The sequence below is a fragment of the Peribacillus sp. FW305-BF15 genome, assembly GCF_058783805.1.
The window spans coordinates 1-57,671 of record NZ_JBYSYV010000026.1; the positions used below are offsets into that span (position 1 = coordinate 1).

Here is a 57,671-nt window from a genome sequence, read left to right on the forward strand (position 1 = left end):
AATTGTTTTTTACCGATTGAAAACAGAATTCGAATAAGCTTGTTACACAAGGCTATCAGAGATTGCATTTTCTTTAAAGGATTGTGAGAACGTGTTGTGTAATATATATGAAGAGCTTTAAAAGCCTTGTTCTTTGCCACCAGTACCATGGCTGCCCGGAATAAGAGAGCCCTCAATTTCTTTCGTCCCCTTTTGGTAATCTTGGTCTGACCTTTGTGCTTTCCGGATGTGTTTTCTTTTAAACTTAAACCTGCTAATTTCACGATTTGGCGACGATGTTGATAGTCTCTGAGGTCGCCGCCTCTGCGAAAAACCCTGCTACAGTATCTCGACCGATTCCTGACACCTCTAACATCTGTGTGACACCTGAGATATGGTCTAATAACTGATCATTAGTAAACTCCTTCATCTAAAAATATTTATTGACTTCCATTAATAAAGAACGTATAGTTTCTATAGATATAATTGATAATGATTTTCATTACCGTTTATATAGATTATTTTTACATAACAAGATACTTTTCATTCCATAGGGGGCCATTATGAAAAGCAAGTTAGTTACGACTTTTTTAATTTTACTCACAGCTTTTTTCATTTTACCAATAAATAGTTTTGCAGCTACTGCATCCGATGATATGAAAAAGGCTAATGAGATAATTGTAGACACTATCCAATCTGTGGATAAGGGCGACACAAAGGAAGCTTTTAAGCAATACAAAACCTTTACATCTACTTGGATTTCAATTGAAGATGGAGTGAAAAACCATTCTCAGCAAGCCTATCATGATATTGAAGATAACATGGGTCAAGCTCAGTTCGCTATTGCTCAGCAGCCTGTGGATAATGAGAAATTAAAAAATGCACTTATTAGATTAAAAGAGACCAACCAAAAGTTTATAGAGGGTAAGTATTCTTCTTCATCTAAAAATGGTAATAATTCAGGTACCACTGGAAATGTAGGAGAACTTGTGACACTGCTAAATCAGTCTCTTTCGAAAATTAATGATAATGATATCGAAGGCGCAAGAGGGGACATTGAGAAATTCCGAAAATCATGGTTGAATGTCGAGGGAATTGTCCTTACTCAGTCCTCAAAGATATATGGTAATGCAGAAAGGGATATGGTTGTTAGCTACGCCATGCTATCCTCCAATCATCCAGATGTGCCAGGTGCAAAAAAAACGATTGAAGGTATGCGTGATTACCTCTCTCCACTGGTAGCAAAGACAAGTTATACGATGCTGGATGCAACGACCATTCTTCTTCGCGAAGGATTGGAAGGATTGCTAGTAGTGATGGCTTTGCTTGGATTTTTGAGAAAAGCTGGCCATGAAGCGAAAAGTAAATGGATCTGGTACGGAGTAGGAGCCGGACTTGGAGTAAGCCTTGTACTTGGAGTAATTGTAAACCTAATATTTTCTGCTGGTACATTCGGCAGTAATAATTTTATGATATCCGGCTGGACAGGGATATTTGCAGCAGTGATGCTTCTATATATGAGTTATTGGCTTCACAGTAAATCAAGTCTTGCTGAATGGCAACGATATATTCGGACACAAAGTACAAAAGCACTGGATACCGGTAGCTTGTTCTCCCTAGCCATTCTTTCGTTCCTGGCTGTTTTCCGTGAAGGAACAGAGACTGTCCTATTCTTTATCGGTATGGCTGCTTCCATTAAGTTAGCATCGCTTTTACTAGGGATTGCCATTGGACTGCTCATCCTTGTAATTGTTTCATACCTCATACTCAAGGTAGGTTTGAAAATTCCAATGCGTCCATTCTTTCTCGTATCAAGCATTTTGATGTTCTACCTATGCATTAAGTTTGCTGGCATGGGGATTCATGGGTTGCAGCTTGCCGGGTTATTACCCGCAACTCAGGCACCCATCCCTAGCATTGACTTTTTCGGTGTATATTCAACATGGGAAAGTATTATTCCTCAGGTGATCTTACTTATAATTGCTGTTATTGCAGCACTTTTAAATAAAAGAAAAGATAGTAAAATAAAAGTACATACTGGAGGTAACAAAATTGAAATCTCGTAAATTACTAGTTCCTATCCTCGTAGTAGCTGCATTAAGTTTAACTGCTTGCGGGACCAATAACGAAAAGAAAGCTGATGAAACCAAGAAAACCGAACAGTCCTCTCCAAAATCTGTTTCCATTAGTAATGGCGCGAAGGATATGAAACAAACGATTGCTGACCTAAATACACAGCTAAAAGCCAAGGATGCTAAAAAAGTAAAAGAAAGTGGAACGATGCTTGAGGAATCTTGGCAAACATTTGAAGACGACGTGAAAGCTAAAAGTCCAGATCTATATGGTAAGGTCGAAACTCCCCTTCACACAATAGAAGCTGGTGCAACATCTTCCCCGCTTGATGTGCCAACAATTACAAAAGCGGCAAAAGAGTTAGATGGTGTTTTATCTGACGTTCAAAATATAAAATAACAGGAAATCATTTTATATTAGTTAAACCATAGAACAAAAAGGGATAGAAGCCTATAGGCTCTATTCTTTTTTGTAGGTGGAAATCATAGTTATTGACTGTAAATAATCAGTATTATGTTAACTAATCCTCCCTAATTGACGAACCATATACTAATCCAGAAGAAATTTCAAATCCAAATAATATAAAGATTTGAGAACATATCGATATTCGTTTTATGATATCCACACAAAAAAAGTAGTCAATATACATCTGCTACTTTTTTTGTGTTTCTTATTTTACAATGAAGCTTTTAAGATAGATAAGATATCTGCTTTATTTAACTTTTTAAAGTTGCCAAATACTCCATGCTCCATATCACGAGCAGCTATTTCTGCAATTTCGTCTAGTCTCTCTTCTCCGATATCATAATTAGATAAGCGAGACGGTGCACCAAGGCTTGACCAGAAAGTACGCAGCTTATATTCTTCATCATCTATAATTTTCTTTTTTTCTTCAAAATCTATATTTAGCCCACTAAATATCTTTCTCCAAAATATAACAGAAATATTCTTGGCTAATTCAACAACAAAGTAGCAACCCTTTTTTTGTTTAAACAATTCCTTTAATAATGCAATTGCAATACCCTTTCTTCTATACTTTTTCAAAATAAAAATATCATTAATACTGTAATCATAGTCCTTATATAAAAACCGCCTTTCTAAAGTAATAAAAACCCTACGATTATTTTATCTTTTTTCAAAAAATATGGTGTTAACCCTTCCGTCTTCCAAATTAATTCAAATGAATAAAATTCAAATGAACCATCTGATGATATGTTTAAACCCATGGTATACTCAGAAAGGTCATGTAAATAAAGGGAATATAAATTCTTAAGAATATGCTTTTCATCTGTGGAAATGTGATTTAATGAAACAGTAAGAGGGATTGGGATACACCAATAGAAAAATTGCCCATAAGTCTACTCATAAAATTTAAAAAGGATAAAATATAGAATAAAGAAATAATATAAGCGACTTTATCATTCTGATTGGATTGATAAAGCCGCTTGTTGTTGTTTTATTATAAAGTTTTTTGTGAAGAAAAAACGTGAGAATTACCTTCTAGAAACTTAAAGATTTTGTACTAGATCCTATTTGAATAATATTCACAATTTTAATCTATGAAGTATCTCTACACCCACTTCTGTAATCTCTGTTCCCTGTTTTTTAATTCCAACTTTAATGCATTTAGCTTTATTTAATATTGATAATCGATGTCGCAATTGTGAATCAGACAAAAAATAAGGGAGCATTTCTTGCATAACTCCTCTCCCTACACTTATTTCTCTCTTTTTACAAATCCATAGTGCTTGTAGTATGGATTTAAAATCTTCTATGAAATTTCCTGTTTTTAAAAAGAGAAGTGTCTCATCAATCTCTGATAATGAATTATCCGATGAATTAACAGTTTCTTGTGATAATAAAATATGTTCTGGTATATGATTCTCAGTGACCATATTTCCTTCAACAATGACCATTAAATAATGGATGAAATTTTCAAGTTCTCGTATATTACCTGGCCAATTATAGTTCATTAATAGATTTTTTACACTTGAGTCAAACATTAGATTTTTCTTTAATAATTTTAAAAAGAAATCTATTAGTATAAATAAATCTTGTTTTCTTTCTCTAAGTGAAGGGAGTTGTAACGGTAAAACATTTAGACGATAATATAAATCTTGACGAAACGTACCATCTTGAATCATTTGATGTACGTTTTGATTGGTGGCTGCAATAACTCGTACATTTATTGGTATGACCTTATGGCCACCTACACGCATAACTTGGCGTTCCTGAAGAACTCGTAAAAGGGAAGACTGAATACTTAGTGAAGCATCTCCAATTTCATCCATGAAAATAGTGCCATTATGTGCTAATTCAAATAAACCCATTTTCCCTTCTTTCTTAGCGCCTGTAAACGCTCCACCTTCATAACCAAATAATTCACTTTCTATTAATGTTTCAGTTAACCCTGCAAAGTTTACTGCTACAAATGGACCGTCTTTCCTTTCAGAATTATTATGTATGGCCTGTGCAAATACCTCTTTCCCCGTCCCGTTTTCTCCAGTAATTAATACTGTATAATCACTTTGAGCCAACCGGATTGCTTTTTGTTTTGCAGATACAAGTAAATGGCTATTTCCAATAATATTATCAAATGAATATTTTGTAGTTAAACCTAACTCAGCGCTTTTTCGTCTAATTTCTTGCTCCATTCTTTGAACTCTTGTAACATCTTGAAACGTGATCACAAGGCCTGTTAGTTTTTTATCAAAGGTTAAGGGAACTTTCGTTACTAACAATGAACGATTATTTATTTGAAATAAGTTATCAAGTTGTTCCTTTTGATCAACAAAAGTCTCATTAATCTGAAAATCAGGTATAACCTCATTGTAATGCTTTCCAATACAGTTAGAAGGGAGTTGTAGAATTTGATGAGCATCTTCATTAATTAATGTAATGATTCCTTTTTCATCTAGCCCTATAATCCCTTCATGTACTGCATTTAAAACAGATTCTAATTTCTGTATTAGTTGTTTCTCATTTTGAATAGATAATGATAAATTCCTTCCCATCTTCACAAAATCTCTAAAAAATTCTGCTGTATAAAAATGGGCCTTTTCTAAAGAAAGGTTCAAAAGACGAGCAATATCGAGCATAGTGGTTAAATCAATTGGTCGATTTTCTAAATTAATGATTTTTTTAATATGTTTAGGTACAAGTTCATCTTGTCCAAGCGTAATAGCAAAATCAATATTTTCTGCCTGTTTGACATTTGCTATCCCAGGAACATAAGGAATTAAATTTAAATGCCCAAATCCGAACGAGTGCAGAAGATCAATAGAATCTCTAACATTATTTATATAGTTAGTAACTAATAAAATATTTGTTTTTGGTGCCAAATCTAAAAGTTGCTCTAACTTTGCAATTCGAATAGAACGTCTAGCAACCATAACAGGAATACTTGAATTCAATGCTTTAATAGAGTCTTCAAGCACTGGACTAGATAATAAAATTAAATCAGCGTTATGAATGATTTTCTCAGTTAATTGTAGGGATTCATAGCATGTCTCAATATAGATTTTTGAACCAAAAAACATTCTTAGATTTTCTTCAAATGTTTTGCATACTTTTTTGCTGATAGTCACAAGAAGTATAGTGGGCTTTTTCATCTTCTTCTCCTTACCACACGGTTGCTTTTTGTTCTTATTCTATCAGATTTTAAAAAAACTTAGAAAGGTCCCCATTTTATTAATACACCAATTGTTAAAAAGATAGCTGCTAAGATGGCCCATATAATAGTTAACGGAATCATAAATTTAAGCCATTTTCCATATGAAATACCACTAGTAGCCAGTATTGCCATTAGTACACCTGATGTTGGATTAATACAGTTTACTACTCCCTCCCCAAATAAAACGGATTGTACCGCTACCTGGCGAGTAATATGTAGCAAATCAGCAAGTGGTACCAATATTGGCATTAACATAGTCGATTCTCCTGAGCCAGACGAAATTAAAAAATGAATAGCTGCACTACCTACAAACATGCCTAGTGTTCCTGCAATTGGAGAAAGTGGAGCTAAAAGGGTAGAAAGACCATGCACAATCGTATCTAAAAGTTGTCCCTGTTCAAGCAGAATTATCACAGCTCGAGCCATTCCTACAATTAACGCCCCATATACAAGTTTCTGGCAGCCATCCATAAATGTTTTGGCAATATCATTAACATTCATACGGGAAATAAGTCCAGCACCTATAGCCATAAAAATAAATAAACCTGCCATTTCGTTTTCAGTCCATTTAAAAATGAGAGTACAGATAATAAATGCTAGTAAAGACCCACCGGAAAACAATAAAACAATCTTATGTTGTAATGTTAGTTTCTGTATTTTTATTTTGTTCTCATTTGCGCCTAATGAATTTGGAAACCGCTCTAAACCTAGTATACTTTGACTAGCATCTTTCTGGATTTTACGTGCATACCAATATATATAAGAAATAGTACATAGTAAAAAAGTGAAATAAATGACAATGCGAAAGCTCATTCCAGATAATAGTGGCAGTTCAGCAATTCGCTGCGATAACCCTAATGTTTGTGGGCTTATCAGGGATACATTCCACCCTGCGTAAGTACCTAGATATATAAGAGATACCCCAAAAATGGCATCTAATTTTAATTTACGAGCAATCATTACTCCTATAGGGATAAATGCAATAACAGAGTTAACAATGATACCTGTGGTACCAAGTATAGAAAACATTAAACAAATAGGAATAATAAGTAGAAGAACTCTCCCCTTACATAAATTTATAACACTTCGAATAAACGTATCGATAGCCCCCGTCTTATCAATAACAGCTAATGCACCACCAGTAAATAAAATAAGAAAGATTAAAGGAGCTCCAGCAACCATTCCGCTTTGAATTGCAGTAAAAATTTCAAGGAAATTAACCGGAGTAGATTCCACTAAATGATAACTTCCAGGAACAGTCATCGTAATGTCACCGTTTTTTACTCGATCAAACACCCCTGATGGAACAAGATAGGTAGCTATAGTGCAGATTATTAAAATATAGAACAAAAGGACATAAGCATCAGGTTTAAATAACTTTCTTCTAATAGGTTTATGAATCGTTTTTTGAGCTGTAGATTGCATAATATAATTCCCCCTCAAAATTAATATGTATTGGATTAAGAAACTCTCGCTATCCCTCCCTCACTTATATTGTGATTATTCAGAAATTTTATCCCTGAATACAACTAACACCATATACCTAAACACAATGCAAAAATCGTGCCAGTTTTTAAGATTAATAAATTATCCCTTTAAAGTATTTTACATTAAAAAATTAGTTTTTATAGGTCTATTTATAGGATATAAACCAACCATAAAACATCCTATAAAAAAATTAGTAGGTTAAAGATAGTCGATTTAATTAAAAAACAAAGTTGGCAAGGTTCTTGCAATAGTATTAATTAAAGTATATAAACATACAGAATTGGTTTACAGTTCAGAGGAGGAATTATTTTGAGTAAGTTACTAATCGAAAAAAACGTTTCTAGCTATCTGCAAGACCATGAACAAGCCATGTTAGATGATTTAATTGAATTCGTAAAAAAAGAATCACCTTCTTACAATAAAGAATTAGTAGATGAGTGCGGTACATATTTAAGCCAGCTATTTCAAAGACGCTTAGACGTAGGGTACGAATTAATAGAAGAAACAAAAGTGGGGAATCATCTGAAATTTACAATTGGAGAAGGAGAACAACAAATTTTGATCATTGGGCATTTTGATACAGTTTGGAAGGAAGGTAGACTTAAGCTTAGAAGAGAAGGAAATAAACTGTATGGTCCTGGTATTTTAGATATGAAAGGCGGCATTATCCAGTCTCTATGGGCAATTAAAGCTATCCAGGAACTCGAACTTCCATTAAATAAAAAGATCGTTTTCCTTTGCAATTCAGATGAAGAAATTGGTTCAATTGCTTCTAAAGAATACATTGAAGAAGAAGCAAAAAAAAGTGATGCTGTATTAGTGGCTGAGCCTGCTGTGGCTGGGTCGGGTGCTTTAAAAACAGCTCGCAAAGGCACAGGGATTTTCAAGTTAAAAGTATGGGGACGCGCTGCCCATGCCGGTAACCATCACGAAGAAGGCATTAATGCTATTGAAGAACTAGCTCGGCAAGTTATTGTTTTACAAGAGCTAACCAATTATAAAAAAGGAACAACTGTAAATGTAGGAACTTTTACTGGAGGAAGTGGAACAAACGTGGTTCCAGAATACGCAGAAGCTCGCGTTGATTTACGTGTTTCAACAGAAAAAGAAGCAAAACTTGTGACGAATATTATTTTAAATTTAAAACCGATTTTAAAAGGAATTAAATTGGAAGTAACCGGTGGTATGAATAGACCTCCAATGGTGAAAACCGAACAAACGAAAGAACTGTTTGGATGTGCTCAATCCATTGCATCCGAACTTGGCATGAAATTAGAAGAAGCATCTGTTGGAGGGGGAAGTGATGGGAATTTCACAGCAGCTATTGGTATTCCTACTCTCGACGGTTTAGGTGCGTGTGGAAAAGGAATTCACGCAGAATATGAACATATTCAAATTGAAACACTCGCTGAACGAGCATCTTTATTTGCCAATTTGTTATTGAGACTGTAATGCATGCAAACAAGATTGAATAACATCAAAATTCACCCTACATAAAGAAATTTTATAACGTTAATACGAACAATTAAACAGTTAAAAGATTGGACCGCCCCCAAACTGGGTGACGGTTCTCTTTAATATAAAAATAAAAAGAAGCCACCTATATATATAAATAATGTTGGGGATTTGACTTCTATAAATGTTATACAATATAAGTGAGCACAACTCAAGGGAAATTCAAAAAGCAGCTTTCTTTGTCTGATCTTACATTTATAGGGTTTGGGGCCATATTTGGTTCAGGATGGCTTTTTTCGGCTAGTCATGTCAGTGCACTTGCAGGACCATCAGGTATACTTTCATGGATTATTGGTGGATTTGCAATTCTTTTATTAGGCTTAGTTTATTGTGAGCTTGGTGCGGCAATCCCACGTGCAGGGGGAGTCGTACGATATCCAGTATATTCCCATGGACCACTTTTAGGATATCTTATTGGATTTATTACTTTGATTGCTTATTCAAGCCTTATTGCCATTGAAGTAGAAGCAGCACGACAATATGCGGCAGCTTGGTGGCCTAGTTTAACTCAAGCAGGTTCAAGCTTACCGACAATGACTGGGTGGTTAGTTCAATTCGGATTATTATGTGTTTTTTTCCTCCTTAATTATTGGAGTGTCAAAACGTTTGCGAAGACAAATACAATTGTTACGATTTTTAAATTTTTTGTTCCTGCTCTTACCATCATAGTTTTATTAACACAAATGAAATCCGGAAATTTTTCAAATCAAGGATTTGCACCGTCAGGTTTTTTTGGAATTGAGTCGGCTATCTCAACTGGGGGAGTAATTTTTGCTTATTTAGGCTTGACACCTATTGTTTCTGTAGCAAGTGAAGCAAAAAATCCGCAACGGACGATACCAATCGCATTGATTTTATCCGTTGTCCTATCTACGATCGTATACGTGCTATTACAAATCGCTTTTCTCGGAAGTATTCCGACAGATATGTTAGCAAATGGATGGTCAGGGGTTGGTAAAGATTTTAGCCTACCATTCAAAGATATTGCTGCCGTTCTTGGACTAGGTTGGCTTGTCTTTTTTATCGTTTCGGATGCCATTATTTCTCCTAGTGGGACAGGTAACATTTATATGTCTACAACCCCTCGTATTGTATATGGCTGGGCACGTAGTGGAACATTGTTTAAAGTTTTTGGAAAAGTTGACAAAAAGTCAGGTATTCCTCGTCCTGCCGTTTGGTTATCATTTATCTTGTCAGTTTTCTGGACGTTGCCATTTCCATCATGGGAATCCTTAATCAGTGTTGTTTCAGCCGCTCTTGTGTTGAGTTATGCAATTGCTCCAATTGCAGCTGCAACTTTTCGGCGTAACGCACCTGATTTACCGCGTCCATTTTACTTGAAAGGAATGGCCATTCTCGGGCCACTTTCATTTATTATTGCGTCCTTTATTGTATACTGGTCTGGTTGGAAAACTATTTCTTGGCTGCTTGGTTCGCAAATCGTCATGTTTGTCATCTATCTATTTTTTAAGAAATGGGTACCTACTGAAAAAGTAAGTTTTGCACAACAAATAAAGTCATCTTTATGGCTGGTATTTTATTATGCATCCATGATTGTTATTTCGTATTTCGGATTATTTGGAGGTACTGAAGCTGTAAAACACCCTTGGGATCTTATCATTGTTGGCTGCGCTTCCCTAATCACGTATTATTGGGCTAGCCACACTGGTTTGCCGAAGGCGATATTTGATGATGATGACGTTGATACGTATGAGCCTATCCAAGCCAAACCCAATGTCGGGTAATATGCTCATTGAAAAATTAGGCATAAAACCAAGAGGTAAAAAGATACTTGGGTCCTCGTGACAATGAGAGACTTCCCTACAATGGGGAGTCTCTTTTTTTGAGCTATTTTTTCTAAACGAACATAAAGTGATAGAGGATGCTAAGCGAATTACAGAATTAAAAGGAACCACAAATACTGCATTTGAAGTTAACGAAGTTGAAATAGTAATCTCGAGAAGGTATAAATGATCTTGTCGTCTCGCTCCGCAAAGGCTGCTCTCCGGAAGGCTTGACACCACCATCAAAATGAAACTGAAAAAAGTCATCTACCTCTTCTTGAATTTTTAACCATGGCTGATAATCTATACCTGTTCTTGCACCACGACCTTGGCCGATTCTGTTATTAAAATATTGTTTATACCCAGCTTTCTTGTTTACATTACGCATAGCAATATCAATATCTCCAATTCGAATACCCGATTTTACTGTATTCACTCCTGCTCTAGTTGATTGAAGGACAGTTTCATAAGTTCCCCTCTGCTTAGCTGTTTCCTCTCCTACCACGAAAGCCCGTGTAATATCCGAACAGTATCTATCAATAATAACACCCATATCAATGTATCCAAATCTACGAATATCCATTTTCCTACACCAACTTCTGCATTCTTTCCATTATCAAAAACGTTCGTAAAAATTGTTGAAAAATAATGAACGTTCGTAAATATATTAAAACTTTAACGAACGTTAAAAATAGGCGATTTCATAAAAAAAACCCCATTCGTAAAAGTGTACTTTAACGAACGGGTTCTTTTTGTTGATGTAAAAAAGGACAAGGGAGGGAGAACAAGTCGACCATTTAAATAGTGCAATAAAATGCCCACCTCTACCATTTTTTGATTTGGTTTCGATTTTTAGTTGTCAATAAACATCATAATGATGAAACAGCCTTTCAAAAAGTTAAGGTTAAATCCTCTATGGATCTTCTGTTATTTTACCTATTATATGGATTGTCCTTTTGTTTCACTTATTCCATTATGGCCTGTTGCTTCATTTTTCGACTTGAGTACCACTCCAAAAACTAAAGCAAGTATAGAACCAGCCATTAAGAAATAGCCTAATACGTAAAAACCATTAGATAAATCACTACCTTCTGCTACAGCACCTACAACGATAGGTCCAACAATTCCGCCAATATTTCCGCACATATTGATTAACCCGTTTGCTGTACCTGCTTGGTTGTCTGGAAAGAAGGACATTGCCCATGCCCACCATGGACCAAAAGCTGAATAAATTCCTATTCCTGCTATTATGAGGAGAACCATGTTAAACATAAGCCCTCCTGATATGAAATGCTCAGCAGCGAGTGCTATACCACCTATCATTAGCGGGATTGAAACAAATAAAACTCGATTTTTTCCTACACGGTCTGACCACACTGAATTAATATACATAAAAACCGCAGCTAAAACAAATGGGATAGCCGTCATCCAACCAACGGCACCAATGCCACTGTTGCTTAATTGTTTTATTAGACTTGGCATCCATAAACCAAAACTGTATACACCGGTAATCCATAAGAAATATATAAAGGAAAATACCCAAACACGATAATTTTTTAATACATCTAAAAAGGATCCTTTTTCTTTTATCACTGTTGAACGGTTTTCCACAAGATAATCCCGTTCTACTTTGGAGAGTCGCTTATCCTTCTCAGGGGAATCTGCCGCAAGCCATGCGAACAAGATGGCTAAAATTAGAGGTGGAGCTCCTTGTAAAATAAACATGGTATGGTAGTCCCATTGCGTGATCATCCAACCAGCTAGTGGAGCCATAATAATGGAAGAGATGGGTAGAGCCATCTCAGCAAAGTTTACCGCTTTAGCTCTCTCTTTGTCTAGATACCAATTTACAAAGAAAATAGAGAATGCTGGCCACAATACACCTTCTGCTAATCCCATAACAAATCGAAAGAAAATAAGCATGTCAAAGCTTTTTATCAAACCTGTACAAATCGCTGAAATTCCTAAAACAACTAAAGAAATCACTATTACATTTTTGGCACTATACTTTCCTGCCGCCCATCCTCCTGGTACCTGAGTTATTACATATCCCCAAAAAAATGCAGAAAGCACAACCCCGATAGCTGTCGATGAAACTCCCAGTGATTTCACTATCTGTGGTGCAGCCATCCCTATATTAGACCGATCCATAAAAGCTGCTAAGTATATTAGAAATAGCAATAAACCGATTCTGTACCAACGTGCATTTGGAATTCTCATATTATGACGCTCCTTTAATTCGATTTATTAAACTGGAGCCGAATCGCTAGGTTGGGATACTGCGTCTATTTCCCTTGGAATTCTTTCACTTTATTGATTGGGGGAAGAGGTGATTTAACGGCTGAAATAATAGGCCCTGTCTTTAACGCTTTTTAGCTTGACCTTTTCACCAATATGGACACTGCTCTCAATGAATCTTGCTGTTACTTTTAACCCTTCGTCTAGATGTACCAATATCACAAAATAGGGTGATTGATCTGCAAATTGCTCAGGGGCAGCATGGATTTTTGTATAGGAATAAACATTACCTTTTCCACTTAGCTGTCTATCTTTTATATTTTCCGAAAAACAGACAGGGCAATGATATTTATCCGTACTAAGTATCTGGTCACAATTCGTACAATACTTTGCTTGTAGTTCCAATCATTATGCCCCCTTCCTTCGTAGTATATGGACGGTAGAATAAGCTCCCGTACCTCCCAAATTTTGTGCAAGGCCAATACGCGCATTTTCAACTTGATTGCATGCCTTTCCATTTAGCTGATCAACAATCTGAATAATTTGCGCAATGCCAGTAGCACCTAATGGATGTCCTTTTGAAAGTAACCCTCCGCTAGTATTCACAGGAACAGTACCGCCGTGTCTCGTTAGACCTTTTTCAACGGCTTCCCACCCTTTTCCTTTTTCAAAGAAACCCAGTTCTTCAATCGCAACAATTTCCGTCATAGAGAAACAATCATGTAATTCAACGACATCAATATCCTTTGGCTCAAGACCTGCCGCTTTGTAGGCTATTTTTGCAGATTCATAGGTGGCAGAAATATGAAGAATATTCTTTACTTCCTGCATAAGGGGAGAACCAGATGACTGTCCTGAAGACAAAATTTCAACCCCATTTTCTCCTTTTTGAAGCACTACAGCAGCAGCTCCATCTGATATAGGGGAACAGTCAAATAATCCAAGAGGGTCAGTAATAGGGCGGGCATTCATTATTTCATCAAGAGAAGTTTCTTTCCTGAAATGAGCAATGGGATTCGATATAGCGTATTGTCTATTTTTTAAAGCCACCATTGCCAGATGTTTTTTTTCAGCTCCGTATTCATAAAAGTACCGATTGGCAAGGACTCCAAAAAAGCCTGCAAAGGTAAGGCCCGAAGCCCCTTCATTAGAATCATTATCCATGGCAAGATTAATAGATTTTGTAATTTTTTCTGTATCCATGCCCGTCATCTTTTCAGCTCCTGCAACCAGAACCGTATTGTATTCTCCTGCTTTTACTAGCTGGTAAGCCTGGCGAAAGGCCAATCCTCCCGACGCACAGGCACCTTCCACTTTTACGGATGGAATACTACCTAGCCCAAGTTCATTGGTAAGAACTGAACCTAATATTTCCTGGTTTGCTAACGGCCCTGAAGCAAAATTCCCTACAAATACAGCATCCACTTTTGGACGCCCTGCCTCAATAAGTGCATCTCTGCAAGATTTGATGAGCATGGATTTAATGGATTCATTTTTTTTTCCGAATGTTGTTATTCCACTTCCTATGATAGAAACAGCTGTCATCGTATTCCTCCCTGAGGTTGATAACTTTCTCTCAGAGTTTTTCTGAGGATTTTTCCATAACTATTTTTCGGTAAGGCGTCTACAATATGAACAAAACGTGGTTTCTTATAGCTAGCTAAGTTCTTTTTACAAAGTATTATAATTTCCTCTTTATTTAGATTTATCAATTGTTCATTCAATACTATATGTGCACAGATAGATTCACCCCATTGTTCGTCCGGGATACCGAATACACAAGTTTCTTTTATGGCCGGATGCTGATTTATTACTTCTTCCACTTCACGTGGGTAGACATTCATTCCACCTGTAATAATCACATCTTTTGTACGATCAACAAGGTGTATATATCCTAATTCATCTCGCCAAGCAAGATCACCCGTATAAAACCAGCCATCTTTAAATGACTCATTATTTGCTTTTTCATTATTCCAATAACCTTTCATCACTATAGACCCTTTGCAAGCTACTTCACCGATTTCTCCGTTTGGAACTTCAATACCGTTGGAATCGGAAATTTTAACTTCTACAAAAGGACCAATTGCACCACATGAATCAGGATGGTTCTCCAACTCTTGTTTTGGCATCATGGTTATGACCATTGGTGCTTCAACAAGACCATATGTTTCGGCAAATATCGGCCCTAATAAGCCCAATGCTTTATGAATCTTTTCGACGGAAATGGGGGAACCCGCCATATTAATGGATTTAACATATCGAAGCTTTTCTGGATCAAAATTTTTTCCGTGAATCATTAAGTTTACTAAGGTAGGAACCAGGAAGATGATTGATATTTTCTCTCTTTCTAAATCATCAATGAAATCATCAGGTTCAAATCTATTAAAAATGACTTGTTTTAAACCAAAAAACAATGCGCATTGTGCTAAAAAGTTACTCCCGTGAGTTAATGGGGCGACATGGCCAATAGTATCTCCATGTGAAATTTCACAAATCATATTCAATGATAGGGCACTCGAAATCATGTTGCGGTGAGTAAGCATTGCCCCTTTTGGTTTACCTGTAGTTCCTGAAGTATACATAAGGGCGAACAAATCATCTTGATTTATTTCAATATCAGGAAAATCAGTTAATTTATTACTGATAAATGATTCATATTCTGTATCAATATTTATTTTTTTTATAAATAAATGAACAGAGTTAATTAATGCTTCTTCCCCAATTAAAATCGATGCTTGGGAATTATCTACTATATACTCAAGCTCTTTTGGATGAAGACGATAATTTATAGGTACCTTTACTAAACCTGCTAGCGCGACAGCAATATCAAGTTCAATATGTTCTTTGCGATTACTCATAAGAACAGCAATACGGTCCCCTTTTTGTAATCCTTCCTCTATAAAAGCATGAGCCAGCCGACATGCATTAATTCTAAGTTGACTAAATGTGAGAGTACCTCTAGAATCTTTCACTGCTATTTGATTACTGTACTGAATAAGTGTTTTTTTTGCTAATGCACTTAATGTCTCCAGTTCAATTCCTCCCCCTTAATGATTGGAAAAGTTAATTACTTTAAACCCTAAGTTTGCATCAAACTCACGAACAGCTTCTATGTTGTTACTAGCTGTTATAGAAAATTCTATGGTAATAAGTGTTGGATTTTTTCCTCTAAGAAAGTGTCCAGCACCCATTTCCCCGTCTTCGGTTATTACTAAGCCATGAAAATGCAAATCCAATTCTTTAGATTCATTTTCACAGATGAATCCAGTACCACTTATAAGCTCAACAGGTTTTTTTATATTAATTTCGCTTCCATAGCCTAAAGGCATTCCATTCATTGTTTTGAAAAGTACATATCCCACTTCTTTAAGTGAACCGATACAAGAAACGATGCCAGATTTAATGTTATGCTTTTCGCATTGCATTAATATTCCATTCATAAGGTCAGATCCTGCTGAAAGTGATCCAAATATTGTAAAACTTTCATTAGCTTTATAGGAATGACTTTGGCGAGTCGTGAGTTTACTTCCTTCTGAAAACTTAACCAATGGCAGAACCACCACATACTTTAAGTACTTCCCCTGTTACATAATCAGATCCTGAAGAAGCAAGGTAAACAACTGCATCAGCAATGTCTTCTGGTGTCCCTATTCGTTGAATCGCCTGGTCCAACTTATAATTCATTCCTTTGGTAATGACTGTTTCTATAGGGCCAGGAGCTATACTGTTGCAATTAATTCCAAACTCTCCCACTTCTTTTGCTATCCATTTCGTAAGTGCTATTACACCGCCTTTAGATGCAGCATAAGCCGGACCCGAACGACCACTTTCTTCGCCTTTTTCCCCTTTTTTACCTGAAATCGGTCCCCCCATAATCCCCGAAATAGAACTTATATTAATGATTTTTCCTGATTTCTGCCGTTTCATATGTGGATAAATAGCTGCTTGTGAAAAAAGGAAAGTTCCTCTCAGATTGGTATTGATGTCTCTAAACCACATTTCATCTGTCATGCTTTCTAAATCAAGCCGTGAGCAGGTACCTGCATTGTTCACAATTATATCGATGCTTCCAAAGTGTTCAACCGTTTCATTTACCACTTGTTCCACTTGATCTCTTTCTTTAATATCAATCTTGTAAATAAACACTTTAGTTAAAGGGTCTATCTCTTGAATTTCTTCTTTAGTCTGCTCACAGTTTAGTAGATCAACCAAGACTATATGAGATCCTTCTCTAGCTAATGCTTTTGCAGCAGCTGCACCAATACCTCGAGCTCCGCCAGTAATAATTGATACTTTATTTTCAAGTCTTCTCGCCATGGATATTCCCCCTAAAAATTGAGTAGTAGATTACATGTACATTTTATAGAGCTCTACCGAAATTAAAGCGCTTACATTTGAGCTATTTAACAGTCTTATGAGGACTGGATGTACCTTTTTGTAATATTAGAAATTTTATGGAAGCGAATACATTTAAGTTTACGAGAATTTTGATATATCTTGTATATTCAAACATGTAGCCAGTTACTTCAAAGGTAACATTTCATGGTGTTATCAGGCTTTTAGATGCTTGATACCCCATTTTTGTTGAAATTTCTTGTGAAGCTTTAAGTAATGCAGTCACAATGTCATTGGGATCATTTCTTTCCTTTATTCTCCCAGCAATACCAGCTAAACAAATTGTTCGAATAGTTTTTCCTTCTGCATCTTTTATAGGACAAGCAAATCCCTGAAGACCGATTTCATATTCTTCATTGTCCACGGCATAGCCAAGCCTTTTGATTGTGGAAAGTTCAGCTATTAATTTATCTTTATCAGTAATCGTGTTTTTCGTATAAGGAGTAAAATGTTCACTTTCCATATATTCATGGAGGCGCTCATTTTCAAGGGAAGCCAAAAATACCTTACCAGAGGCAACGGCATGTGCTGGTGCAGTTTTACCTGAATCAAATACAATTCTTACTGTATAGGAACTTTCCATCTTATCTTCATATTGACAACGGTATCCATTAAAGGTTGCCAATAAGGCACTTTCCTGGAACCTCTCTGCAAGCTCAAGTAAGTATGGCTTGCAAATAGCAACAATATTATATTGATTTTGTGCTTTAACACCTAGGTTAATAAAAGATTGTGATAAAGAAAAAGAGTTATCTGAGTGTTTATCTACATATCCAAGGTCTTGGAGAGTGGATAAAAATCGATGAAGAGTACTTTTATTAATATTGAGTTGTTTAGATAATTCGGAAGGTAGTCTTGATTTTAAAGCGAGTGCTTCAACTATTTCGAAAGCCCTCTCTACACTCTTGATATTATAATCCACTATTCTTCATTCGCTTTCTTTAGTTTCACAATGTGAAACCATAGTTTTATTTTACTGATTTCAGAATAATCCAATTACTTGCAAAAGTCAATATTATTGTAAATTAATACTTTTTTTACTATTTATTGAGAAGTAACTTGAAAAGTAAGATCCTAATGATAAATTAAAAATCATATTAATAACTGCTGGCACTGCCGCGATTTCTCCAAATACTTCAAGCGCTAAAATTGCTGCTAGTGCTGAATTACACAACCCCACTTCAAATAAAATTGCAATAGCATTTTCTTTCTTCATTCCTATCATTAGTGCAATCTTATATCCGCTAATCATAGGTAAGAGTACTTGGAAAAATACGGAACAAGCAATAAAAAATAGTAGATTTGTTGGTACAATAACCTGACTGCTTACATTACCTACTACACTTAAAACAATTAAAATTATTGTAAGTGATGAGATGAGCTTTGAATATGGTTGGATTTTGTGAATGTTCCCTCGAGAAAAATGATGAATTAACATACCAGCTATAATGGGAAAAATAACAATAATAAGCATCTTTTCCGCCATTTCAACAAAAGAAACTTGAACACTGCTATCAGCAAACACATGCATTATGGAAGGAGTTAAAACTGGGGAAATAAAAACATCAATAATACCCATGACTACAATTAAAGAAGTGTTGCCTCCAGCTATAAAGGTATATAACGTGGCAGCTGTTCCACTTGGTACACTTCCAGTCAATATCAATCCTGCCGATAAGTCAGGATATTTCCAAAAAAATAGTTTTGCTAAGATTACAGAAACCAGGACAGTTAATGTCCATTTAAGAACGATACCCGTACACAAAACTAAGGTTGATCGTTTCACCTCCTTTAAATCCTTCCAGGACATTGTTAGACCTGTTAAAAATAAAACGAAGCCTAATAAAAAACTGGTGCTCTCATAAAACCAAGAAAAAAATTCAGGTTTTAAAAAAGAAAAGATTGCAGTTACTGTAATATAACCTGGCAAAAACTTTGAAACATGATTATTTAGACTTTGCACTTTACCAGCCCCTCTTTCAAATTATCGCTATCATATTTTAAAAAAAATTTTTTTTCAAGGAATACCATTTCAACTTATTGTATGGATGGTTAAACTTTCCACTTTTTTGTAATTCGTAAAAGCGTAACTAACCTTAAAGGAAAACAACACAAAATTCTCCTGGTCAAGGAAGGTTAAAACGCAAAAAATCCGCGACATGTATATCGCGAATTGCTTCCAGGAGATCTATTTTCATGGTAGTTTAAGTGCATTTATTCACAATCACAAAGACTTAATAAGGGCTTATAACTTTTCAAATTCTATGGACTTGCAGGAAGGACATTGAACAGTAGACATATCGGTGTCATTATGAACCCATTTATCAGAACAAAGAGAGCAGTGTAAAACAGTATGCTTTTCTTTGAATTCCATTGATTCTTTTCGGTATCGTTCATAGTCCTCGGGGAACATATCCGCTAATGTGCGATACACAAAATTGCCCGTACATTCCTTTCCGTTCCAGTATTCCTTTTCATTTAAGTATTCAATCATATTTTATCTCCCCTAACAATTTATAATTTATATATCATTTCAATCATTTACCTTACTGATGACATATAGCGATTATATAGGTTAGAACATTCCTTTATACAGTCCAAGTATATATTTCTTATTTCCTCATTCGGAGATAATTTCAGATAACTTTCACTTTTCAATAAGGAAATAAGAGGTTTCATTTCGTAATAGTATTCGTTATTTTCCTTCTGTGTTAAAAGTTTTTTATAACCTTCTAATATTTTAAAATAATAGTTATCCATCAAACGATATTTACACTTCGATAACTCCAAATAATAAAACCTGTTTATTTCCCCTGACATATATTTAGCAAGATACATTTCGTTATCTCCTAAATAGGCAGGACTGGCTTGTGAGTAGTAACGATACTCACCATCACTATACAGTTTTTTGGGAAATACGAAATTTATGCCATTTCATTACTTCCTTGTAACGAAATCCTAATCCGTAATAGATACTTGAAACCATAACAGGTTTACGTTTCAATATGTAATCGATAATAGTAACATTCATGGGCAGCCTTGGTCCCTGGACACAATGAAAGCGCAGGTAAAAGGAAATCTAGTCGATCTAAAAAGGGAAATAAGTATTTAAGATCCGCATTAACAGAAGCAGCTCAATCAGTAAGAGGGTCAAAAAACTATCTCGGTGCACTGTATAGACGCACAGCCGGACGAAAAGGAACGAAAAAAGCAGCAATTGTAGTTGCCCATGCGATGTTACGAATCGCATATTACCTTCTAACCCGAAAAGAAATGTATGTCGACTTAGGCGAAGATTACTTTGATAAACAAAGACAAGTATCAATTGTACGCCATTCGGTTCGAAGACTAGAAAACTTAGGTTATAATGTGACAATTACCGAAGCATCCTAATCCAATTTTCGTATCCATAAACACCTTGATCAGGCGCTCTCCTCTTTTTTAAAAAATGAATGAGCTGCGTCTACTTAATTATTGCCATTTTTCGGATCTCACAGAAGTTAATTTTCATGGTAGTTCTATAAGACTTATTGTTGAGTTGACAAGTGAAGGAGGGAGTAGATGGAGAAGATCATTAGAAAAGATAGAAAAACGCCCAAAAAAAGGCGTTCAATTTAATCATTTTTATTTATTTTACCGTCGTTCCCCTTGTCTATACCAGTAGCGTTATTAACTATTTGTGGAAACAAGTTTAACCCCTGATCTAAAGCATTCATTGAATCGGCTTTTTGGCCAAGGTTTTTTGATTTTTCTTGTTTTTTCATTTTTGTCGCCTCCTAAAATTAGGATTCGTAGTAAATCAAAAAATATTCCAAAGTAATTTTTAAATGATTATGTTGCACAGTTCGAATAAACTATTCTACTTGAACTAATCTGCCCCGTGTTGCATAAAGAAAGAGCTGCCTTAAAGACAGCTCTGATCCTAAGCTAAAGCACCCGTTTGTTTAAGTACATTTCTTCACAATCTTTACCCGGAATAAAGAAGCTGCGACAACGACAGCCGGTTGTTAATCTCTTGCACCCCACTAATTAAGAAAGGATACTTTCATCGCGATGCAATTCTGACTAACCATTGTTATTGATTTCTTGAAACAAGGCATTCAACAGATTCTCAATGTTAAACCTCAATTCTACATCAATTATTTCTTCGTTCTTACCTAATTTTTTGTTGATAAAAGGGACCGTCAATATTCCTCCTTCTACCACTGATGCACTCATCATCGAGAGTGTACCCAGAAGAGAAGCATTAGCTATTGCACCTCCATCGGGGTGTGGGGATACGTGATTCTTTCATCACCATAGGGGCAGCCTCAGCTTTTATTGAACCATCTTGTTTATACTTATAAACACTTTGTACAGATAGTCCCAATTTCTTTGCAACTTCATTTGGGCTCATACCTGTAGGGAAAGATTGCTTTTCATAGACTAATCGATCCACTTCCGCTTTTTCATATCGTGCCTCTCTATGTAATCGATGGGGGTCCAGAATTTTAATGATTTTCTTCTGCTTTCATAATCGTAGACCGTTGCCTTTGATACTCCTAATAAATCAGCTACTAATTCTTTTTGTGAATACCATTCCACTTTATTCCCCTCCCATCCTTCTAGATTATCCGTTCCTGTTATGGGAACATCCCGTTGGTTCCCGTTCATCAATTCCTCATGAAACAAGACTGCTTCCGCCTGGCCAAATTTTACACGATATTGGAGTCGTGGGTGTTCGATCACTTCCAAAATCACGCCTTTTTTTCGAATTGTTTAAAGAATGGCGCACTCTTAAAAGCTCCAGTTCGAAAGTGGTTAAAGATTAAGGATTTGAAAAATAGTCCAGATTTAATAAAAGATAATATTACACCTACATTTAATTCATGTATGTTTTCTTTTTTTTATAAAGAAAGAAAATGATAAAAGAGGGAGAACAAATCATCTGGATGACTTGTTCCCCCTCTTTTTTAGAATCCCTTAGATAGGCATGACGTAGGAATGATAGGACATGGGAGGGAAAGCCTCCAGGAGCGGCGTTTGAAAATGTTCATAACGTGGTAAAAACTGGAGTTCCATTGTTCTTTTATTTCACGATGCCTTATGTCCATAAGTTACTTCATATATCCGTTAACCTACATTCAAAATGAACCCCTGCGAATAAGCGAGTATTTGCGAGAAAATCGTATTAAACTGAAGAAGTTCAATAAGGTGAGGAGCCTGGCGACGAAAAAAAGAAGATATAGTTTAAAAAGAATCACAAGTAGATGAAATCTATATTGTGATTCTTTTCAAGCTTAAAAAACCCGGATTCCTTTAATTCTTCTCCCCGAACTCTTTTCCTGCTGATTTTTGATCCTTTATTTTAAAAGAAATGAGGAAGCTAATTAACGAAAGTACAGCGATGACAATAAATGAGATTTGCGCGCCATACATATCAGGATGGACTATCTCGGGACGCTGCTGAGCATTTTCGGTAGCTGATGTCATCACAGTAACAAGTATTGCAGTACCTACAGATGCGGCAATCATTTTCATCGTATTATCCATTGCTGCACCATGGGCGATTAACCGTTTAGGCAGCTGGTTTAAGGCGGCCGTTGAAACAGGCATCATAACCATGGCTAATCCGAACATCCGAATACTGTACATTGCCATAATAAATGTAAAACTTGTCGAAGGACCAACATCGATAAAAGTAAAGGATGAAGCGGTTATGAGGAGTAATCCGCCAATAACCAGCCACCTGGCCCCAATCCGGTCAAAAATACGTCCAATGAACGGGGACATTATTCCGGTAATAAGTGCTCCAGGAAGTATGGCTAATCCAGCTTCAAAGGCAGTAAATCCTCGCATGTTTTGCATAAATAGCGGGATGAGCGTTTCGGCACCTATCAGACCCATAAAGGTAATGGCTCCAATAATGATAGCAATCGGGAATAATGAATACGTGAACACACGGAACTGCAGCATTGGATGTTTCAGTCGCAATTGCCTGTTGATGAACCAAACAAGTGATATTGTCCCAATGCCTAGGGATATGATGGTACTCTCGTCTGTCCAGCCATAATTACCAGCCGCTGTAAAACCATACAATAATCCACCGAAACCTACGGAAGATAAAACAATCGAAAGCACATCCACTTTTGGCCGTGTAACTTCTGTTACATTTTTTAAAGCGAAGAACGCAACAATGATATCAATAATAGCAATTGGAAGAATGATAAAGAATAACACCCTCCATGAGTAGGTCTCCGTAACCCAGCCAGATAAAGCGGGACCAATAGCCGGCGCGAAGGAAATGACCAGCCCGACCAGTCCCATGGCTGCACCCCGTTTATGCACAGGGAAAATCATTAGAAAGACTGTTTGCATTAACGGGAGCATGATTCCTGCTCCGCTCGACTGAATCATCCTTCCTAGCAGCAGCATTCCAAAATTAGGAGCCAGCCCAGCAACCAATGTACCAATAGCAAAAATCCCCATCGCGGAAAGGAAAAGCTGTCTGGTGGTAAAGCGCTCCAGTAAAAACGCGCTAACAGGGATCATGATCCCATTAACCAGCATAAAAACGGTTGTTAGCCACTGTGCACTATTTGCAGTAACATTCATCTCCTCCATTACAGGAGGAATGGCGGTAATCATTAAAGTTTGATTCAAGATCGCAATGAATGTACCCGCAAGCAAAAGAGCAACAATTGTTGTCTGTTTACGATTTGTTGAACTCAATTATGGTCCCCCTTTACGATTTGGAAAAAAACATACTTTTGTAGATTACACGAATTTACATCAGATTTCCAGTAATTTGCTGTTAAAAATAAAAGCAATAAATTCGGCATTAAAACATTACTTCCCCTACAACTAATAGGGGATTTCGTTTGAAGAACAGGTTGCGATTGATGTGTATTAGCCTAGTCAAGGGGTAGCTGTTGAGCCAAACACGAAAGGAAGTACCTTCAAAAGTCACTCCCCTATAAGAGCGGATCAAATAGCTGCAGCAAACATCAAAACATTCCTTATGATCTAATAGCGAATGATACTTTTTTATTTTTTATAAATAATAATAGAAGAAAGTCGTCATTTTCTGGGTAGTTTTGCTGTATTCTGGATTCTATTGAATGGCGGTCACTTAAAAGATCCATAAATGGTTTAAAATTAAAGATATGAAAAGTAGTCCAGATTTATAGATATTTCCACACCTAATCCTGCAAATATAAAAAGCACCCAATTTAATGGATGCTTAGATTTCCTTTCTTTCGTAATCTTATTTCAAATTTATCACTGAAAAATTCATTTGCATTAAAAATCGTACTAATGTCTGAAATATCACCTATGTTCACAATTAAGGCTTCATCAACTTCTTGATCTGTGAGAACTATACGATATTCATATTGATTTTCAAAGTATTTATCTTTCCAAAAATAAATATCTGTCCCTTGATTTTTATAAGAGCTCATCCTAGCTGAGGAATTGATGTTATAATCATCATATTTCACCAAGCCCCCTCTGTAAGCATAACCTTTTTCATTGAGTGTTCTAGTAATTCTGTCAATAAATTGCGATGGGGTAACAAAAATCAAGCTATCTCCGAACTCCCTGATCATTTTATCGATTTGTTCATTAGGTAAATCAAATTTGGTATAGTAATATTTTTCATCCTCGTTAACCACTTTTAACATATCGCCAATAATTGCAAACATACAATATAATGGTCTTTTTTCATTTATATTTTTTCTGAAATTCAATTTTTTAGTTCGCCCCGACATTATTAATTCATTGGTATCTTGAGTAAAAAAATTCATGGTTAATTCCGTAAAAACATGTGTTGCTTCAAATTTGTCTCCTACACCTTTTTCTCCTGAAGCACTTTCTATATCAATATACTTTTTGAAATTATTCATATATAAATCTCCAGACAAAAAACTTTCCACAAAAGGTGTGAACTTTATAAATCCAAAAACTTGACCTTTAAATCCAACGTCTGACATTTTCATACGCTTCATTCCCTCCTATTTAACTACTAAATTCACAAAAGGGACTATTCACCGGTATTTATTCGGAAGACTATTAAGGAACGTTTACTGTTAGTGAACATGTACCAATGTATGCCTAATTTACAAAGAATATACTTCATTAAAAACCGCTTATCCAAAGGATAGACAGTCTTTCTTCTTTACAGTATTCTCTTTAGCCACTCCTGATTTCATAATCTCTCCCTAATAAAAAAAGCACCTAATTTAACGGATGCCCCCAATTTAACTCGTTCATTTCATCAATAAAATCCTTGTAGAAATGACTCAAGATGTAATGTGCTTGACACCTGGGGTTTACCCTTTCCCATTTCATTCTTATTTCTAGTTAGCCTAAAAACAGTTCTCCTGCTTCCAAATTAAAACCACAGTTAACCGTTTAAAAAAGTTATGTTAAAAAACGTTCACTAAAAGCAAAGACCATTAATTTCCTTCGATTGAGGATTAACTAGCATCTAAATAATTTATAGATGAATTTTTTGATTTTGGGCAGTCTCCTTGTTTCATATACATTGCTTTAATGCCAAGTTATCATTTCTGCATATATGCTCCGAAAAAATACGAAATAAACACTATCCACTTTTATTGTAGGGTTCTTTTTCAAATTTAATTAAAGCAGGAATCGTGAATATACCGAATATCCTGGGGAAGCGGTACTGTATAATGGAAGTATAAGTCTAGTTATTTTTAATGCTGATTAATTGGCGTTCAGCTTATTAACTAATCCATCGGCAGAAAGGTTGGTAACTATTTTGAGTATAAATCCAAATATGGTGGAGATAGCCTCCCTCCTAGGGGAAACGTCACGTGCAACAATACTTGCAAGTCTGCTGGATGGGCGTTTTCATACGGCAGGTGAATTAGCGTTGATGGCTGCAATAACCCCTCAAACTGCCAGCTTTCACCTTTCTAAGTTAGTGGAAGGAAACCTTGTTATAGTTGAAAAACAGGGACGACATCGCTATTATCAGCTAGCAAATGGAGAAATTGCGCACATTTTGGAATCGTTTCTTGCCATTTCCCCACCTCCTGAAGTTCGGTCGTTAAAACAATCAAGTCAGGTCAAAATGCTTCAGGAAGCCAGAACTTGCTATGATCATTTGGCAGGAAAACTAGGCGTCCAATTAACTGAATCGATGTTGAAAGCCGGATATTTGAAAAAAGAAGAGAGAGAGTTTACAGTTACACCCAAAGGAGATCATTTTTTTTCAGAATTCGGCATCGATTTACTTGATTTAAGAAGAAAACGCCGTTCATTTTCCCACTCATGTTTAGACTGGAGTGAACGTCACCATCATCTTGGCGGAGCTTTAGGGAATGGGATCCTTACCCATTTTTTTGATTTAGGCTGGATAGTCCGTGTTCCATCTATTCGCGCAGTAAAAGTCACACCTAAAGGGAAAGAAGGATTTAAAGAAGTTTTTTGCATAGAGGTATAATTTAATAATCCCTCATGATGAAAAAGAAAGGTTCTTTTTCACCATGAGGGACTTTCTGTCTTTAGCGGCTTAAATCCATGTGATTACTATAAAGCTCTTTTAACGAATTTATTTTCCTTTTGGAAATTGCTATTTACAAGATAGATGCCAATGATGATAAACAGTCCGCCAATTAAGAGTGAAGTGTATATCTGTTCACCTAATAGTGCCCACCCTGATAATACACCGAAGAAAGGTGCCAAAAATAAAAAGGCACTTGTTTTTCCGGGATCACTCTTTTGTAAAAGGTAATACCAAACAGCAAATTGCACGATCGATGACATGATACTTAACCATAATAAAATGAACAACGAATTCCCATTCAGTATGAAAAATGGTTTTTCAAGAATAAAGCTGCCAAGCAAAAGCAGTAAACCGCCAAAAAGCATCTGATAGGCAGATAATACCCATGTATCGGAAATCGCCCCCCATTTTTTCGCCAATAAAGTGGAAATCGCCCAGAAAACAGAAGAAAGAATGCCGAAAAGAATACCAACCTTAAATTCAAGTTGCGCGCCCATCGTTATCATTACTCCAACTAATCCTAATAAAACACCAATCCATTGATATAGTTTATAGCGTGTTTGTGAAAAGATCGTACCGAATACAACAACAAGCAACGGGTTCGTGAATGTAAGAATGGAGGATTCACTTGCTGTAATCGTGCGTAAACTCAGGAAAATGCACCCCATTACTCCGGCTGTTTGAAAAGTGCCGATAATGAGCATTTTTATCCAATCCCCTTTAGAGTTTGGGTGCGGTCTTTTTAAAAAGATTACGATTATCGCCATTATGAGTCCGGCAAGTGTGAAGCGTAATGCTGCTAATAATAATGGGGATGAATACGGTAGACCAATTTTAACTACTGCAAAAGAAGAACCCATCAAAAATGTCGTTAAAAGTATCAACACTGTAAATTTGTAAACATTCATTTTTTTATCTCCTGACATATTTAAATGACCAATCTACAGATAGTATAGCCGGTGATTATTTCAGCTCTCATCGAAATATGGAATACAAGTGGATCAAACTTAATGGTATCGACATATCATAGGGAATCTTCATAGTTTAATTGATATAAGTAACCTCTTTAATCGTATTCAACTTTGAAATCAACTTAAGAAATAGAGGTAACCTCACCCTATTTTTCATATATTTCAAGAGGCAAATCATCCGGATCACTAAAAAAAGTGAACCTTTTTCCTGTTAACTCATCAACACGGATTGGTTCGACTGGAATGTTTTCTTTTTCTAAATCTTCAATCGCTTGATTAATATCTTCCACTTCAAAAGCAAGATGTCTAAGCCCCCTAGCTTCAGGATAACTAGGACGATGCGGGGGATCAGGAAATGAGAACAATTCCAGCTGATATTCCCCTCCGACGATTAAGTCCAATTTATACGATTTCCTTTCTGACCGATATGTTTCCTTCTCGATATCACACCCTAAAATATTTACATAGAAGTTCTTTGACTTTTCATAATCGGAACAAATTATTGCTACATGATGTATTTTATTTACTTTCATTTGCTTCCTCCTTAAAAACATTGGTTATTTTCATCTGATTTTACCAAAGTTATACATATGCTTCCCTCGGACTCTACTGCACGATATGGTATTTTCATTTCCCTTTGACAGGTCCACCATTTAGATTAATTGCAGACATTAGAAAAGTTATATATTCATCATGGAAAATGCCAGGGCATACTGTTTGATTAATATTATTGTAATGGCGTATAAAAAAATAAAAAGCCCTGTTAGCTGAAATTCAGTAACATCAGGCTTTCAAGATCTAACCGGTAGAGTTTTTGCACTATCTATATATGATTTCGAACAAACTTTTATAAATCATACCCACTTTTTCCTGCATTGATTTCAAACTATTTTACAGCAGGAATTGTTTGTGGATGTTCAGTCATGAAATTTTCCTTACCCGATTTCAAGGTCATGAAAGCGATAAAACATACGACTCCGAATGAAACCAATAACCAAACAGCTCCATTAAACGATCCATCGAAAGCGTCTATGACAAAACCAATCGTTAAAGGAGCGATGAAGCCAGCCAATTGCATCTTTAAATTGACCACCCCCACTGCAACCTCCATTAGGGTGCAGTTCACTTCACGTATGCTTTTCTTTACCAGTTATTCGTTTTATCTAATAATTGATCAATATCAAATGCATCGAGATGAAATGGAATTGACTCTTCGGCAAGTTCTTCAGTAGCAAAAAGCAATTGGTCAATATCTATTATAGTCAAAAACAATTCCCCTCCCTTTTAATCACTTTACCCTTAAACATTACTTTAATAGTTAATTTTATTGAGGGTATCTTTATTCAGAAATTGTTTGGATCCTTTTATTTCTGAAATTTAAAGAATGAATAGCTCTTTATATGTAAATATTCATACACCAGAATACATTTCTAATAATTTCCATTATACCGCAAATGAAACTGTATAATTTTACAATTGTATAACAATTATCGTTTAGCATTTAACTTGTGTTTATCGAATTTTCAGTTGAGCCCAAAAAACCTCATGGGACTTTTTATTTTTGTAAGAATGCTAATAATATAGTTCTATAAGTAAAGCGATTCTTTATAAAAGATTGCTCCCTATTGCGGAACAAGAACCGGTTGAAATAAAGCTCATTTCAGGAAATTCAAACCATATTCTTTTCCGGTTTTTACTGGTATAATATGGATGATTTTGTTAGTGAGAGGGGAGAAAAGATGAATCAACTTGTATTTAAGCAATTTGAGATGACGAGAGAATACTTCATCAAGAATGTAGAGTCCATTTCTAAGGAACTAAACGATGTGCAGCCAGAAGGCTTTAATAACACAATTCATTGGCATACTGGTCACGTTTTGACAATTACAGAACAAACTATGTTTGGTTTCCCGAATGTAACAACCCATCTTCCCACGAATTATATAAAGTTGTTTGGGAATGGCACAAAACCAGCTGATTGGACAGGGAATATACCTGCTATGGATCAGCTGGTTGTACAGTTGAAAGATCAATTAACTCGTTTAAAGCAAATTCCTCCTGAACAGCTAGATCAAGATTTGGATACACCATTTCTAGGATGTAAGACTGTTGGAGAACTTGCAGGTTTAACATTAATGCATGAAGCGACTCATATGGGGCAAATTCAGGCAATGAAGCGGATGATTGAGCATGTAAGTCTCAAAAACTGAATTTAACAAAGTGTTATATTAAGATGAAAAAGCCAGTCTAATAAAACTGGTTTTTTCTTTTGTTTGTTATATTTTATACATCATTTTTTTCTACATAACACTCTCTATTTTCATTACTCCACAAACTATTCTTTCTTGAACACACTTAATCTACTTATTTTTATTAAGCTATTCTGCCCTTGGCTATAATTTATCTAAATGAGGTTTTCTACTATGTCAAAAAACAATCAACAGCAAAAAAATAGACACTCAACTATCTGTAGCAACCTTTACTGGTACTGAATTAGGACAAGAGCTTGCAAATATGTCCGCCATATCCATTAAGCGCAAAAATCAGCGCTCCACCAACAGAATGAAATTCGTGGAAAATCGTCCATACTCATTCTATGGCTGGGTGAGTAAGGCGATGAACTATGGTGCCAATAGAGCCCATTCGTTAGTCTGACACCAACGGCCTCGGTGCATCACAGACTGTCGCTCCCTTAAGGGGTTGACAATAAATAATGGATGATAACAATACCACCAGGCTCGGACCTTTTTTGGTGGATCTCATTAACTAGCTCACCTCGACAATAAACCCATGAGCTAGCCTGTTTTGTCCCTGATGATGTAGATGTACAAGAGTTCCCAGATTATCCTCTGAGGTTATTGTTTACTTTAAGGTATCCAATCCAAATTTAAAGAATGAGTTTAATCCATAAGCCACTGATTGAACCGTATTCGCATTATCCAATAGTGACTGTTTATTCTCCCCAGTTGGATTCTCTTTTGCACGTATGAAGGAGGCTTCCAGAGCTGACAACTTTTGTTTCAACTCATTGATTTGCTCTTGGACTGAACCCTTAATTGCAGTAGCTTCCCTAAAGCACTGTTTACCTTTTGGACTAATCGTTGCTCTGCTTATCTTCCCAGTTGTACTCTTTTTGATAGCTATGAGCTTCTTGTTCGCAAGTATCACTAACTCAGCCCTTACCACTTCAAGATTTTTATCGTACTTTTCAGCAATTTTACTTACACATCTTTCTCTATTGCATTCCTCAAGGAAAGAAAGTATTTGCTTTTGTAGATGATTCATATTGGTTTCTCCTCTTAAGTTTGTTTCCATTTGCAAGAATTATAAAGTTTCTTTCTACCTTTTCTTTAAAGTTTGCATACCATAAAACCCCAAAACACATATATTGTTTTTTTCGTATTTTCTCTTACAAAAAAACACCTTTAATTTATCATAGGAACCACAGAATCTAATATAAAACTACAGAAACTAACAAATGTTTTTTAAATATTCAATCAATCGCACAAAAATTGGAAGTATACGCATTCATAACGTAAGGGAAAGAACGAGACAAGCATTGTTTAAGGATATAGGGACAAGAGGATCAAAGCCATTCGATTGCGGGAAGTATTAGGCTCAACAACTCGAAGAGTAAGAAAAACAGCTGCTATGTTAACCGAAATCGATGAATATAGGAAAAGGATCTAATCATCTCACCAAGAAAAGCTGGTGGCAAGAAATTATGAAAGTAAATAAAAATATCCATATGGATTATACCAAGATAAAATTCTCTGGCACCCGTTAAGAAAACAGTTTTTTTCTGAAGTATATTTCAAATTAGGATTTTCAATCCTTTTCCCAAACAATAGTTAGCTCGGATTTTGAAGATATATCTTCTATAAATTCTTCATCACGATTTCTATATCCCTTTTCTCCGTCTGAAGTTAAAAAGTCATTCCACCTTGTGAAATCATATTTCCACTCAAATGCTTTACTATTACCGCAACAGACTCTATTTTAAGAGTCCCATGTATTTTCCTTTCGGATAATTGATTTACCGTTTTATCTCCAAGGCTTTTTACACTTTTAAATCTTTCGATTAATCTTTAATATTCGTTTCCAATATCACAGTCAGTTCCTTCTAAAAATAGCATTTTGAAAATTTTACCACAACCATTAAAATAAAGTTTTCTTCAACTAACTGCCCATTTAGTTCATTAAGAAAAACAGTACAACTTTTTTCTAATCCACAATTTCGATTCTTATTGCAGTTAAAACACCTATTAATATCCAATAAAACTTAACAACTTTCATTTTCTTTTCATTTGTATATTCCACAAAACTTTTGCCCTTTTTAAGCCATTAAACCCCCCTCAAGATAGTAGTTGTAACATCGTTTGTTCGTGATCTTGTTACACTGCCTACCTTAAGGGGATAATATGACTAGAAAATCCAAGTATTCTAACTCTCTCGTGTCTATATTAGTCCATATTGATTTGAACTTGCCCAAAACTTTCGAACTTCTTATTAAAATCACTTGAAGTAAGGTCAGATATATGAACACCAGTATTCCTTGTTGTATGAATAAAACGACCATCCCCTAGATAAATACCGACGTGAGTTATCTCTTGACTTAAGTCTGTATCGCTAAAAAATACTAAGTCCCCTGCCTTTGGATCTCTGAGTTTCGGCAGCAAGGAATAGTAGTCCGCTGCCGAACCCCGTTTAAGGGAAATGCCCTGCTCCTTCATGGCCCAATAGATAAAACCGCTGCAATCCATTCCAATCATCGGATCATATTCTCCGAAAACATAGGTAAATCCACGTAGAGTATAAGCATACTTTATGACATCATAAGCTTTATCATACGAAGCCTCTTGATTTGCATAAAATGGATACAAGGGACTGCTGTATATTTGAAGATACTGTCCCTGCATCAAGCTATCAGTTGGTAACGCGTTACGCTTTTTGATTGTATCCACCGATACACCGTAATTATCCGAGATACTTTTAAGTGTTTCATTATTTTGAACGACATGCTCTCCTTTTGGTGTATACGTTTTATACTCGGCTTGGTATTGTGCAAAATATTTTTCCATGGTAGATCTCACCTGAACTGTCTCCGCTCCGTATCCAGAATTAACGAACTGATTTCCCCCCAGATAGATCCCAGCAGTCACGACTTTTGAACTCCCCTTTTCCAGAAAAAATATAACATCTCCAGCCTTAGGAGTATTTGTATCCATTCCTTGCTTATAATAGCCTTCAACTGACAAACGGTCGATAGGCACCTTTTGCCGGGAGAGTACCCAATGAATCAATCCGCTAGAATCAAACCCTTTGTAAGGTGTCTCTTGTCCAGCCGTTTTTTTAAATCCTGTAAAAGTTTTCGCGTAATTCCCAATTTGTTTCCCTCTCTCTGACCACTGATAGTTCGAAGGAGTATAAGCATTTTGAATGGTTAACTTCTGGCCAATATATAACTTACCATCCGGTAAACCATTCATATCCATCAATTGCTCTGTCGATATATCATAGATCGCTGCAATCGATTCTACCGTTTCTTGAGAGGATACAGTATGCACTTGATCTGCTGCTTCAACTTTTAAGCCAGATAAAAAAGTAAAACTAACCATGCCTAGTAATAAAAACAACATACTACCTAATATTCTTTTCGCCATTTAACCCTTCCTTTATCATACAGATTTTGTTCCTTCCTATTGAAATTATGTAATAAATTATCAACTGTATAACTTTAACATAAAAATACTATTAATTGGATTCACTTCCACTTTCATCATTGAACTAACCTTCTCTTTTGTTTATACTTTTGCGATATTAATATAAGGCCATTTTGTAAAAAATGCCCCTTCGCAAAAGTGTCTTTTACGAAATACGCTATTAAGCTAATTATAGGCTCAACAATAAAAATGATCTGACGCGAAATACAAAAAGCTCAGTTCCAAAGTAAGAAAGAACTGAGTTCAGACTGTAGACGAACTCGCTGAAGAACAAGTTTGTCTCAATTTTTATAAAACCTTGAACGTCGCTTGGAACATAGGGCACTCGTTTTTCGCGGGGGGTCCGCCCTCGACGTGCTTTTCCCGCAGGAGTCTAGCACACACGCTCCAATCAACTCTGTTTTGAATTTTAGATAAAACCCCCTTTTTTCCCTCGGACGTATATAAAATTATATAGTGAATATCTATAAAGCGACCAATCTAGACCGCAAACAAATTATCCGTTTGGCCTTATTTTTCACTGCACATTCAAAAAAGTAGAAAAGTTTCCTCCATAAACATAAAAATTACTGAATTCCCTCTCCCCTGCAACTGCTTGTATCGTTTCTTCTTCCAAGGAAATGTTTTTAGCATTCCCAGGTACTTTTTTATAATATGCAAAAAAAGAGCCCTCCAGCAGAGTTGAGTAATCTAACACCACTCATCTTACGGAAGAAGCTCCATTTCACATGCAATTATCACATCTAACGATTTTCCTGATTGATAGAACCAGCTATTAACCCTTACACGGTTTTATACTGCCGTATAACCGCCGTCGACAATTAGGCTAGTGCCAGTAACAAATGATGCATCGTCACTTGCAAGGAAGAGAACGGCTTTGGCCACTTCTTCCGCTCTGCCTAAACGGCCGATTGGATGTAAATCGATCAAACCTTGTCTTATTTCACCTTGTGCTTCGGCAATAAGTGGAGTATCAATATATCCAGGGCAAACTGCATTGACACGAATGCCATCTTTCGCATAAGTCGCACCTAATGTTTGTGTTAATAGTTTGACCCCGCCTTTAGCAGCAGAATAGGCTGTTACCCCCGGTTTCCCTGCATGGCTATGGATGGAGCCTGTATTGACAATGGCGCCGCCAGTAGATTGTTTTTGCATTTGCTCTATCGCATATTTATCGGATAGGAAGACACCGGATAAATTAATATCAATCGTTTTTTGCCATTGTTCATAGCTTAACTCATGGATGTTTCCGTCTTTGGCAATTCCTGCGTTTGCAAACATGATATCCAGTTTTCCATATTTGTTAACCGTCTCTTCGATCATATTCTTTACGTCATTTTCATTCGTCACGTCAGTTTTAACAAAAAGAGTATCATACCCTTTTCCATTTAACTCTTCTGACACCGCTTGTCCATGATCAGCAAAATCGGCAATGACCACCTTTGCTCCTTCTTCTGCAAATAATTGAGCCGTACTTGCTCCAATCCCGCTTGCTCCCCCTGTTACGATTGCCACTTTATTTTCTAATCTCATATCTAAACACTCCTTAGTTTTAGTTACTACTACCCGCTAGAAAGTCAGGTTTTAGCGAGCAGTCGCTCCGCCGTCTATCACAAATTCAGTACCCGTCGTATAGGAAGATTCGTCCGAGGCAATGAAAAGCACTGTATTCGCCACATGATTGACGCTGCCCAGATGTCCCAACGGGAGCTCTTTACCCCATTCATCTTTTGAACTGACCGTTTGTTCAGAAGCATAGTCCACCATCCCGGTATGGATATATCCTGGATGAATCGAGTTCACACGTACCCCTTTTGAAGCATACTCGGGTGGCAGCATCTTTAGTCATTGTCCGGACCGCTCCCTTGCTTGCACCGTATAGTACATGACCAGGGGAGCCAATCAAGCCTGCAATGGAGGAAGCGTTTATGACCGAACCTTTATTTTGTTTCGCCATCAGTGGCATAATGTGTTTCATTCCCAAGAATACACCTGTCACGTTTATCGACATGAGGCGATTCCATTCCTCCAGTTCAATCTCCGCAACCGGTTTAATGATATAAATACCCGCATTGTTGAACAGAACATCCACCTTATCAAAAGTTTCGATCGTTTCCTTTGCAACCCTTTTCCAATCTTCTTCATTGCTGACATCATGACGGATGAATAGGGCCCCACCGCCGATTGCCTGAATGTCTTTCACAGCTTGATCACCGGATTCCTGGTTGATGTCAGTGATGACGATTTTTGCTCCTCCCTAGCAAATAACAAAGCTGTTTCTTTCCCTATTCCTGTACCCCCGCCTGTAATAATTGCACTTTGTTTTCAAGTCTCATCATATTACCAGATCTCCTTTTCCTATTTCCTACAGATCCCTTGAGCACCAGAAATCTCCATCCCTAGAGGTTCTCCCTTGACGATCATTCTTATACAAACAAAAAGCTGATGACAATGTTGAAATAAAATGGCCATCAAATAGCTTCATTCTGTGTTCATACATTTATTTTACTCCTTACAATTTGAATTACTATCCTATAAAGTGATGTATAATAATAGGGTTAGTTCCCCCTTTTTATAGGGAATTTTGTTTTTAGGAGAAGGAATTCACATGGCTCATCACTTTCATGCATATGAAGAAATAACATTTCAGCAATTCATATTATTCATTAAAAGTCATAACAAACGGATTGAAGAAAATATCAATATTCATTTGAATCTAGAACCCTTCATATTAGAACCTGAACGTAAGATGATACAAACATTACTGGAATCATTTTTACTATTTTTATCCGCTCCAAATATCGAGGACGTAAAAGACACATACGAAGAGCACATGGATACATGGCTACAATCATATTTACCCCTTTTAAATGATAAACATTTCAGCATGTTCCGATTGATCTTTGAAAAGTCAATCGTTACCTCATTGGTAAACCTGAAACATGCCCAAACCCTTTCTATTCTTATGTTCTTATTATCCATTTTCTCTCATCTCATCCATAGCTATAACAAGTGGACAGGCGACGAACCGGAGCAACACCACAAAACCAAACAAGAGCATACAGAACTTAAAAGACTGCAGCTACTGGACCAATTGGATGAACTTTTAATTATCTCAACAGGATTTAAGGATTTTGCTTTTATCCTAAAAAAATGTGAGGAGTTCTTTAACTATAAAAGATGTGTTTTTTATGCTTATATTCCTTGGTCCAATCAATTTCACGGCACCATTGGATCCGAGCTGTTAAAAGTTCAGAGTATGAGGGGACACATCAGCTCCAAGCAATCCATGGTATTCAATTCAAAAAAGCCGGTATTTATAAAGAATCCCCATATTTACATTAAAGAGGAACATATACAGCTATTTAATCTTTCATCTGTCATTTTTGTACCGATTGTTCATGACCAGCAAGTGTTCGGCTGGCTGACCTTTGATCAATTAGGAGAGGAATTCGATTATTCAATGGATGAAATGACTTTACTTGAACAAGTCGGAAAACGGCTCGGTTTATATTTATCAAGAAAGGATGATGAGGTATCAATTGGTACCGACATACAATTGACCGAACGGGAAGCCATGATTTTAAATTTGCTGGCTGAGGGTTATAACAATAAAAAAATGGCCGAATTGCTGCAATTAAGCGAGCACACCGTTAGAGATTATGTAAGCAGTTTAATGACAAAGTTTAAAGCCAAGAACCGTACACAGGCAGTCGTTTATGGTTTTCGGTTAGGCCTATTGAAGTAAATTATTTACCGAATCTATTAAGAACCAAAAAAAGACCGAAAAATCTTTTTCGATCTTTTTAAAATTTTCATTTATTACAAAAGAATATATACTTAATTTACCTTCACTTTTTTTTCACTGTTTTTCCAGATAAAAACCATCCGCCTATAGCGATAAGAAGCATGACTGACCAAAAGATTATATTCCAAACCGGTCCTTCAACAAAATCGTGAGAGATAATGTGCACGGCTGGATGTGCAAGGGTATGCATTAATAACTTAACCCCTACCCAACCAACGATTAACATGGCTGCCGTTTCGAGGCTAGGCCGCTCCGTCAGTACCTTAACGAAGTATCCTGCCGCAAACCGGATGACGATTAAACCTGCAATGGCCCCTAATAAAATAACAATGAATTTTGCCCCATCCATTCCTCCTATTTCCCCCATTGGCGTATCTGGCAAGGCAATGACTAGAGCGACTGCAGCTAAAATGGAATCAATAGCAAAAGCAATATCAGCCAATGCAATTTGCGCAACGGTCATCCGGTAGCTTTTCCCTTTTTTTTCTTTTTCTCCCTGATCCCTTTTTAATAAATGCTTTAATGAGATGAAAATCAGATATGCAGCCCCAATGGCTTGAACTTGCCAAACATGGAAAAGGTACGAAATGATGAAGATTGCACCAATCCTAAATATAAAAGCCAAAAGCAACCCAATATTAATCGCTTTTTTTTGCTGTTCTTTTGGTAAATGCTTTGACATTATGGCTAAAACCAATGCATTATCAGCAGATAATAAACCTTCTAAAAAAATTAGAATAATTAACACCCAGCCATATTCCAATAATAACGATAGTTCCATGATACCCCCCTAAAAGCATGTAAAAGAATGCGTATATGACTTCAAACCCAACAACACTTTCTCCTCCAATATTGTCCCATCTTCTCTTCTTCCTTATTCAATCCTCAATTAGCTTACTCCCTATTTAAAGTAAAGCATCCGTCAGCTCTATAATATTCTTTTATGCTTAGACTTCATTCCAATTAGGAAAAGTTAGGATTTATATCTTCCAACATTCCAGTTGTTAATAATCCCCATATTTTCATACAAGCTTAATTAAAAAAAGAGCTACGGCGGATCAAATGGAAAGGTAAACATCACTGTTCCTTATATGATTTAGTTGCAACATTAATCAAATGAATAAAATCAAGGATTTCCCTAAATAATAGGAAGACTAATTAACAGGGAGGGATTTATATGGATGCTAAGCGTGTAAAGCAGATTCTTTCGTCTTCATCTGACATTGAGGTTAGATATAATGGCACTTCAGTTTGGATTGATAATTTAAATGAAGATGGAAGAACAGCTACAGTACATCTAAGAGGCCCATTAGAGGAAAGATCAGACGTAGCAATAGACGAACTTAAAGAAATATAATATCCATTAAAATAAGCTCCTCCTTAATAAGAAGAGCCAGTTTGTCTACAGTAAATTAAGGATTTTTACAAATTGTACGTTGATCTACTCTCCAGGCATTCGCTTTCCGCGGGCGTTCCGGGAAGCCTCCTCGGCGCCTTTGCGCCTTTGGGGTCTCCCCCTGGACTCGCTTTTCCCGCAGGAGTCTCGCACACCCGCTCCCCCTACTTGTTTTGACCTTTTGAAAGAACCCATACCCCTCGTATTAAAAATTCCTTTACTCATTTCAACCTTAATTTTTGGCCGATATAAATTTTGTCTGGGTTTTTAATTCCATTTAGACTGACAAGCGATTTTACGGTTGTTTTATGTTTTTTTGCAATGAAGCTAAGTGTGTCGCCTTTTTTTACAGTATAAGTTGAGATTGTTTCAGTTTTCAATGCACGTGGTTCGTCAGTCCTAACAGTATTTATGCTATTTGTAAAATCCCTATAGGCTATATTCAAATCTACCTTTGTGCTGATCCCACTTACCTTACCTGAATCAGAATGCTGCCAAATGTCCGTGCTGCGTCCCAACGTCCTGTTGTATCTGGCAATCCAAAAAGCGTAATTCTTCAACCTTGATTCATCTAAATCATTTTCGAGAAAGTATTTACCAGTATACAGCATAGCCGTGTATCCAGCTTTTTCTATGGCTGCTAAAAAAGCGATTGCGGCATCGGTCAGCGTTTTTTTATTTGCCTTTTTTTTATTTTCCTCAAGATCAAGAACAACAGGGTAATTTAAAGCAAACGAGCTGATTGAATCTAAAAAATAAGCTGCCTCAGCCTTTGCTTCTGCAACAGTTGCAAACTTTGCATAATGATAGGCCCCGACTTTCAATCCCGCTGCCAATGCTAGTGGTGCATTTTCTTTGAAATAGGATAGCTTAGAATAACTCGTTCCCTCTGTTGCTTTAATGAAAACGAACTTCACGCCTGCCTTTGCAACTTCCCCCCAATTTATAGCACCTTGCCAATGTGAAACATCGATTCCCTTGATATATTCCATATTAAAGTCCTCCTTAAGGAAATAACCCTATGGGGGTAAATGTTTTATGATTTTAACATATCCCTTAAAAAAACATCATATAGTGAAAACTGCAGGCTGGTTGCCCACTGCCCACCTTATAATAAGATATTTGATTGGGTTAAAACAATTTTAAATCTTTAAATTTGGCTCTTTTCGTAAAGATTGTTGTTTTTAAAACGAAACTATTTAAGGTTGATTGGAGCGGAAGTGCGAGACTCCTGCGGGAGCAGCGGGACAGGTGAGACCAGGCGTTTACGCCGAAGGAGGCTCACCGCCCGCACCAAGGAAAGCGAGCATCTGGAGGGGAAATCAACCACAACTCACTACCTGGTAAATAGCAATAAAGTATGTGAAAACAGCCTTAAATTTAGATTGAAAGCTAGTATTATGCAGTTTCCTTTTGTTTTCAAAGATTATTTTATGCTATACTGATTTTATTAATATCAGAAGGGATGATGGGTGGCCGATGATTAACTAATCTTATTTTTAAAATTTGAAATCGCATATTTCAAATCATACAAAATAGGATTAGTCTGCCCATTTTCTATAAATAATAGAGCTATCGTGAAAATAGCTCTTATTTGATAATGCACAGGTACGACTAATCCTTCCATATGAACTGGGAGGATTTTTTTATTCTCCCTTAAAGAGAGGGATGGATTATATGAAAGAACTTTTAAAATTAGCCAATATTAGTTATGAAGTATTGGACCAGAACATTTTTGAAAAAGTTAATGCTACAGGTCAACAAGGCGAGATCATCGGCATCATTGGTAAAAATGGTGCCGGAAAATCTACGTTGTTGCAATTAATCAATAATGATTTAGAGCCTGCACATGGACAAATCCAATGGCTGCAGCAAGACGTGAACGTTTTTATGGTTGAACAAGAAGTCGAGTCCCATTCTTCAGAAGATAAGACGCCTTCAGAAGTTAAATTACTTGATAAAATGCATGTACCAAGCCATGACTTCCGACAATTAAGCGGGGGAGAAAAACTGAAAGCCCGGTTAGCAAAAGGACTTTCTAAAGATGCTGACCTTTTACTATTAGATGAACCGACGAACCACCTTGATGAGGAAAGTTTAGAATTCCTCAAAGGACAAATTAAAAATTATGGAGGTACCATCATTTTTGTTTCGCACGATCGTTATTTTTTGGATGCTGTAGCAACGAAAATTTGGTCGATTGAAGATAAAAAGCTAATTGAGCACAGAGGGAATTATTCCAGTTATATGGAGGTTCGCAAACAGAAAAGACTTACACAACAACGTGAATATGAAAAACAGCAAAAAATGGTTGAACGGATTGAGGGACAAATGAAAGAAATCACTTCTTGGTCAAAAAAAGCCCATTCCCAATCGACCAAAAAGGAAGGAATTAAGGAATACTATCGCGTAAAAGCAAAGCGCATGGATGCACAGGTAAAGTCTAAACAAAAGCGTCTTGAAAAAGAGCTTGAAAAAGCAAAAACTGAACCTGTTGAACCAGAATACACTGTACGCTTTTCAATTAATGCAAAAAACAAGATGGGAAAACGTTTTTTGGAAGTTAAGAATTTAACTAAGTCTTTTAACGGTCGAACACTATTTAAAAACGTCAATTTCACGATTCAACATGGTGAGAAGGTTTCCATAATAGGTCCCAATGGCAGCGGAAAGACGACATTATTAAAAATAATCCTTGGACATGAAACTTATGCGGGCGATGTATGGATTTCACCATCTGCAAAAATAGGCTATTTGACGCAGGAAGTGTTTGATTTGCCACTTGAACTAACACCCGCCCAGCTATTTCATAAAGAAACTTTCGAATCTAGAGGGCACGTTCAAACTTTAATGAAGCATTTAGGCTTCACGGTATCTCATTGGACAGAACCCATTAAGAATATGAGTATGGGTGAGCGAGTGAAATGTAAGTTAATGGAATATATATTAGAGGAAAAAGATGTGCTCATTTTGGATGAACCGACAAATCACCTGGACTTAGCTTCACGGGAACAACTTGAGGATACTTTAGCACAGTACACCGGAACGCTACTCGTCGTTTCGCATGATCGATATTTTCTCGAAAAAACGACAAGCAGCAAACTCGTCATTTCAAATAATCGGATACAAAAGCAATTGTATGAATCACCCTTAAAAAGAGATGATCTGGAAGAACTGCGATTAACGCTTGAAACAGAAAGACAAGAAGTTTTAGGAAAGCTTAGCTTTATGACTCCAAACGATAAAGCGTACACAGAACTCGACCAAAAATTTAATGAGCTTACGAAAAAAATAAATGAACTTGCTGACAAATGACTACCAACTGTAACTTATTGAAACTTATTGAAACTTATTGAAACTGATAAATTAAATGTAGAAACCCTTAGAATGATTTAAGTCTAAGGGTTTTTTAGATAGGCTCTTTTCGTAATGATTGTTGTTTTTAAACGAAACTATTTAAGGTTGATTGGAGCGGAAGTGCGAAACTCCTGCGGGAGCAGCGGGACAGGTGAGACCCCACAGGCGTTTACGCCGAGGAGGCTCACCGCCCGCACCAAGGAAAGCGAGCATCTGGAGGGGAAATCAACCACAACTCACTACCTGGTATATTGCAACAAAGTATGGGAAAACAGCCTTTAGATAAGACACTCAAATCGTCCAGGATTTTTTGTACACCCCACAGTTCGAAATCCATTTCCCCTCCTTTATACTCTCTTACTTTTCTTCAAGAACATGGATGAATCACGGTATTTTTCCTACAAGAGAAAACAAAAGGACTCATTGGTTTGAGATGTTAAAAGGATATCGGTAATGATAGGATTTGCAATTCGAACAGAATAATAATGCCCCCTCGTTAATATGCTTTTAATGATGGATTTGTTAAAAGGGGGCATTAGTTATGAGTGAGAACACACAGGAAGCCAATATGAGGAATAACTCGGGAATGTTTGTTGCACGCTCTTTAGATGAGATTCGTTTTTGGTCAAGAATAATGAAGGAACACTCGTTATTTCTAAGACTGGGTTTTAGATGTGAAGATACACAGTTAATTGAGGAAGCTAATCAATTTTATCATTTGTTTGAACGGATAGAACAGCAATCCCATTCATTAACAAATCAAGCTGATCCCGAACAGATCAGGAGATTTAACACGGAGGTGCAGCAAGCTGCTACAGGCATATTTTTATTTAAAAGAAAAGTATTGGGATTAATACTAACGTGTAAATTGCCTGGTGCGAACAATTTCCCGCTATTAGTTGACCATACAAGCAGGGAAGCCAATTATTTTAGAAAACGATTAAAAGAATTAAATGAGGGTAAATTGAAACCTCTTGCAGATGCGATCATCAAAGAAAATGTTTTCTTTTTAAGAATCATGGCGGATCATGCAAAATTCATCGGACATCTCCTTGATCCATCGGAAAGAAAGCTGGTGGATATGGCGCGAAACTTCAGTAATGATTTTGATCAATTAGTCTTTCAAGCTGTTGACTTAGAGTCCATGAAACCGCAATCACAAACCGCCCCTCTTTTGGATCAATTTCTAGATCAGAACCGTGTTTCCGTCGTATCACTTCGAGACTTTAAGAAAACGGCCAGGGATTTAATCGAAGAATGCAAAATCAAGAGCATTATCCATCCACTTCTGGCTGATCACGTTTTCCGTGAGGCCGAACGGTTCCTTGAAATTATCGATATGTTTGAATCCCACCTTACAGGTGAAACATACAATTAATTAGAGGTTTTTATAAAATTGCTATTATGGATTAATATATTCAAATAAAATTGGCCCTTCTCGATATAGAGAAGGGCTTTGATATGTAAAAGGTTAAGATTGGGAGTTCACCAATGTTTCAAGTTTCTCTTTATCAGAAACAGAAATCCATGGTAAATCCTGATTGACTTCATTAATACCAGGTTGGATAACGCGGCTATTTAAGAGGTCACAAATACACTCATTTATTAATTGGATATCCTGGTCTGATATTTTTCGGTTATATGCAGCGGCTCCTGTTTGTTTGGTTATCCCCCCTATCAAGCCTCTTTGATTTAAAGAACTTCTGATCACTTCTCTGATAGCCTCTATACTAGTCAACGGAAATACATCAAGGTGCTTAACAATCATCCTAAAAATATCCTCTTTAGATAAATCCTGTTCAATATGTTGTCGCAATTATTCCACCCCCATTTGTCAAAATATTCTCCAAATGAAACGTAAAATCCTCCTTTTTCCCTAAAAAGGACGATACAATTCCCTTTTGTGTACCGCACTGACCCTTTATTCCAAATATAGAAATTAACACATAAAAACCAGATTCACTGACGATTTTCCGCAACAAATGCAGCGCCTGACCGTTTTGCAAAGGATGCTTCATTGTATGGAAACTCATCCGCCCTAACCAAATTGATTTCTTCTTTGAAAATTAACATTCATATTTTTGGTAAATATTTGTATTATAATAAAATAGATATTTAATTTGTTACATTTTGATAAAGATTATTTAACGAAGGGAAGGTTGCTTATCTTTAAGACCATTCTGTTCATTCACATTTGTGCTGGAGCAATATGTCTTATTAGTGGAATAGGTGCTATGTCTTCAAAGAAAAAAAGAGGTATGCATACAATTTGCGGTGAAATTTATCACAGTGCATATGTTGTAGTCTTTGTCTCATCCCTGACTATGGCAATATTGAATTGGGAAAGCAGCGCATATTTATTTTTCATTGGAATATTTTCATATTCTTTCGCATTTATAGGCTATGTAGCTGGTAAGAAGAAATGGAAAAACTGGATTGCCTCTCATATTAGCGGGATGCTCGGTTCCTATATCGCTATTTGTACAGCAATTCTTGTAGTAAATGTATCCAATATAACTATCTTGAATGAATGGAACCCATTAATTTTTTGGTTTCTTCCAAGCATTATAGGTTCTCCTCTGATATTGTTGGTTGGAAAGAAGTATAAAAAATCCAATTCGATCTAAGTTCAGTCCAAATACCCCCTATTAACAAAAACCATTTAACAAATCCCAAAACAAAAAACCCTTCTCAATTAAGAGAAGGGCTTTTAACAATGGAGGAGTACCACTTAGGGGGTAGTACAATAATATAATTATCGCCAAACGAATACATTTATATTCACCCCCTTCCTCAAGTTGGTAAAAACGGCCTTGCGTGACATTGAAAAATGACGCCATAGTCGTTCCCATTCTGCCCTCCCAACGTTTTATCTCCTTTGATCGGAGTGTCGTGATTGGCATTATATTAACGGATTCAAATGATTAAAAGGTTGGATGGTCCTATCTTTGGTATTAAGGATGCCTCTTACACTATTCAATTTTCACCATGTTTCTGATATGCTTTTATCAATTGACAAAAGAAAGGTGTAGTTACGATGATAAAGGAATTCAGGGAGTTTATTACCAAAGGAAACGTTCTCGATCTTGCGATAGCTGTAGTAATGGGTGCTGCTTTTGGGAAGATCGTTTCATCACTAGTCGAAAATATTATCACACCGCTAGTTGGAATTATATTAGGGGGGATCAATGTTTCTTCGTTAACCATTAAAGTTGGAAACGCAGTTCTTAAATACGGTATATTTGTCCAAGCTGTGATTGATTTCTTGATCATTTCATTTGCGATTTTCATGTTTATGAAGGTAGCGAATTCTCTTATTAGAAAAAAACAAGCTAAAGAGGAAGAGGTATTGGAAGCGGTACCGGCATCCGAGCAATATTTAAAGGAAATCCGTGATCTATTACAAAAAAATGCACGGCAGGATGAAACATCGTAAGTATATACTGAATCAGTGAAAGTTTAGATAGCCAAAAATTCACTATAGAATAAGATAAAGCCCCTCTTAATGGAGAGGGGCTCATACTGTAGACAAACTCGATGAAAATTGAGTTTGTCTATTTTTATGACTTGTATAATTTGGACGTTTATTGGAACGTAGGGCACTCGCTTTCCGCGGGAGATCGGGGAGCCACCTCGGCTTTCGCCTGCGGGGTCTTCCCTAGACGCGGTTTTCCCGCAAGAGTCTCGAACACCCGCTCCAATCAACTTTGTCTTACCTTTTAGATAGAACAGAACACTTTTGCCTAGAGTCATTTTTGTTTTAAAATAGAAGTATTAAAACCTGAGGTGTTGAGGTTGTTTTCTAAACATGATTCTATTCAGCAAGAGTAGACGGGGTTTTATACCTCATCCATTCCCCCAATTATAGCGCACACTACTAAACTGACAATTAAATCCAAATGCTCACACCTTTTCATTCATGAAACAAACAATCTATTACCTTCTTAGAATGAATGTAACATACAATTAATTCACCCATTCTCCCATTGAAGCACTTTTTTACCTTTTATTATAAAAATTTCAGAGAAGAAGAAATTTCAATTAACCAGAGCGTGGCTTTTTCCACTTATCTAACTAAAGGGATGCTTCCTCCGCTCAATGAAAAGCTCCTTCCCCCCTGCCTAGACTAAACCAGTTCATTCATTTCAGACTGGGCTAAATCACCAGCAGCTTTCACACGAATACGGGTTGCATTCCCAGGCATATACGCTAAAGGTACATCTTCTAATTTTCGAGTGATTTTTTATTATGCCTTAAGAGATTCGTCACTGGTCAAAACAAACTAATCCTTTGGCAACATCGGCATTAGTATGTACTTTTTGTTAGATTCAAAAATCATTTTGTTCGTATTTCCAAAAAAAAATCAAAAAATCCATTTATCATTAAATAATGAAAAATGGATTTTAATAAACTTTTATAAGATTCTAGTTATAGACCCAGGTAATCCGTTTTAAAGACTCTTCCGACGGCGCGCAGAAACTGATAAAGGTTAGAAAAATTGAAAAATCACGGAGGTTCTGCAATGAAGACAAAGGTTTTGGCTTTATTATTTATACCTATTTTTCACCTAATAAATATGTGCATGATCATAAATCTCCTCTCCCCTTATATTTTTACATTTTTTATTATAAGGAGGAGGATCATTTAGCAAGCTACAGGTTATAAACGGTTCTCTAATTACACTTATAAACGTTAAGAATTTCGTTGTAATGAAGGAGAATAAATTCGAAAACGAAATAATCGTTTCCCTTCAGAGGGGATGCAATTACATTGTTTCATAGTTTTTTATTTCAAATTCATTTAAAGGCCGATTAATCGACTTACTCAATTTTTTAATAAGCTCTTGGTAATCCTTAGTATCATTGGGATCTATACCTTCTCTGACGTTTAGTATCTCGTATCGGTCATACTGTTCTGGAATAAGTTTTCCGTCTACATGGATATAAAGCCTATATTTGATCCTCAGATTCATATTACCATCTCCTTTACTATCAGTTCGATATTGGGTGCTATTTTCCTGCAAGAAAAAAAGCCTATATGTGATGCTCCACTATCTATTCATTTATAACCCGAATGTTCGTAGCTCGTATTATCTCAAAACCTCTTATTTATATATATATTACATTTGAGGAGCACATATACCCGAAGAATCATAAGGAGGAATTGTTATATAAATTATAGAACAGCATATTAATGAATATGCTGTATTGAATAAACCTGAATACTTTGTTCTTACTGCATAAATTGTCCAATACGAAAAAACTAGTGTATATGGAGGTTTTTTAATGAATCACCCCGAGCCAGTATTAGAAATGTATAACTATCACGCATGGGCAAATGGAGTCATCATCGATCGGTTAAATGAACTTCCAGAACACATTTACCATAAGGAAATTCAGAGTGGTTTTTCGTCGGTATCAAAAGTGTTGTCTCACATTTATCTGACAGATTACACGTGGTTTGATATTATCTCTGGTATAAGTATGGATGAAGCAATGGCATCTTCTAGTGAATTAAAAAAAGAGGTGGAAAAGAAAAGTATTGAGGAAATGAAAAAAATATTTATAGACTTGTACGAAAGAAACAAAGCACTTCTGAGTACAGAGGATATGGAAAAGGTAATGGTTGTGGATAACCCATATGCTGGGTCGCTTGAAACTACCATTTCCGAATCGGTATTACACGTTGTCACTCACGGATCATATCATCGTGGCAATATAGCTACCATGTTACGGCAAATGGGGCACACTTCCGTTATGCAAGATTTTGGCCTTTACCTTTATACAAAATAGAACACCAAACTATATACCATTTCCTGAATAGGGGGATGTATCGATGGATGAACTAGTTGGCTCTTGTGTTCGCTGTGCACATGATGTGTATTGTACGGCTGGTTTTCTGAACGGTATTCTTTTAGATAACAAGAATATCTTATGTTTTAATTGTAAGGATATTTTAAATGCGATGATCAAAGAAGAAAGTTTGGAGGAGGAAAATCAAAACTAGATGTTTAAATAGGTCATGCCAAATTAATGGCATGACCTATTTTGCCCGATGAACAGTCAGATTGACCTTGTTGGTTTCACACATGAACGTTGAGAGGTGCACAGGCTGGTCGTTTGCATCGAAAGCAATCTTCACTATTCTAAATAAATTTGCGCCAATATCGCATTCTAAATATTTAGCATGGATTTTTGTAGCACCAATCACGTCTATAATTTTATCGTTACTGACTATTTCGGTATGGTAATCTTCCAATAGGATCTTATAAGTTGATTCATCCCTTGCAATCTTCTTTTCCAAATCCGGAAAACGAAGTAACGAATAATGAGCGGTATCGTAGAAAAGCGGACGCTCATCTACATACATGAGTCGCTCCAGTTCGAGAACGGGGCTTCCTTCTTCAATGAGGAGATGACCTGCAACATCTTTTGGTGCGTCTATGACCTCACTTCTTAAAATCCGGGAATTCGGTATCTTCCCAAGCTGATGACTAAACTCTGAGAATCCACTTATGGATAACAACTCATTATGAAACTTATTAGATGCAACAAAGGTACCCCTGCGCGGAATACGTGTCAGTGTTCCTTCCTTCACCAATTCCTCGATTGCTTTTCGAATGGTGATGCGGCTGACGTTATAAGTTTCACAAAGGTCTGCTTCGGTTGGGATTTGTTCATCTGGTTTGTATTTACCGTTCTGAATATCATTCTTCAACATTTGCCTTATTTGCATATATAGTGGCTGGGGGGTTGAAGGATTTAAATTCATATTAGATTCATCCTTATCCGTCAAAAATTTATTATTTACTACCTATTATACATGATTTACAGTCCCAGTCACCACGCACCGAAATAGCTAATGGTTTTCGCAGCAGACTCTGTACCCAATTCTAAGCAATTTTCGATAGATTGGCCTTTCAATAATCCATAAATAAAACCGGAAATGAAGGAATCCCCCGCACCCATTGTATCCACCACATTCGCTTTAACGGCACCGCATTGATAAAATTGAATGCCGTCATAGGCAAGTGAACCATTTTCTCCTAAAGTGGCGACCGCAATTTTAGATCCTTGATTTTTTACATCTTTTAAAAATTGGCGGATAAAAGCATCATCCTTCGTATAAGAGAAAAATGGATAATCAACAAACTGCGGTAAAGTCTTCACGAGATCGTGATCTAGCTGATCTGAGAAATCAAAAGACGTGAGCATTCCATTTTCTTTAAATAAGGAATAGTACTTATCCGCATGTCCCCAAATCCCTGAATGTATGAGCTGGTATGTTTGAATGTAATGGAGTTCTTCCGTCGTTAAGCGGAAATGTTTCATGACACCTTCATCGTATTCTCCAAACCTGCGGTCATTTCCTACCATTTCAACAAAGGTAACAGCTGTTTTTCCTTCTTTCCGCGAAAGATGAGAAATATCAACACCTTTTTCCTGTATCGCTTTAACCATTTTTTCACTGTATTGATCGGAGCCCACCCAGCCGATATAAGCAGATTCAGCACCTAACCCTCTTAAATAGACAGCCACATTTAAAGGATTACCGCCAGGATAGACCTCCCCGCTCTTTTGATAAACATCCATACAGTTATCTCCGACTGTAACCGTTCTCATCATTTTCCCCCGCTTTCTTTAAACTTAAGAGCACTACTAAGTAGTGCTCCACTTATCTTAATATTCCATTTGGCGATAGTATCTTCTAAGTGTTAATGGATGATTTCTCTCACGCTCAAGGTATACGCTGATTCGACTTAATACTGACCAGTTGATGCTAACTGAAAAGTGCTTTCTGAATTCTTCGCTGATACCTTCCATTTCAAAGCTTTTGGTATCAATAACCGTTATATTTTTTGAGATTTTTTCTACAAATCTCTCTACACGGTCCATCAGCGGTCTAGTTTCATCTTCCCCTTTTAATAAAATAACACTTGTATCTTCAACAACAAGTTCAAGCGTACCATGGAAAAACTCTGCAGCGTGGATGGATTTCGCTTGGATCCATTGCATTTCCTCTAAAATGCACATGGCATATGAATAAGTGTTTCCCCATAGGTTACCAGAACCGACCATCATGTGGTAATCCGTGTCTTTATGTGTAATGGCGAATTCCTCTGCTTTTTTGTCAAAAGATTTAACGGCATCTAGAATTGCTCGCGGAAGTAGAGAGACCTCCTTCGTGAATTGTTCATATTGCGGGAATTCATCGTTGTTATGCATGAAACGGAAGACGACCATGTACAAAAGCATAAAGAAAGTATCAAAAGAGTGCGTTTCAGAACCGGTCGTTATACAGTAATCCGCAATTTGTGTTAACGGAGTATTTGGCTCTGCAACTAAAGCGATTGTAGTGGCGCCTTTTTCTTTACAATATTCAGCCGCTGCAACTGTTTCTTGAGTAGTCCCGGATACAGATGTAAAAATGCAGACTGAATCTTTGCTGAAATGCTTATGATTCATCACCATGAACTCAGCAGCAATTTCTGCATGGACATCGATGGTAGAATTTGATTTTAAAATGTATTCATATGGATACATCATGGCTATGGTGCCGCCAGCACCGATAAGGAAAATATTGCTGTAGCCCCTTTTTGTGATTCCATCTACGATTTCTTCAATCTGGCCTCTAAAAGCAAGGCCCTCTTTTTCTACAAGATTTAGAAATAACTCCTCATCAAACTTTAGCATTAACAGCTTCCTCCCTTATCCTTGTTTATTTGTTATGTCTTGTATTATATCTAAACATAATAATTTGCACAATCGTTTTATTTTAAAATTTTTTTGGTTTATCAAAAGAAGTCTTAACTTCCCTTATCATTCTGCTAAGCCACGATATCGCTGTCGTTATTTTTCTTTGATCCATATTTCCTTTCCCAATAATAGTATACCGGCAGACCTGTTACGATAACGATCAACGCTGCAATCACTCCTTGAATAGGCGCCCAAGTAAATGTTCCCCAGGCCAGCCATGATGCTCCAAGAATAGCTAAAACCGTCGTTAACCTCCACATTGGCATACGATAGATTGGATTATAATCATCCCTTTTACGGCATTTATAAACAGCGGCAAAGTCCAGGATGTTAATTACCAATTGAATCAGTGTGAAATAGCCAAGTAATACTGTTAAATTACTGAAGCACACAAGTATACATGCATACGTAACCTGAACGATGATAGAGAAACTTGGAGTTTCATATTTAGGATGAACTCTTGCAAAACGTTGAAAGAATAGTCCGTCCTTTGCCATTGCGTACTCAAGGCGGGGCTGAAACATTATGCAAGAACTCAGCGAACCCAAGATAACAATGATCGCGGTAATGGCCACGAATGATGATGCAATATCAGATAATCCCGGAATATATTTTACAGCTTCAGAAACAGCCGCATTGGAGTTGATTAATTCATCAAACGGCATCAAACCGATGACACAAACGGCTAATAGCGTATATAAAGCCAACACGATGAATACCGAACTAATAAGGGCTCGCGGAAGTATTTTCCCTGGATTTTTGAACTCCCCAGCCATGAAACAAATCGCAGCCATTCCCGTATATGCCCATGTGGTTGCGGATACACCACCTATTAAACTTGACTTTTGGGCACCAGGTCCTGGTGTATAAGCAAAGTTATCAGGATTCATGTACATAATTCCCAAGACAATGACAATCAGGAAAGGAATGATCTTGATAGCCGTGATAATGACTTGGAAAAGACCTCCTTCCTTCACACTTCGATAATGAATCGATGTGATGAGCAGGATGATTGCAATACCCAATAATTTCCCGGCGACCCCAGAGAAAAATGGGAAAAAGGTTGCTAAATAAGAAACGAGGGCTAAAGCCATAATCGATATGGATGGAGGATCCAACGCCCAGAAAGTGGCCCATCCATATAAAAATGCCAGAGGCCTCCACCCAGCTTTATTTAAATAAACGTAACCGCTTCCATTTTGGGGGTATGCGGTCGATAACTCCGCCAGCACCATTACTTGCGGAATGGCAATCACCCCGCCTATTATCCAGGCTAGAATGGAAATGGAAGGAGTACCCGCAGCCTTTGCAACATCACCGGATGAGACAAAAATACCCGACCCTATTGTAGTTCCAACAGCAATAGCCAGAGCAGACCAAAAACCCAGTTTTCGTGTAAGTGTGCCATTACTCATAAAGAGTTCCTCCAAATTAGATGATTAAATTCCCAATTCCCTAATTTTTTCAATTGATTTCTTGATTGCATCGCTTGGATTTTGATAATAATTTGATCCCATAATCTCTAAAGTACAACTTCCTTTGTAACGATGGCTTTGAAGGCTTGTTAAATATCCCCTCCAATTTAAAACCCCATCATCCAGTGCCAAATGTGCATCTGATTGACCATCTCCGTCCATTAGGTGAAAATGGCCTAATTCGGGAAGGAAGGAATAGTACTCATCAGGTGTTTCACCTGCCAGATGCATGGAAACCGTATCTATCATTCCTTTTAATGAAGTAGATTGGATTTCCCCTAACATTTTCTTTAGCCCTTTTGAGTCGATTACCAGATTGGATTCATGCTTTGTCAATGGCTCTAAAACAAGAATCAAACCTTCCATCTCAGCTACTTTGGTCAATTGAAAGATTGAGTCACTTGCATATTTCCATGATTCCTCTTGTGAGACAGAAAAGTCCCCTATTCCAGAAGTGATAAGCATCATGTTTGTGTCTAACTCCAGAGCGGCATAAAGATTTTCCATAAAATATTCCATGCTTTTTTTTCGCCAATGAGCATCCGATGATGCAATGTTATATGGATAGATACATTGTTCTGGAGTATAACAAATGATTTTCATATTTCTAGACTTAATTTCCCTTCTCAAACTCCTTATATTTCCTAATATGTTTCGATAAACATACAAATGCGGCTCCCCACCCCATAACTCAATGCTATTAATCCCAAGGTTGTCCATGCAATCCAAAAAATAATGAAAAGGGAAATGCCTAAAAGTTATATTCATCCCTGCAATATTCAATTCTTTCACCCCCTCAAAATAATTTTTTATTTGTTATGTTTTGTATTATAATTAACCAATACATTGATTGCAATGATTATTTCGAATATTTAAAAAAATAATTATTCGCAAAATACGGAAAAGTCGTGATTTTATTATTCAACATTAATTAACTATTTTTTAATGAATACGAATGGTAGAATGTTAAAGTATTTATACCTGTGCACAAATTTCTCTGGTACATTGTAAGTATTATATGAGTGATTATTGTTTGTAATATGATATACCTGTAGAATGGATGTTAACCTGGGGATTTCCAAGAGATAATGTATCCTGAAATATTGTCAAGTGAGTGGTTAATAAAGAATAAACACCTCAAAAAAGCCGTAATTGAGGTGAATCTCCTTAAATGCTGTATTTTTATCGGAAAATATAGGTGGGTTTACACTAATACTTCGTGAGTCGAATTAGTTTCTAAAACTTTTAAAAATAGCAGGCAGTACAATTTGTACTATCCTAACGGAAAGGACGTGCCATAATAATGAATCATGACAAAACAGCCATCACAAAAATCCGTACAGGTCCCATGTTTGCGGTGATGCTGGCTGGTGCTCTAGTAGCTTTCTTAAATCAGACTTTAATTAATATCGCATTGCCTCAATTAATGACTCATTTTGACATATCAGCTGCAACAGCGAATTGGCTTACTACTATCTTCTTATTGGTCAATGGGATTGTCATCCCGATTACCGCTTTCTTAATGGAACGATTCAATACAAGACAATTATATCTAGCTTCGATGGGACTCTTCGCCTTAGGAACTTTTTTATGCGGAATTGCCCCCAGCTTCTCCGTCTTATTGATCGGACGTGTGGTTCAAGCTGCAGGTGCGGGGATTTTGTTCCCGTTGATCACAAATGTGATTTTCACTTTATTTCCGCCTAACAGACGCGGTTTCGCAATGGGCATATTTGGTATCGCGATGAACTTTGCCCCAGCTGTAGGACCTACGCTATCAGGATGGATTATCCAAAACTATTCTTGGCGGGTTCTGTTTTTTATCATTTTCCCATTTGCCCTGCTTGACTTCATCTTTGCCATTTTCATCATTAAAAAAGTAGGGAAAACCAGCCGGCCTAAACTCGATAAACTGGGTGTCATTCTATCCACTATCGGATTCGGCGGGGTTCTATATGGATTTGCTACTGGCGGTACCAAGGGATGGGGCAGTCCCGAAGTACTGACGATGTTCCTTGTTGGAGGAATCAGTTTAGTTGTATTTGTCTGGAGGCAATTTACTGTATCTCATCCTATTTTGGAATTTAGAATTTTTCGGTATCGGATGTTCACTTTAACGACAATCATCAACATCATCGCAACCATGGGTATGTTCTCTGGAATGATCATCATGCCGATCTATATGCAGAATATCCGTGGGTTCACTCCGATGGAATCCGGTCTCATGCTATTGCCTGGCGGGATTTTAATGGGGATCATGTCTCCTATCACAGGTAAGCTGTTTGATCGATTTGGTGCGAGATGGCTTGCGGTGAGCGGACTTGCCATCACTATCATTACAACCTATCTTTTAACGCGGCTTCAAACAGATACGTCCTATTCTTATGTGGTGTGGGTATATACCATTAGAATGTTCGGAATGTCGATCCTGATGATGCCTATCTTCACAGCCGGATTAAATGAATTGGCACTTAGCCTAAATAAATATGGCACAGCGATGGTCAATACATTGAGAATGGTGGCGGGTGCCGTTGGCATGGCATTCTTTGTGTCCATCATGACAAACCAAGGAACGAAACATGTTCAGGAAATCTTATCTCAAAGGAACATATCACCGGATAATACATCACAAATGGCGACGGCCATTAAACAAGGCAGCGTAATGGGAGTGGATGATGCATTCATGATAGCAACAGGTTTGACCATAGTTGCATTCATACTGGCCTTTTATATCCGGCAAACTTCACCACAAGAAGATACCATTACAAATCGCCTATCAAAAAAACCATCTTGAATAAAAAAGGCTAAATCCAACCTATTTTCCAAGGTAAAAAAATTCTTATATTATTAAACTGACTTTCCCCATGAAAACATATAAATGCAAAAAAAGAGGCACTTTTTATGAGTGTCTCTTTTTTTTGCCCAAATTACATCATGGCTTCAACGAGAAGGCCTTTATTTTGATTAGCTTACTCCCATGTGAATTAAAAATATCTTATGAAGAACAAATAGCAATCGTAATTTCCAATCAGCTAAGTATATATTTAGATTTCTCTCATATATTTTAAGATAATGATTTGGACAAGGGGAATTTTTTTATGAAAAAGTTTGTTACGCTGCTTTTTTCAAGTTTTTGCATTGGAGTAGGTCTTAACTTATTTATTATCCCCATTCATCTAATAAATGGCGGGATATTTGGCATAAGTTTATTAATCAAATATGTTTGGGGAATCCAGGTAGGACATACCATGCTCATGATCAATATTCCCATTTACCTTCTATCTCTTCTATACGATAAATCATATTTCTTTAATGCCATCCTTGGGTTAGCATTCACTTCAACCATTATTGATTGGCTAACACCACTAAACGGTTTGGTTCATCTGCCGATCATAACAAGTGCCATTATCGGTGGAATGACGATTGGGATTGGTGTCGGTTTTATGCTGAGACAACATATTAGCCCAGGTGGAGTGGATTTACTAGCACTATTAATATCTAAAACCACAGCAACCAATCCTGGAATTATTATTTTTATCATTGATTCTCTCATAGTAATTGCGGGAATCATTATATTGAAAGACTTAAAGTTAATGTATTCCCTCATCACGATATCCTGTGTCGGGTTCTGCGTCATTATAATCAATTCTTTTAAGACAATTAACTTTTTAAGATAAAGTTGTACTTACAAGTGCCCCCTTACGATATACATCTTGCTTGTACTGTACTCGGGATTTTATACGGTTTCCCATTAATTCGAGCCGTTTACGCGTGAGTTTGGTCCGTTTACTCGTAAGTTACGGCCATTTACTCGTGAATTCGGCCTATTTACTCGCGAGTTCGTGCTGTACTTGTGATTTCGCACCGTTTACTCATGATTTTTGGCTGTTCACACGTGAGTTTTGCTGTATACTCGTGAGTTTTTCTGTTTTACTCGTGAATTCGGCTTATTTACTCGTGAGTTCAGCTTATTTACTCGTGAATTCAGCACGTTTACTCGTGAATTCGTGCTGTACCCATGATTTCGCTCTGTTTACTCGTGAGTTTTGCTGTTTTACTCGTGATTTTAGCCTATTTACTCGTGAATTCGTGCTGTACCCATGAGTACCATAAGGAAAAGGCTGCCTCAGCAACCTTCCTTATTAAAGTAAGAGAATCCATTAGTTGAAGAGCAAAGTACTATTTTACAAAGTATTTTAATCCAGAATACCCAAACGGAATTACAGCTATGAGACCTGGATTAATGCTATTTTCGTCCTAAAGATTCGACTTTTTGTTTTTTCTGAATGAAAATTTGCTCTTTGTTGTTGTCCACCTGTCCATGCTCCAATAAAACCCCTGAAATAACAATACTTACTATCCAACCATAAGAATCCTTTTATATTATATTTTGTGTCCAGTTTATGTGAATTTTACTAATTAAATAATTTGACTATCTTCGGAACTTTTAACATTTCTTCTCCATATTTTCTCCATCTGTTCAAGAGTCTTGCCTTTGGTTTCAGGAACCATTTTCCAAACAAATAGGGCAGAAAGCACGCTCATTGAACCATAGAAACCGTATGTTAGTCCCCCGCTATATTCCATCATCATAGGATATGTAGAAGAAATAAAATAGTTAGCCGCCCATTGGGCAGCTACAGCAATAGCTACAGCCCGACCTCGAATTTTATTAGGAAAAATCTCTGAAATTAGCACCCAGCAGATCGGACCCCACGACATCATAAATGAAGCTGTATAAATAATGATAAATACAAGCGTCCCTATTCCAATTATATTAGAAAAGGCCATGCTTGCTACACCAAACATACCAATTGCCATTCCAATAGAACCAACTATCAATAATGGTTTTCTTCCCCATCGATCAACTGTTAAAATCGCGATAACTGTAAAGATAACATTTACTAATCCCATAATAATGGTTTGCAGCATAGAAGAATCTTTAGCTGCTCCCATGCTTTCAAAGATACGCGGTGCGTAGTATAAGGCTACATTTATACCTACAAATTGTTGAAATACAGAAAGCAGTACACCTACAATAATAACTAGTTTTCCATAAGCGAATAATTTTTCGGAAGAAATATTGATAGTGGTCGTTTTTTTAATATCAATCAAAATCGCTTTCGCTTCTGAAGATCCATTGATTCTTGTAAGTATAGCTAAAGCTTTTTGATCTTGATTCTGTATTGCCAAATAGCGAGGTGTTTCTGGAACTAATAACAAAAGTACAGCAAAGATTAAAGCTGGTATCGCTCCTGAAGCAAACATATATCTCCATCCTACATCATTTATCCATTCTAATGTTTCACCATTTGCAATACCCCAGTTTACAAAGTAAACGACTAACATACCAAAAATAATCATAAACTGATTAAATGATACCAATCTGCCGCGAATATCAGCCGGAGCAATTTCTCCTATATAGATTGGACAAATGGCAGACGCTAATCCAACACCAATCCCCCCTATAATTCGATAAAAGTTAAAAGCTAGTAATAAAGAAAGTGTTGGTTCACCTTTTGT

Annotated in this window: 53 protein-coding genes and 4 pseudogenes (1 of these 57 running past the window's edge); 17 read left to right on the forward strand and 40 right to left on the reverse strand. The window is 36.7% G+C overall.

What is annotated here, in order from left to right:
• Nucleotides 1-391: pseudogene (locus AC3WLU_RS21930) on the reverse strand (transposase); the annotation flags it as partial.
• 151 nt (nt 392-542) lie between these two features.
• Between AC3WLU_RS21930 and AC3WLU_RS21935 the strand changes: the two are divergent.
• Both AC3WLU_RS21935 and AC3WLU_RS21940 read left to right on the forward strand, forming a co-directional pair.
• Entirely contained in the window at nt 543-2,045 is a 1,503-nt protein-coding gene (locus AC3WLU_RS21935) for an FTR1 family iron permease (RefSeq protein ID WP_492597925.1), read from the forward strand.
• Nucleotides 2,032-2,451: a hypothetical protein gene (locus AC3WLU_RS21940; RefSeq protein ID WP_413002426.1), complete on the forward strand. Its 420-nt coding sequence runs from the start codon at nt 2,032-2,034 to the stop codon at nt 2,449-2,451. Before AC3WLU_RS21935 ends, AC3WLU_RS21940 begins: the two co-directional genes overlap by 14 nt.
• Before the next feature lie 276 nt (nt 2,452-2,727).
• Here AC3WLU_RS21940 and AC3WLU_RS21945 read toward each other — a convergent pair.
• The 3 genes and pseudogenes from AC3WLU_RS21945 to AC3WLU_RS21955 form a co-directional block, all read right to left on the reverse strand.
• Nucleotides 2,728-2,958 (reverse strand): annotated as a pseudogene (locus tag AC3WLU_RS21945) (NADH-dependent alcohol dehydrogenase); the annotation flags it as partial.
• A 638-nt stretch (nt 2,959-3,596) separates the two neighbouring features.
• Nucleotides 3,597-5,663, reverse strand: a complete 2,067-nt coding sequence (locus tag AC3WLU_RS21950) for a sigma-54 interaction domain-containing protein (protein ID WP_492597926.1) — start codon at nt 5,661-5,663, stop codon at nt 3,597-3,599.
• Nucleotides 5,664-5,722: 59 nt separating this feature from the next.
• Nucleotides 5,723-7,150: a YfcC family protein gene (locus tag AC3WLU_RS21955; RefSeq protein WP_413002422.1), complete on the reverse strand. Its 1,428-nt coding sequence runs from the start codon at nt 7,148-7,150 to the stop codon at nt 5,723-5,725.
• Nucleotides 7,151-7,522: 372 nt separating this feature from the next.
• On the opposite strand from AC3WLU_RS21955, the gene AC3WLU_RS21960 reads away from it, so the two are divergent.
• A complete protein-coding gene (locus AC3WLU_RS21960; RefSeq protein WP_413002420.1) occupies nt 7,523-8,665 on the forward strand; it encodes a M20 family metallopeptidase in 1,143 nt (380 codons plus the stop codon).
• 203 nt (nt 8,666-8,868) lie between these two features.
• Nucleotides 8,869-10,473: an APC family permease gene (locus tag AC3WLU_RS21965; RefSeq protein WP_492597927.1), complete on the forward strand. Its 1,605-nt coding sequence runs from the start codon at nt 8,869-8,871 to the stop codon at nt 10,471-10,473.
• A gap of 157 nt (nt 10,474-10,630) precedes the next feature.
• Here AC3WLU_RS21965 and AC3WLU_RS21970 read toward each other — a convergent pair whose 3' ends face one another.
• From AC3WLU_RS21970 to AC3WLU_RS22015, 10 genes are all read right to left on the reverse strand, one after another.
• Entirely contained in the window at nt 10,631-11,095 is a 465-nt protein-coding gene (locus AC3WLU_RS21970; RefSeq protein WP_492597928.1) for a M24 family metallopeptidase, read from the reverse strand.
• 356 nt (nt 11,096-11,451) lie between these two features.
• Nucleotides 11,452-12,732: an MFS transporter gene (locus tag AC3WLU_RS21975; RefSeq protein ID WP_492597929.1), complete on the reverse strand. Its 1,281-nt coding sequence runs from the start codon at nt 12,730-12,732 to the stop codon at nt 11,452-11,454.
• A gap of 114 nt (nt 12,733-12,846) precedes the next feature.
• Complete coding sequence (locus AC3WLU_RS21980; RefSeq protein ID WP_492597930.1) at nt 12,847-13,155, reverse strand: Zn-ribbon domain-containing OB-fold protein; 309 nt, start codon at nt 13,153-13,155, stop codon at nt 12,847-12,849.
• A gap of 3 nt (nt 13,156-13,158) precedes the next feature.
• The gene (locus AC3WLU_RS21985) at nt 13,159-14,295 is read right to left on the reverse strand and encodes a thiolase C-terminal domain-containing protein (protein ID WP_492597931.1); all 1,137 of its coding nucleotides are present in this window, start codon (nt 14,293-14,295) and stop codon (nt 13,159-13,161) included.
• Nucleotides 14,292-15,788, reverse strand: a complete 1,497-nt coding sequence (locus tag AC3WLU_RS21990) for a class I adenylate-forming enzyme family protein (protein WP_492597959.1) — start codon at nt 15,786-15,788, stop codon at nt 14,292-14,294. Before AC3WLU_RS21990 ends, AC3WLU_RS21985 begins: the two co-directional genes overlap by 4 nt.
• Before the next feature lie 9 nt (nt 15,789-15,797).
• Nucleotides 15,798-16,298 carry a PPC domain-containing DNA-binding protein gene (locus AC3WLU_RS21995; protein WP_492597932.1) on the reverse strand — a complete coding sequence of 167 codons (501 nt, stop codon included), beginning with the start codon at nt 16,296-16,298 and terminating at the stop codon, nt 15,798-15,800.
• Entirely contained in the window at nt 16,291-17,067 is a 777-nt protein-coding gene (locus AC3WLU_RS22000) for an SDR family NAD(P)-dependent oxidoreductase (protein WP_492597933.1), read from the reverse strand. The genes AC3WLU_RS21995 and AC3WLU_RS22000 overlap by 8 nt, the downstream gene beginning before the upstream one ends.
• A 223-nt stretch (nt 17,068-17,290) precedes the next feature.
• Nucleotides 17,291-18,067, reverse strand: coding sequence for an IclR family transcriptional regulator (locus AC3WLU_RS22005; RefSeq protein ID WP_492597934.1), 777 nt, complete (start codon nt 18,065-18,067; stop codon nt 17,291-17,293).
• A 93-nt stretch (nt 18,068-18,160) separates the two neighbouring features.
• Nucleotides 18,161-19,108 carry a bile acid:sodium symporter family protein gene (locus AC3WLU_RS22010; RefSeq protein ID WP_492597935.1) on the reverse strand — a complete coding sequence of 316 codons (948 nt, stop codon included), beginning with the start codon at nt 19,106-19,108 and terminating at the stop codon, nt 18,161-18,163.
• Between the two features lie 282 nt (nt 19,109-19,390).
• Nucleotides 19,391-19,639 (reverse strand): hypothetical protein, encoded by a 249-nt coding sequence (locus AC3WLU_RS22015; RefSeq protein WP_492597936.1) that lies wholly within the window; start codon nt 19,637-19,639, stop codon nt 19,391-19,393.
• Between the two features lie 545 nt (nt 19,640-20,184).
• Between AC3WLU_RS22015 and AC3WLU_RS22020 the strand changes: the two genes are divergently transcribed.
• Nucleotides 20,185-20,538, forward strand: a complete 354-nt coding sequence (locus AC3WLU_RS22020) for a transposase (RefSeq protein ID WP_492597937.1) — start codon at nt 20,185-20,187, stop codon at nt 20,536-20,538.
• Nucleotides 20,539-20,759: 221 nt separating this feature from the next.
• Here the strand turns inward: AC3WLU_RS22020 and AC3WLU_RS22025 are convergent, their stop codons facing one another.
• The 5 genes from AC3WLU_RS22025 to AC3WLU_RS22045 form a co-directional block, all read right to left on the reverse strand.
• Nucleotides 20,760-20,909 carry a hypothetical protein gene (locus AC3WLU_RS22025; protein ID WP_167555960.1) on the reverse strand — a complete coding sequence of 50 codons (150 nt, stop codon included), beginning with the start codon at nt 20,907-20,909 and terminating at the stop codon, nt 20,760-20,762.
• 301 nt (nt 20,910-21,210) lie between these two features.
• Nucleotides 21,211-21,366, reverse strand: a complete 156-nt coding sequence (locus AC3WLU_RS22030; RefSeq protein WP_492597938.1) for a hypothetical protein — start codon at nt 21,364-21,366, stop codon at nt 21,211-21,213.
• Nucleotides 21,367-21,570: 204 nt separating this feature from the next.
• Nucleotides 21,571-21,798: a helix-turn-helix domain-containing protein gene (locus tag AC3WLU_RS22035; protein ID WP_492597939.1), complete on the reverse strand. Its 228-nt coding sequence runs from the start codon at nt 21,796-21,798 to the stop codon at nt 21,571-21,573.
• 645 nt (nt 21,799-22,443) lie between these two features.
• Entirely contained in the window at nt 22,444-23,856 is a 1,413-nt protein-coding gene (locus tag AC3WLU_RS22040) for a DHA2 family efflux MFS transporter permease subunit (protein ID WP_492597940.1), read from the reverse strand.
• A gap of 500 nt (nt 23,857-24,356) precedes the next feature.
• Nucleotides 24,357-25,121: a hypothetical protein gene (locus AC3WLU_RS22045; protein WP_063576744.1), complete on the reverse strand. Its 765-nt coding sequence runs from the start codon at nt 25,119-25,121 to the stop codon at nt 24,357-24,359.
• Nucleotides 25,122-25,909: 788 nt separating this feature from the next.
• Here AC3WLU_RS22045 and AC3WLU_RS22050 point away from each other — a divergent pair.
• Nucleotides 25,910-26,596: an ArsR/SmtB family transcription factor gene (locus tag AC3WLU_RS22050; protein WP_411739847.1), complete on the forward strand. Its 687-nt coding sequence runs from the start codon at nt 25,910-25,912 to the stop codon at nt 26,594-26,596.
• An 86-nt stretch (nt 26,597-26,682) separates the two neighbouring features.
• On the opposite strand, the gene AC3WLU_RS22055 is transcribed toward AC3WLU_RS22050, so the two are convergent.
• The 4 genes from AC3WLU_RS22055 to AC3WLU_RS22070 all read right to left on the reverse strand — a co-directional run bounded on the left by AC3WLU_RS22055 (nt 26,683) and on the right by AC3WLU_RS22070 (nt 28,896).
• On the reverse strand, nt 26,683-27,567 hold the full coding sequence (locus tag AC3WLU_RS22055) for a DMT family transporter (protein ID WP_463502545.1): 885 nt from the start codon (nt 27,565-27,567) through the stop codon (nt 26,683-26,685).
• A gap of 209 nt (nt 27,568-27,776) precedes the next feature.
• Nucleotides 27,777-28,163: an SMU1112c/YaeR family gloxylase I-like metalloprotein gene (gloA2, locus tag AC3WLU_RS22060; RefSeq protein ID WP_063576747.1), complete on the reverse strand. Its 387-nt coding sequence runs from the start codon at nt 28,161-28,163 to the stop codon at nt 27,777-27,779.
• A 353-nt stretch (nt 28,164-28,516) separates the two neighbouring features.
• Nucleotides 28,517-28,729, reverse strand: a complete 213-nt coding sequence (locus AC3WLU_RS22065) for a hypothetical protein (protein WP_187049169.1) — start codon at nt 28,727-28,729, stop codon at nt 28,517-28,519.
• A gap of 44 nt (nt 28,730-28,773) precedes the next feature.
• Nucleotides 28,774-28,896 carry a hypothetical protein gene (locus AC3WLU_RS22070; protein ID WP_255294707.1) on the reverse strand — a complete coding sequence of 41 codons (123 nt, stop codon included), beginning with the start codon at nt 28,894-28,896 and terminating at the stop codon, nt 28,774-28,776.
• A gap of 473 nt (nt 28,897-29,369) precedes the next feature.
• Here AC3WLU_RS22070 and AC3WLU_RS22075 point away from each other — a divergent pair, with 473 nt between their 5' ends.
• On the forward strand, nt 29,370-29,840 hold the full coding sequence (locus AC3WLU_RS22075; RefSeq protein WP_191930299.1) for a DinB family protein: 471 nt from the start codon (nt 29,370-29,372) through the stop codon (nt 29,838-29,840).
• A 652-nt stretch (nt 29,841-30,492) separates the two neighbouring features.
• Here AC3WLU_RS22075 and AC3WLU_RS22080 read toward each other — a convergent pair.
• The 6 genes and pseudogenes from AC3WLU_RS22080 to AC3WLU_RS22105 all read right to left on the reverse strand — a co-directional run bounded on the left by AC3WLU_RS22080 (nt 30,493) and on the right by AC3WLU_RS22105 (nt 35,692).
• Nucleotides 30,493-30,915 (reverse strand): hypothetical protein, encoded by a 423-nt coding sequence (locus AC3WLU_RS22080; protein ID WP_492597941.1) that lies wholly within the window; start codon nt 30,913-30,915, stop codon nt 30,493-30,495.
• Between the two features lie 543 nt (nt 30,916-31,458).
• Nucleotides 31,459-31,521, reverse strand: a pseudogene (locus AC3WLU_RS22085) (hypothetical protein); the annotation flags it as partial.
• Nucleotides 31,522-31,556: 35 nt separating this feature from the next.
• Nucleotides 31,557-31,712, reverse strand: a complete 156-nt coding sequence (locus tag AC3WLU_RS22090) for a DUF1572 family protein (RefSeq protein ID WP_463503063.1) — start codon at nt 31,710-31,712, stop codon at nt 31,557-31,559.
• A 381-nt stretch (nt 31,713-32,093) separates the two neighbouring features.
• A complete protein-coding gene (locus AC3WLU_RS22095) occupies nt 32,094-33,293 on the reverse strand; it encodes a C40 family peptidase (RefSeq protein WP_492597942.1) in 1,200 nt (399 codons plus the stop codon).
• A gap of 852 nt (nt 33,294-34,145) precedes the next feature.
• A complete protein-coding gene (locus tag AC3WLU_RS22100; RefSeq protein WP_492597943.1) occupies nt 34,146-34,889 on the reverse strand; it encodes an SDR family NAD(P)-dependent oxidoreductase in 744 nt (247 codons plus the stop codon).
• A gap of 51 nt (nt 34,890-34,940) precedes the next feature.
• Nucleotides 34,941-35,692 (reverse strand): annotated as a pseudogene (locus tag AC3WLU_RS22105) (SDR family NAD(P)-dependent oxidoreductase).
• 272 nt (nt 35,693-35,964) lie between these two features.
• On the opposite strand from AC3WLU_RS22105, the gene AC3WLU_RS22110 reads away from it, so the two are divergent.
• Nucleotides 35,965-37,104, forward strand: coding sequence for a LuxR C-terminal-related transcriptional regulator (locus tag AC3WLU_RS22110; RefSeq protein ID WP_145505051.1), 1,140 nt, complete (start codon nt 35,965-35,967; stop codon nt 37,102-37,104).
• A 103-nt stretch (nt 37,105-37,207) separates the two neighbouring features.
• Here AC3WLU_RS22110 and AC3WLU_RS22115 read toward each other — a convergent pair whose 3' ends face one another.
• Nucleotides 37,208-37,945, reverse strand: a complete 738-nt coding sequence (locus AC3WLU_RS22115; protein WP_413002010.1) for a TerC family protein — start codon at nt 37,943-37,945, stop codon at nt 37,208-37,210.
• Nucleotides 37,946-38,341: 396 nt separating this feature from the next.
• Here AC3WLU_RS22115 and AC3WLU_RS22120 point away from each other — a divergent pair, with 396 nt between their 5' ends.
• Nucleotides 38,342-38,521, forward strand: coding sequence for an H-type small acid-soluble spore protein (locus tag AC3WLU_RS22120; protein WP_034313120.1), 180 nt, complete (start codon nt 38,342-38,344; stop codon nt 38,519-38,521).
• A 260-nt stretch (nt 38,522-38,781) separates the two neighbouring features.
• Here AC3WLU_RS22120 and AC3WLU_RS22125 read toward each other — a convergent pair whose 3' ends face one another.
• Nucleotides 38,782-39,552, reverse strand: a complete 771-nt coding sequence (locus AC3WLU_RS22125) for a GH25 family lysozyme (protein ID WP_492597944.1) — start codon at nt 39,550-39,552, stop codon at nt 38,782-38,784.
• Nucleotides 39,553-40,237: 685 nt separating this feature from the next.
• Here AC3WLU_RS22125 and abc-f point away from each other — a divergent pair.
• The gene (gene abc-f, locus AC3WLU_RS22130; protein WP_413002005.1) at nt 40,238-41,875 is read left to right on the forward strand and encodes a ribosomal protection-like ABC-F family protein; all 1,638 of its coding nucleotides are present in this window, start codon (nt 40,238-40,240) and stop codon (nt 41,873-41,875) included.
• Nucleotides 41,876-42,458: 583 nt separating this feature from the next.
• Nucleotides 42,459-43,295, forward strand: a complete 837-nt coding sequence (locus AC3WLU_RS22135; protein WP_106028409.1) for a DUF2935 domain-containing protein — start codon at nt 42,459-42,461, stop codon at nt 43,293-43,295.
• Between the two features lie 93 nt (nt 43,296-43,388).
• Here AC3WLU_RS22135 and AC3WLU_RS22140 read toward each other — a convergent pair whose 3' ends face one another.
• Nucleotides 43,389-43,733, reverse strand: a complete 345-nt coding sequence (locus AC3WLU_RS22140; RefSeq protein WP_057276208.1) for a hypothetical protein — start codon at nt 43,731-43,733, stop codon at nt 43,389-43,391.
• A gap of 343 nt (nt 43,734-44,076) precedes the next feature.
• Here AC3WLU_RS22140 and AC3WLU_RS22145 point away from each other — a divergent pair, with 343 nt between their 5' ends.
• Nucleotides 44,077-44,544: a DUF2306 domain-containing protein gene (locus tag AC3WLU_RS22145; protein ID WP_492597945.1), complete on the forward strand. Its 468-nt coding sequence runs from the start codon at nt 44,077-44,079 to the stop codon at nt 44,542-44,544.
• Nucleotides 44,545-44,565: 21 nt separating this feature from the next.
• Here AC3WLU_RS22145 and AC3WLU_RS22150 read toward each other — a convergent pair whose 3' ends face one another.
• Entirely contained in the window at nt 44,566-44,769 is a 204-nt protein-coding gene (locus AC3WLU_RS22150) for a hypothetical protein (protein WP_492597946.1), read from the reverse strand.
• 185 nt (nt 44,770-44,954) lie between these two features.
• Here AC3WLU_RS22150 and mscL point away from each other — a divergent pair, with 185 nt between their 5' ends.
• Nucleotides 44,955-45,353 carry a large conductance mechanosensitive channel protein MscL gene (gene mscL / locus AC3WLU_RS22155; RefSeq protein WP_492597947.1) on the forward strand — a complete coding sequence of 133 codons (399 nt, stop codon included), beginning with the start codon at nt 44,955-44,957 and terminating at the stop codon, nt 45,351-45,353.
• 1,329 nt (nt 45,354-46,682) lie between these two features.
• Here the strand turns inward: mscL and AC3WLU_RS22160 are convergent.
• Nucleotides 46,683-46,889, reverse strand: a complete 207-nt coding sequence (locus tag AC3WLU_RS22160) for a hypothetical protein (RefSeq protein ID WP_053534520.1) — start codon at nt 46,887-46,889, stop codon at nt 46,683-46,685.
• 313 nt (nt 46,890-47,202) lie between these two features.
• Here AC3WLU_RS22160 and AC3WLU_RS22165 point away from each other — a divergent pair, with 313 nt between their 5' ends.
• Together AC3WLU_RS22165 and AC3WLU_RS22170 are read left to right on the forward strand one after the other, a co-directional pair.
• Nucleotides 47,203-47,709, forward strand: a complete 507-nt coding sequence (locus AC3WLU_RS22165) for a DinB family protein (protein WP_214811805.1) — start codon at nt 47,203-47,205, stop codon at nt 47,707-47,709.
• A 43-nt stretch (nt 47,710-47,752) separates the two neighbouring features.
• Entirely contained in the window at nt 47,753-47,923 is a 171-nt protein-coding gene (locus tag AC3WLU_RS22170) for a hypothetical protein (protein ID WP_170946962.1), read from the forward strand.
• A 36-nt stretch (nt 47,924-47,959) separates the two neighbouring features.
• Here AC3WLU_RS22170 and AC3WLU_RS22175 read toward each other — a convergent pair whose 3' ends face one another.
• From AC3WLU_RS22175 to AC3WLU_RS22195, 5 genes are all read right to left on the reverse strand, one after another.
• The gene (locus AC3WLU_RS22175; protein WP_492597948.1) at nt 47,960-48,688 is read right to left on the reverse strand and encodes a GntR family transcriptional regulator; all 729 of its coding nucleotides are present in this window, start codon (nt 48,686-48,688) and stop codon (nt 47,960-47,962) included.
• Nucleotides 48,689-48,756: 68 nt separating this feature from the next.
• Entirely contained in the window at nt 48,757-49,539 is a 783-nt protein-coding gene (gene frlD / locus AC3WLU_RS22180; protein ID WP_187049151.1) for a fructoselysine 6-kinase, read from the reverse strand.
• Between the two features lie 57 nt (nt 49,540-49,596).
• Nucleotides 49,597-50,610: an SIS domain-containing protein gene (locus AC3WLU_RS22185; RefSeq protein WP_053534516.1), complete on the reverse strand. Its 1,014-nt coding sequence runs from the start codon at nt 50,608-50,610 to the stop codon at nt 49,597-49,599.
• A 134-nt stretch (nt 50,611-50,744) separates the two neighbouring features.
• Entirely contained in the window at nt 50,745-52,088 is a 1,344-nt protein-coding gene (locus AC3WLU_RS22190) for an amino acid permease (protein WP_413001996.1), read from the reverse strand.
• A gap of 24 nt (nt 52,089-52,112) precedes the next feature.
• Nucleotides 52,113-52,931, reverse strand: coding sequence for a TIM barrel protein (locus AC3WLU_RS22195; RefSeq protein ID WP_492597949.1), 819 nt, complete (start codon nt 52,929-52,931; stop codon nt 52,113-52,115).
• A 520-nt stretch (nt 52,932-53,451) separates the two neighbouring features.
• Between AC3WLU_RS22195 and AC3WLU_RS22200 the strand changes: the two genes are divergently transcribed.
• The gene (locus tag AC3WLU_RS22200; protein ID WP_413001992.1) at nt 53,452-54,942 is read left to right on the forward strand and encodes a DHA2 family efflux MFS transporter permease subunit; all 1,491 of its coding nucleotides are present in this window, start codon (nt 53,452-53,454) and stop codon (nt 54,940-54,942) included.
• Between the two features lie 304 nt (nt 54,943-55,246).
• Nucleotides 55,247-55,825 carry a YitT family protein gene (locus AC3WLU_RS22205; RefSeq protein WP_413001991.1) on the forward strand — a complete coding sequence of 193 codons (579 nt, stop codon included), beginning with the start codon at nt 55,247-55,249 and terminating at the stop codon, nt 55,823-55,825.
• 742 nt (nt 55,826-56,567) lie between these two features.
• Here the strand turns inward: AC3WLU_RS22205 and xylE are convergent.
• Nucleotides 56,568-57,671: the 3' portion of a D-xylose transporter XylE gene (gene xylE / locus AC3WLU_RS22210; protein ID WP_492597950.1), read on the reverse strand. Its footprint extends 318 nt past the window's final position; only the last 1,104 of its 1,422 coding nucleotides appear in the window; its start codon lies beyond the right edge, outside the window; it ends in the stop codon at nt 56,568-56,570.

What these genes read in the sequence shown, in the direction of transcription:
- AC3WLU_RS21935 (WP_492597925.1), top strand. Translation starts at nt 543, where the DNA reads ATGAAAAGCAAGTTAGTTACGACTTTTTTAATTTTACTCACAGCTTTT.
- AC3WLU_RS21950 (WP_492597926.1), bottom strand. Translation starts at nt 5,663, where the DNA reads ATGAAAAAGCCCACTATACTTCTTGTGACTATCAGCAAAAAAGTATGC.
- AC3WLU_RS21955 (WP_413002422.1), bottom strand. Translation starts at nt 7,150, where the DNA reads ATGCAATCTACAGCTCAAAAAACGATTCATAAACCTATTAGAAGAAAG.
- AC3WLU_RS21970 (WP_492597928.1), bottom strand. Translation starts at nt 11,095, where the DNA reads ATGGATATTCGTAGATTTGGATACATTGATATGGGTGTTATTATTGAT.
- AC3WLU_RS21975 (WP_492597929.1), bottom strand. Translation starts at nt 12,732, where the DNA reads ATGAGAATTCCAAATGCACGTTGGTACAGAATCGGTTTATTGCTATTT.
- AC3WLU_RS21985 (WP_492597931.1), bottom strand. Translation starts at nt 14,295, where the DNA reads ATGACAGCTGTTTCTATCATAGGAAGTGGAATAACAACATTCGGAAAA.
- AC3WLU_RS22000 (WP_492597933.1), bottom strand. Translation starts at nt 17,067, where the DNA reads ATGGCGAGAAGACTTGAAAATAAAGTATCAATTATTACTGGCGGAGCT.
- AC3WLU_RS22015 (WP_492597936.1), bottom strand. Translation starts at nt 19,639, where the DNA reads ATGATTGAATACTTAAATGAAAAGGAATACTGGAACGGAAAGGAATGT.
- AC3WLU_RS22025 (WP_167555960.1), bottom strand. Translation starts at nt 20,909, where the DNA reads ATGAAAAAACAAGAAAAATCAAAAAACCTTGGCCAAAAAGCCGATTCA.
- AC3WLU_RS22030 (WP_492597938.1), bottom strand. Translation starts at nt 21,366, where the DNA reads ATGATGAGTGCATCAGTGGTAGAAGGAGGAATATTGACGGTCCCTTTT.
- AC3WLU_RS22035 (WP_492597939.1), bottom strand. Translation starts at nt 21,798, where the DNA reads ATGAACGGGAACCAACGGGATGTTCCCATAACAGGAACGGATAATCTA.
- AC3WLU_RS22045 (WP_063576744.1), bottom strand. Translation starts at nt 25,121, where the DNA reads ATGAAAATGTCAGACGTTGGATTTAAAGGTCAAGTTTTTGGATTTATA.
- AC3WLU_RS22055 (WP_463502545.1), bottom strand. Translation starts at nt 27,567, where the DNA reads ATGAATGTTTACAAATTTACAGTGTTGATACTTTTAACGACATTTTTG.
- gloA2 (WP_063576747.1), bottom strand. Translation starts at nt 28,163, where the DNA reads ATGAAAGTAAATAAAATACATCATGTAGCAATAATTTGTTCCGATTAT.
- AC3WLU_RS22075 (WP_191930299.1), top strand. Translation starts at nt 29,370, where the DNA reads ATGAATCAACTTGTATTTAAGCAATTTGAGATGACGAGAGAATACTTC.
- AC3WLU_RS22080 (WP_492597941.1), bottom strand. Translation starts at nt 30,915, where the DNA reads ATGAATCATCTACAAAAGCAAATACTTTCTTTCCTTGAGGAATGCAAT.
- AC3WLU_RS22095 (WP_492597942.1), bottom strand. Translation starts at nt 33,293, where the DNA reads ATGGCGAAAAGAATATTAGGTAGTATGTTGTTTTTATTACTAGGCATG.
- AC3WLU_RS22100 (WP_492597943.1), bottom strand. Translation starts at nt 34,889, where the DNA reads ATGAGATTAGAAAATAAAGTGGCAATCGTAACAGGGGGAGCAAGCGGG.
- AC3WLU_RS22110 (WP_145505051.1), top strand. Translation starts at nt 35,965, where the DNA reads ATGGCTCATCACTTTCATGCATATGAAGAAATAACATTTCAGCAATTC.
- AC3WLU_RS22115 (WP_413002010.1), bottom strand. Translation starts at nt 37,945, where the DNA reads ATGGAACTATCGTTATTATTGGAATATGGCTGGGTGTTAATTATTCTA.
- AC3WLU_RS22120 (WP_034313120.1), top strand. Translation starts at nt 38,342, where the DNA reads ATGGATGCTAAGCGTGTAAAGCAGATTCTTTCGTCTTCATCTGACATT.
- AC3WLU_RS22125 (WP_492597944.1), bottom strand. Translation starts at nt 39,552, where the DNA reads ATGGAATATATCAAGGGAATCGATGTTTCACATTGGCAAGGTGCTATA.
- abc-f (WP_413002005.1), top strand. Translation starts at nt 40,238, where the DNA reads ATGAAAGAACTTTTAAAATTAGCCAATATTAGTTATGAAGTATTGGAC.
- AC3WLU_RS22135 (WP_106028409.1), top strand. Translation starts at nt 42,459, where the DNA reads ATGAGTGAGAACACACAGGAAGCCAATATGAGGAATAACTCGGGAATG.
- AC3WLU_RS22150 (WP_492597946.1), bottom strand. Translation starts at nt 44,769, where the DNA reads ATGGGAACGACTATGGCGTCATTTTTCAATGTCACGCAAGGCCGTTTT.
- mscL (WP_492597947.1), top strand. Translation starts at nt 44,955, where the DNA reads ATGATAAAGGAATTCAGGGAGTTTATTACCAAAGGAAACGTTCTCGAT.
- AC3WLU_RS22160 (WP_053534520.1), bottom strand. Translation starts at nt 46,889, where the DNA reads ATGAATCTGAGGATCAAATATAGGCTTTATATCCATGTAGACGGAAAA.
- AC3WLU_RS22165 (WP_214811805.1), top strand. Translation starts at nt 47,203, where the DNA reads ATGAATCACCCCGAGCCAGTATTAGAAATGTATAACTATCACGCATGG.
- AC3WLU_RS22170 (WP_170946962.1), top strand. Translation starts at nt 47,753, where the DNA reads ATGGATGAACTAGTTGGCTCTTGTGTTCGCTGTGCACATGATGTGTAT.
- AC3WLU_RS22175 (WP_492597948.1), bottom strand. Translation starts at nt 48,688, where the DNA reads ATGAATTTAAATCCTTCAACCCCCCAGCCACTATATATGCAAATAAGG.
- frlD (WP_187049151.1), bottom strand. Translation starts at nt 49,539, where the DNA reads ATGAGAACGGTTACAGTCGGAGATAACTGTATGGATGTTTATCAAAAG.
- AC3WLU_RS22185 (WP_053534516.1), bottom strand. Translation starts at nt 50,610, where the DNA reads ATGCTAAAGTTTGATGAGGAGTTATTTCTAAATCTTGTAGAAAAAGAG.
- AC3WLU_RS22190 (WP_413001996.1), bottom strand. Translation starts at nt 52,088, where the DNA reads ATGAGTAATGGCACACTTACACGAAAACTGGGTTTTTGGTCTGCTCTG.
- AC3WLU_RS22200 (WP_413001992.1), top strand. Translation starts at nt 53,452, where the DNA reads ATGAATCATGACAAAACAGCCATCACAAAAATCCGTACAGGTCCCATG.
- AC3WLU_RS22205 (WP_413001991.1), top strand. Translation starts at nt 55,247, where the DNA reads ATGAAAAAGTTTGTTACGCTGCTTTTTTCAAGTTTTTGCATTGGAGTA.